The sequence below is a fragment of the Nonomuraea sp. NPDC049129 genome (assembly GCF_040648495.1).
Classification (GTDB): domain Bacteria; phylum Actinomycetota; class Actinomycetes; order Streptosporangiales; family Streptosporangiaceae; genus Nonomuraea.
In genome coordinates, this window is sequence record NZ_JBEZDU010000003.1 from 454,814 (window position 1) to 510,417 (window position 55,604).

The window sequence follows — 55,604 nt, forward strand, 5'->3', positions numbered from 1 at the left end:
CAGCGTCATGGCGGTGTCCCACAAGAGCCCGTTCAACTGTGGGAAGACCTTCTACGCCAACAACTGGACCCCCAACCACAACCCATCGGGCTCCATCGACTGGCAGGACTACGGCGGCGACGACATCAACGGTGAGACCGTACGCGCCACCGCCGCGGGCACCGCGTACTTCTACGACGCGGGAAGCACGAGTTATGGCAAGTGGATAGAGATCCAGCACAGTGACGGCACCAGAACCCGGTACGCCCACCTCGCGACCATGGTGAAGGCGGCCGGCGGCTCACTGAGCGTCGGCCAGGGCACCGCGATCGGAACCGTCGGCTCGACGGGCGGCGCCAACGCTCCCCACCTGCACTACGAACAGCGAACCTCCAGCGGCGCGATGGACACCAGCCCGACCGTGGACGGCGTGACCGTGTCCTTGGGCCAGAAGAAGGCCGTCACGAGTACCAACGCCTGCGGTGGCAACCCCTACACCGCCGAGGAGGTCTGCGGCAGCGGCTATTCGGTCATCGACTCCGCCGCTCTCACTGGCGGTCGCACCTACCTGCTCTACAACTCGGGTAATGGTTACAACTGCGTCGCGACGTTGAAGACGACGAGCCTCGGCACGGCGTCGGCGGTGTCGGCCTTCCTGGAACCGGAAGGGGAAAGCCGGTCGACCGACTCGGGCAGCTACGACTATTACGCGGGACCGGTCAAGCGCAGCGCGCCCGGAAAGTGCGTCAAGTGGGGCGGCTCGGTCGGCAGCAGCTCGTACACCAGCGGCTTCGAACACTGCGATTAGCCCTTAGAACAGTGCGATAAAGAAGCACGACATCGAAGGCCACTACCCACTCATGGGTGGTGGCCTTCAGCCTCAAATGGTGTTACTGACGGGACCGAAACAGGGGAGAAAGCCTATTTCAATTTTCTGAGATGATCGTCCCGTCGGTCGCCGAGGCGGGCGACGCGAAGAACGCGGACAGCGAGAAGAGCGTGGCAGCGGCGATCACTAACGCGATGATAGCTTTCCTCATGGCGAATTAGGCTATCAGCCGAAGTACCGCCCGTCTGTACTGAACCGGGCGCTTCTCCTCTTTAGCGATTCCGAGCTATTCGCCAGCCACGTGTTGGTCTACGTGTTGGTCGAAGAAGCCGAATGTACGCTGCCACGCGTCGTCCGCCGCTGAGCGGACAAGACCATGACGCAACGGAAACAGCGCGAGTTTCGCGATGGGATGATGGCCGTCGGTCATGAAGGAATGCCCGGCCTCCGGATAGATCTCGACGTCGTGCTCGATGCCGAGCGCCGCCATATGCTCCTGCAGCCGCCTGCCGTGCGACCGAAACCCTTGGTCGCGGGCACCGTAGGACGCCACGACCGGACACACCGACCGCAGCTCCTCCTGACGCCGGGGAACCGCCCCATAATTCACCGATGCGGCCCGCACACCGGGCGGCGCGCCCGCCGCATACGCCAGGGCGAACCCGCCCCCCATGCAGAACCCGATCACACCCAGCCGAGCACCGTCGACGTCCGCACGACCGGCCAGCCACCGCCGGGTCGCGTCAATGTCGGCCGTCGGCCGACCCGGCTTACCGGTCGCGAGCTGATGCATAGCCCGCGCCAGGCACGCGATCCTGGTCCCGTGGCTGTACAGATCAGGCAGGACCGCCGCGTACCCACGCTCGGCGAACAGGTCCATCACATCAAGCATGTCCGGTTCGACGCCGTAGATCTCGTGCACGACCACCACCCCCGGCCATCCGGCCACGGGCGCCGTCCCCTCCGGCAGTGCCGCCGTCGCCGCCAGTGAATCGCCGTCGGGCAACGGAATGCGCACGTGTTGTCTCATCTGTACTCCTTGGAGAGCGCCACGATGGAGTCGCTGGTACGTACATAGAGGACTCCGTCGCCACCGACGCGTTCGATGTGCTCGGTACGCATGTCCTACCACCGCACGTATCCCGTCATGATCCCCCTCTTCCGCCTGGCTCTGATCCATCATGTTCCCGGGCTCGGCCGTCGCCCCATGGCGGCGGTGATCGCCCTTGAGCACACCCGGATGCGGCCGGGACCTCCGTCGAACCTCACCAGCTCCGCCTACGTCCCCCGATTCCGATTGGGCATGGTGGGAACGACGGCGCCTGCATGGGAACCGGACTATGTAGAGGCGGACATGGAACCCTCAAAGACAGATGGAACGGGATGGCACGCCCATCAGGTGCAGGCCCATCTGTCGAACCATGGGGAAATCCATGAAGTACAAGAAGTCATCCCTGTCCATCTGGTCGTCCACGCGAGCGGGCGGTGCCGTCCTGGCCGCGGTCGCGCTGCTCGCCGTCTCCTCTCCCGCCCTGGCGCACGCCGCCACGGGGCCGGTCCTGCCGCCGTCGGGCGGCGTGGTCTACGTCACGAACGCCGGCTCCGGCGATGTTTCCTCCCTGGCGATCGGCCCGGGGGCGGTCCTCAAACCGCTTGGGAAGCCCGTGTCCACCCTCGGCAAGTTCCCCCGGGGCATCGCCCTCACCCCCAACGGGGCCACCGCGTACGTCGTCAACAGCGACTCCGACACGCTCTCGGTGTTCCGCGTGGGGGCGCAGGGCGCGCTCCAGCCGGATCCGCAGATCGTCCAGACCGGCGACGAGCCGTGGGGGGCGACCGTCTCCCCGAACGGGCGCACCCTGTACGTGACCAACACCGCCGACAGAACGATCTCGGCGTACCGGATCGGTCTCGACGGCAGACCCAGCAAGCTCGGCGACTTCCGCGCCACCTCCGACAACCCCAAGCAGACGGTGCTGTCCCCCGACGGGCGCTTCCTCTACCTTTCGTACGCCGATGTGGACGAGACCGCCGACAGCCCGCCGCGAGTCATCACCAGATTCGACGTGCGCTTCGACGGCACGCTCGGACCCGCGCAGGACGTGGCGAAGGTCGGGCAGGCCAACTTCGGGATCGCGATCAGCCCGGACGGCGGCTTGGTGTACGTGACCTCGCTGGTCGGGCAGAACGTGTGGGGGTTCCGGCGCGGCGCGGACGGCGCGCTGACGCCCGTGCCCGGATCGCCGTTCCCCGCGCCCACCGGCCCGGTCGGTCTCAAGGTCACGCCCGACGGTCAGCACCTGTACGTCGCCAGCAACGACCCCGACGTCGACACGGCTCGCGGCGGCCTGCTCGGCTTCACGATCCTCGCGGACGGCTCGCTCAAGCCGACCGCCGACTCCCCCGTCCACACCCCTGACCACGCCGAGGTGGCGGCGGTCGCGATCACGCCGGACGGCCGGGACGTCTTCGCCGCCATCCGGGACACGAACCAGCTGGCCGCGTTCCAGATCGGATCCGGCGGCACGCTGAAGGAGGCCACGGGATCTCCGTTCCTCACGGGCGGGGAGCGTCCGCTGAGCCAGTCCATCGCCGTACGCCCGGCCCCCACGCCTACCACTCCGCAGTAAGGAGCCGCCTGGACCCAGTGCCCGTCGCGGGTACGCCCGAAATTCACACAGCGCATAGCGACCTTCCGGTGACAACAGCGGCGTCAAAGGCCTGCTGCACCGGAAGGTCCCATGCTGTTATGCGCCTGGGAGAACGCCTGAGCCCCTCGTGCGCGAAGCGCCCACCGAAGGTGTGCCCAGGACGAACAGCCCGGAACGAAGCGGAGGCCCTTCAACGGGAGCGGCGAAATATCGGGCCGACGTGAACTCTTCGGCGGAGCAGCGGTAAGTACATGCGAATCTGCCCACTTGCCGCACAAGGCACCGCATGAAGGAGCTGACCAGTTCATGGCCGAACCGGCGATAGCCGAGGCCGCCGACACCGATCTGATCCGCCGATCGCTGCGGGAGCCGGAGGCGTTCGCCATGGTGTTCGACCGGCACGCGCCCGCCCTGCACCGCTTCGCGGCTCGCAGGCTCGGTCACGACTCGGCCGAGGACGTGGTGTCCGAGACGTTCCTGGCGGCGTTCGAGCATCGGGACCGCTACCAGTACGGCCAGGCCAGTGCCCGGCCCTGGTTGTACGGCATCGCCTCGAACGTGATCGGCAAACGGCGGCGGCGCGAGGTGGCCCGCTACCGGGCGTACGTGCGGGGCGGGGTGGACCCGGCGGAGATCACCGGCGGGCCGGTGGAAGACGGAGTGGGCACGCTCGCGGTCAACCGGCCGCTGATGGCGGCGCTGGCCGGGTTACGCACCGGGGACCGGAACGCGCTGCTGCTGGTGGCGTGGGCGGAGCTGACGTACGAGGAGGTGGCCGAGGCGCTGAACGTCCCGGTCGGGACTGTGCGATCCCGGCTCAACCGGGCGCGCAAGAAGGTTCGCCAGGCGCTGGAAGGAGCAGATCATGGATGAGATGGAGCAGCTCGGCCGGCTGTTGGCCGAGGTGCCCGAGGCGACCGAGCGCGAACTGGCGGGCTCGCGTGCCGCCCTGGTGTCCCGGTTCGACCGTCCGCGCCGCAGGTGGCGTACCGTGCTGCCGGTCCGGCGCGTCGCGCTGGTCGGCGCGATGGCGGTGACGCTCACCGCCGGCATCCTTGTCACCGAGGTGGGTCTGGGCGGCTCTGATCCGCGCACCCCCGGGTACCTGGTCGCGGCGCCTCCGGCCGACGCCAAAGCGCTGCTCAACCTGGCCGCGCGGGCCGCCGCCGACCAGCCTGACATGGTGCCGCCCCGCGGCCAGTACGTCCACACCAAGATGCTGGCCCAGCGCAGCCTGTACACCAAGGACCGGTCGGGGAGGACGCAGTACACCAAGGTGCTGGTCAACGAGGAGCGCTGGGAGGCGGCCGACGTGGGCAAGCCCTGGCTGAGCCGCACGCAGGCCCTGTCGGCCACGGGACCGGCGCCCCGGAAGTACTGGGACCGCGGCGTCGAGGACATCGTGTACGAGCCGGGGGCCTGTCCCGGCCAGCCGGCGTACGCGCGGCTGGGGGCCTGGCCGACGGACCCCGGCCAGGTACGCGCGAAGATCGTCGCCGATACGGGCGAGGAGCCGCTGCGCATCTGGCACTCCCTCCAGGGCCTGGTCCCCGAGTCCGTGGTACGGCCCAGCCTGGGCGCCGCGCTGTACCAGGTCGCCGCTGGGCTGGACGGCATCGTGCTCATCGGCGACACCGTGGACGCCGCCGGCCGCCCTGGCCTGGCCGTCGCCATGGACGAGGGCAACGGCACCCGGTCCGAGCTGATCTTCGACCGGGAAACCTATGGCTACCTGGGCGAACGCACGGTCAACACCAGGGACAGAAAGGTGAAGACGCCCACCGACGAGATCACCGAAAGGAAGGGCGCGAGGCAAGGCACCGCCGTGCTCGCCGTCGATCTCGTACCCGGGCTGCCCGAGGTGGCGCCGAAGGCGTCCCACATGAAGATCCCCTGCTGAGACTTTCCCCCGATCCGGCCTTTTCGGCCGGAAGTTCTGTTTCGCATGCCCTCATAGCAAAAGGAGAACGGCCCATGCTCATCGCCAAGGCCATCGCGGCCACCGTGCTCGTCGGCTCGTTCGGCGCTTTCACATCACCCCCTTCGGGGGCCGATGCCGCGTACGAGACGCAGACCAAACTGGAGGCGAAGCGTGTCGCCTGCATGACGGAGAAGGGCTTCGACTACGTGGCCACGCCGATGCCCAAGCACACTTGGCAGCCCGGGGAGTGGGAGCGGCTTCAGGGTGACCTCAAGGCGCTGCGGACGTATCGGGCCAAGTACGGCTTCGGCGTCTGGGCCGAGAACGCCTTCCCGAAGGACGAGGTGGTCAACCCCACCCGCCCCGACAACCCGAACAACAAGACGATGATGTCGCTCTCGGCCGACGGGCTGAAGAAGTGGCGCGCCGCCGACGACGCCTGCTTCTCCGAGGCGGCCAAGGAGGTGCTGGGCAAGACCGTCACCTCCCAGGACGACTACTGGAATCAGCTCGAAGCCGCGCTGAAGAAGGAGCTGAGTGTCCTCGACAAGGACAAGCAGCTCGCGCAGCTGGGCAAGCAGTTCGCCAAGTGCCTGGGAGTCAGCGAGACCAGGCCGAGCGCACTGAACGGTCTGGGCCGCAGGACGTACTGGCAGCAGGTCACAGAGGTCGCCAAGAAGACCTGGAAGGACCCGCTGCCCAAGGTGCCCAAGGGCAAGACCCTCGTCCTGAAGCCGAAGCTCAAGCCGGAGGAGGCCAAGCCGTACCTGGACAAGGAGATCAAGGCGGCGCTGAAGGACCTGGAGTGCGGAAAGGAGTTCTACCCCGCGTACTCCCCCAAGGCCCAGGAGATCAACTCTCGGATCACTCTGGAGTTCGGCCGGGAGGGGACCGGCCGGGAGGGGACCGTCTGACGGGGAGCTCGTGACGGCGCTTCCGACGGGGGCTGCGCCGTCTGAAGCAGGCCATAGCCGTCTGAGCAAGCCGTAACGGAGCAGGTGCCGCTCGTGACACGCGAGCGGCACCTGCTGTCGTCGCCGTACGCTGAGTCGGCAAGTCCGCTGCACCGACACGAGGAGAGCTGACCAGCGTGAGCCTGGCCTTCGCCACTGAGGTGGGTGGTCTCAACCGGGAGAACGAAGACTTCGTCGGCGCGACCCCTGACGCGGTGGTCGTTCTCGACGGCGCCGGCTATCCCGCACGCCTGCCGACCGGATGCGTCCACACCGTGGCCTGGTACACGCGCATACTCGGCTCGTCCTTACTCTCCACGCTCGCCACGCTGACGGCCGACGACCGCTCGTTGGCCGACGTGTTGGCCGAGGGCATCGAGACCGTCTCCTCTCTGCACTCCTCGACCTGCGACCTCGCCCATCCCGGATCACCCGCGGCAACCGTGCTCCTACTCCGCCGGACAACGGAGTCCCTGGACTGGCTGGTACTGGCGGACTCCATCCTCGTCCTGGACCTGAACTCCGCCGCGGAACCCATGGTGGTCAGCGATGATCGCCTGGCTGATGTCACGGCGACCCTGCGAACGCACCTGGACACCCTGCCCACCGGCTCCAAAGAGCACGAGCGGGAACGCCTTGGTTCCGTGGAAGCCCAGCTCCAGCACCGCAACCGTGACGGAGGCTACTGGGTCGCCTCCACCGACCCCCTGGCCGCCGAACACTCTCTCACCGGCAGCGTTCCCACGGACGCGGTACGGGCTGCCGCGCTGCTCAGCGATGGGGCATCGCGCCTGGTCGACTGCTTCGACCTCGCGAGCTGGCGAGGCCTCCTGAACATCCTGGAAGCCGACGGTCCCGCCGAACTCATCAGCCAGGTCCGTACGGCCGAGCACACCGACCCCCACGGCGCCCGCTGGCCGCGCGGCAAGGCACACGACGACGCCACTGCGGTCTACTGGCGACTCTGACGTTCGGAACGGGTTGTCCGGGCGGCATGCGCCTACCCCAGTTGAGCGAGGTCTTCTTCGCTCAGCTTCAGTGTGCCGACGGCGATGTTCTCCTCCAGGTGCGCCAGTGAGCCGGTGCCGGGGATCGCCAGGATGTTAGGGGATCGGGCCAGCAACCAGGCCAGGGCCACCTGCGGCACCGTCGCACCGTGGCGGGCGGCGATGGCGTCCAGGTGCCCCGCCTTGATCGGCTGGAACCCACCGACAGGGAAGTAGGGGACATAGGCGATGCCCGCGTCCGCGCAGGCGTCGACCAGTGGGTCGTCATCGCGCTTGGACAGGTTGTAGAGATTCTGGACGCAGACGATGGGCGCGATCGCGCGGGCCTGGGCGAACTCGTCAGCGGTGACGTTCGATACGCCCAGGTGGCGGATCAAGCCCTCCTCGCGCAGCTCGAGCAGCGTTGTCAGGGGCGCGGCCAGGGACGTCTCGGAGCGGTCGTGGCCACCCATTCGCAGATTCACCACGTCCAGGCGGTCAACCCCGAGCGAGCGCAGGTTCGCCTCCACGCCGCGGCGCAGGCCGTCCGGTGTCAGGCCGGTCATCTCGGCCGCCGGCAAGGCGACATCGGAGCCCTCGACCAGCGCGCCCACCTTGGTCACGATCACCAGGTCCGCCGGGTAGGGAGACAGCGCCTCCCGGATCAGCTCATTGGCCGCCACTCCGTCACGCGCGTAGTAGTGCGAGGTGTCGATGTGATTCACGCCGAGCTCCACCGCCCGGCGCAGGATCGCCAGAGCCGTCTCCCGGCTGGGCCGATCACCCTGCGGCCAGCCGGTCAGCTTCATCGCTCCGTAGCCGATCCTCGCGACGCTCAGGTCGCCGCCCAACGGCCATGGGTTCATTGTCACGATCGACCACTTTATGGCGGCTGTCTTAATCGCACGCTAATGGCGCGGGATATTTTCTACGCGGCGGGCACTGTCGTCCCCCGGCGAGCCAGCCGGACGAGGCCGATCGCTTGCAGCGTCGCGGCAACGCACAAGATGAGCGCTCCGAGCGGAAGCCAGCCGGCGAACCGATGGGGGAGCCCGGTGGCACCGCCGTCACCGACCATGGTCGACCCCCATTACCTCCTTTGGCCAGGGGCGGGAATCAAACGGACAACCACCGAGCCGCGAAGAGGCTGCCCTTGCTGCCGGCGCTAAAAGAGAGCGGTGGCCGCCAACTTCGCCGCCGTGAGACCGATCGCCACCGCCGCCACCGACATCCCCGCCACCGATGTACTGCGGTTGTACACCGTCGCGATCGTGGCTTGCTTCCGCACCCCAGGCCATGCCAGCGCCGCCGCGATGACCCCGAGGCCAGGCCGCACCCAGTCCTGGGTCAGCCGGAGGCCGAGGAAGATGGCGAGCAGCGCGATGAGCAGGGAGGCAGGACCGAGACGATCAGTTAATCGGGTCATGGCGAGCGAGTGTAGAGCCCTCGCCTGCCACCCCCGGTGAGCCTCGCCGGTGGACGCGGCAAGGGTCATCCGCCGGCGTTTCCTAGCGACCTTGGGCGAACTGCCGCAGCGCGGGAGCGAGCACGTCGGCTGTGGTGCCGTGGTTCTCGCCCGGTACGGCGCGCAGGGTCGCGGTGGGCAGGAGATCGGCCAGCGCCTGGGCCCCGGTGATCAGCCACGGCATGGTGCCGGTGCCGTGCATGACCAGGACGGGCACGGTCACCGCGGCCCAGCGGTCGCGGGGCAGCGGAGCGCCGGACATGGTGGTGCCCATGATCCGCCCGTCGTAGGCGATGGTGTGCGCCACCTCTTCCACGGCGGGCCAGAACGGGGCCTGTCGCATACCGGCGACGGCCTCGGCGGGGACGCCGGCCGCCGCGGTCATGAACAGCTCCACCGCGTCACCCGGACGGCCGTCGGCGACGCGGGCGTCGAGCCGCTCGACGTAGTCGGCCGGCAGCGGCGGGCGGCTGTCGTCGACGACGAACGGCGGCTCGAACAGCGCCAGCCGGGTGATCGGCAGGCCCGCGGCGGCGGCGTGCAGGGCCAGCACGGCCCCTGAGGACCAGCCGAACACCATGGCCGACCCGCCGGCGTGGTCGATCAGAGCGGCAAGGTCCTCGAACTCGCGCTCCACCGCGTACGGTGCGGTGTCGGTGCTCTCGCCGCGACCACGGCGGTCGTAGGCGTAGACCCGGAACTCCTCGCGCAGCAGCTGCCCCACCTCACCATTGGTCGGGTTGACCATGCGATGGGCGGTGGCCCCGTCGATCATGATCAATGGCTGGCCGTCGCCCCAGACGTCGAAGGCGATCTCAGTGCCGTCCTTGGACTGGACAGTGCCCACCTTGGTTCCTCCAAGTCGTACCGTACGGTACCGTACCGACATAGTGAACAGTACCGTACGGTACACTTCGGAGAGTGTCAACGGCGCGAACCCTGGAGGGCCTGAATGCCGCAAGCCGCAGACACGCACGCGCAGACACGGCGCCGGATCATGGATGCGGCGCTGGAGGTGTTCCTTCGTGACGGCTACGTCGGTGCCAAGACCGACGAGATCGCCTCTGCCGCGGGCGCGTCAAAGCAGACGATCTACAAGCATTTCGGGCCGAAGGAGAGCCTGTTCGAGCAGATCGTGCTCGACCGCCTCGTCGGCATCGATCAGATCTTCCGGAACGCCATGGTCGACCTGGCGGCCACGGATGATGTCGAGACCACCCTGCGGGCGGTCGCGCGCCAGTTCGTCCACGCCCTCACGCAACCATCCCACCTGCGCGTACGCCGCCTCGTCATCGCCGAAGCCGGCCGTTTCCCGAACCTGGGCCACGCCTACTTCGAGGCGGGTCCCGAGCGCGTGCACGCCGCGCTGGCGTCCTGCTTCGAGCAGCTGACCGGCCGCGGACTACTGCGTATCGACGATCCCGTCCTCGCGGCCAACCACTTCACCTGGCTCGTCTCCTCGATCCCGGTCAACAAGGTCATGCTCTGCGGCGACGACATTCGCTTCGCCCCATCCGAGCTCGACCACTACGCCGATGCCGCCGTCCGGGTCTTCCTCGCCGCCTACCGCACGCCCGGAGCCGACGCCCAATGAGTGCGGTCGTGGATCACGCCGCCCCGCATCCTCGCTGCGGTGGAGCCCAAGCGGTCACCGCTGCGACGGCGCCGCCGATGACGGCAGAGGTTCCATGCCGCCGTCGGCGACGCGACGGCGGCGGGCGCGCTGGCGGCAGGTCGGACCGCAGTAGCGGGGTGGCCGCCCGGTAGCCCGGATGCGCAGCCGAGCACCGCATTCCTCGCAGCGCCTCTCGCTGGGGGCCGCGGTTTCGTGACGCTGATGGGAGGGCGCGTCACGTAATTCGCTGGCTTTCGTGACAGTAGGGGTACGCAATCCGTCCAGCAGCAGCCGCACCAGCCGCGTACCGCGTGCCAGGTCCCGGTGTGCCGAACGCAGTGCGGCGCCGCCGACGGCCAGCGCGGCCAGATCGTCGACCCGCACGTCGGCGCGTATCGCACCAGCCTGTTTCGCGTCGTGCAGCAAGCGGGCCAGCGCCTCGTGGAACCGCTGCGCCGCGGCGGTCAGCACGGCACGCGGCCAGCCCTTGTCAGCGGTGAGCGCTTCGCAGACGTGCTTGCGGTCGGCCAGCTTCTCGATCACTTCGAGCAGGAACCCGAACAGGGCGTCACCGGGCGCCGCGCGGCCGGCCCATCCACCCGCGGAGACCACGAATCCCTGGACGTGCTCGGCGAGCACCGCCTCGACCAGGATCTCCTTGCTCGGGAAGTGCCGGTAGACGGTCCCGGCGCCGACCCCGGCACGATGCGCGATTTGGCCAAGCGACACCTCCCGCCCTTCCTCGGCGAACACGCGCATCGCGGTGCGCAGCACGATCTCTCGGTTGCGGCGGGCATCGGCCCGCTCGGCACGTGCCGCATCCGGTACTGGCGCCGGTGCTGCGGTCATGTCACGTAATCCTTGTCCGTGGCGTGGAAGGGGGTGGAGCATTCCGGATCGTGTCAGTATCCACCATCTCCGAATCCGTCGTCTCCGAAAAGGACGCCATGACCACCGTGACGCCGGCAAATCTCGGTTCCCCCATCCTCGTCACCGGCGCCACTGGCAAGCAGGGCGGCGCCACCGCCCGGCGGCTGCTTGCCGGAGGGTGGCCGGTGCGAGCCCTGGTGCGCGACCTGACCGCACCCGCCGCTACCGCACTGGCCGCCGCGGGTGCCCAGCTCGTACGCGGCGACTTCGACGATCCGGCCAGTCTGCCGCCGGCACTCGATGGCGCGGCCGCCCTGTTCGGCATACCGCCCCTATCCTTCACGACAGACCTCGAGGTGGCCCGTGGCCGGGCGCTGATCGACGCGGCGGCCGCGGCGGGAATCAAGCAGGTGGTATTCAGCACCCTCGCCTCGGCATCGACAGAAGTGCCAGGTTCAGCGGGGAAAGCGCTGATCGAACAGTACCTGCACGACCACATCGCGCTGCCTACCGTGCTGCGTCCAGTACGGTTCATGACGAACTATCTCAGCGACGGGGCGATCGGCATCGACGGCATTTCCAACGGCGTACACCGCCATCTGTTTACCCCGCACGAGCCCATGCAGATCATCGCGCTGGAGGACATCGCCGAGTTCGCCGCGCTCGCCTTCGCGGAGCCGACCCGGTTCGCCGGACGAACCCTGGAACTGGCCGGCGACGAACCGACCCCGGTCGAAGCCGCCGCCGCGATCACCGAGGCCACGGGCATTCCGGTCCGGTACGAGCAGGTCACCGATGAAGAGGCCGCCGCCATCAGCTCAGAGGTCGCCGAGATCAGGAAACACTGGCACACCGGTCACCGATGGCACGCCGACATCGAGTCGCTGCGCGTCATCCACCCCGGACTGCGTACGCTCACCGACTGGCTTACCGAATCCGGCGCCGCCGCCATCCGCGCCCACCTCACCGCTCCCTGACCCCGACGCCTGATCATGGTCGCGTCAGATTTCCAGTGCCGACCTGTCGATTTCGCGACCCGCCGTTCGTCTTACTGCGCGACCAATCTGGTAGCGACGAGGAGGAAACGATGAAGTACGTCATGCTGATCTCTCAGGGCACCGCGCTTGAGGAACAGGCCGCGTTGTCCGAGGAGGAGCAGAAGCAGGTCTACGCCGACTACCAATGATGACGGCGCTCACCCTGCGCACCCTCGGCGGGGGCCGCGACGAGCTCGCGGCGGAGGCGATCTGGTTGGGGCGCGTGCTCGCCGAACTGCTTCCGGACGGCCCCGAGGTTCACGGGCTGCTGGCGATGATGCTCTTGCACGACTCCCGTCGCGAGGCGCGGTTCCGCGACGGCGAGCTCGTACTGCTCGGCGATCAGGACCGGTCCCTGTGGAACACCGAACAGCTCGCCGCCGGACGCGCCGAGCTCGACCGGGCGCTCGCCCTGCGCGGCCGTGGGCCCTATGTCCTGCAGGCCGCCATCGCCTCGTTGCACGCCGAGACGCCGTGCGACTGGGCGCAGATCGCGGCCCTGTACGGCCGGCTCGCCCGCCTGACCGGCTCGCCCATCGTGGAGCTCAACCGCGCCATCGCCATCGCCATCGCCGTCGCCGAGACCGACGGCCCCGAGGCCGGTCTGCGCGTCGTCGACCAACTCGGTCTCGACGACTTCCGCTACCTGCACTCGACCAGGGCCGAACTCCTGCGACGCCTCGGGCGTACCGACGAGGCGCGTGACGCCTATCGACGTGCGAGGCAACTCACCGGCGACGGCGCCGAACGGCGCTTCCTCGAACGCCGCCTCACGGAACTGGTAGGTCGGACAGGCTCGGATTAGCCCCCGGGTCCAGATCCCAGTCGGCTTCGCCGGGCGAAGCCTGCGTTCCTGACCGTCATGGCCCCACTTGTGGCATGACGCGACGCCGCATATCTTGCCGATGTATCCAGTCGATATATCGGGCCGACGGTTCGCTGTGGCCCGGCTGACCGGGAGCGGCGATGAGGCGGATCGACTACGACACGGAGCAGCACCAGGACTACGCGCGTGGCCGCGCGCTTACCGAGCGGCAGCAGCAGACATGGATCAGCGCCTTCGCAGCGGTGCTGCCCGAGGGGCGCCCGCTGGTGGGGCTGGACGTCGGCGCAGGGACCGGCCGGTTCACCCCCGCCCTGGCGCGAGCGTTCGGGCCGGTCACTGGCGTCGAGCCGTCGGTCCGCATGCGCGAGATAGCGCAGGCACAGTCCCGGCATCCCGATGTGCGATATCTGGCGGGCTCCGCCGAGGACATGCCGGTGCCGTCCGCCAGTGCCGATTACGCTCTCATGTTCTTGTCCTGGCACCACGTCCAGGACAAACCGCTGGCGGTACGGGAGCTGGCCAGGGTGCTCAGGCCCGCCGGGCGGCTGCTACTGCGCGCGAATTTCAGCGACCACCATCCCAGGCCGTGGTGGCTGGAGCACTTCCCCCGCGGCTTCGCGGCGGACGCCGCGCTGTTCCAGCCGCTGCACGAGGTCATCGAGATGTTCACGTCGGACGGCTGGCGCGTTGCCGGCTTCGGCACGGTTACCGAGCCGTCCGTCGGCACCCGTGCTGACATGCTCCAACGGCTGCGCCTGCGCACCCTTTCGTTCTTCGCTCAGCTCAGTCCGGACGAGCTGGAGGCCGGTTTCCGCCGCCTGGAGGAGGCGGTTGCCGCGAACCCCGACGCGCCGGCGCCGGTGTTCGCTGAGCCGCTGCTCACGCTCGAACGGTGCTAGTTACGGCGCTGGTTTAGAAGGGACCGCTCTCCGGATAGCCAGCCTTTATGGCGGCCTTGCGGGTCTTCGTGTTGAGCTTCTTCTCGCTGATGACCTTACGGGCCGCCGGTGCGGCGATCTTCACCTTGGCGCCCCAGCCCGAATACTTGGTATCGGTGTGGAAGACCATCTGGTCATAGGCCGTGCTGTCGCTGTCCGGGTAGGCCGTCGTGTCGACGACCGTGCGGGTGAGAAGGTTGTGTTGATCGAAGTACAGATGGAACTCGACGTTGCCTTCCCCGGCGGACTTGTCGTGCCGGAAGTCAGTGAGTTTGGCGGTGCCCTGATATTCGCCGGTCGCCACTTCTGATGCGTTTTTCACCATGTACTGCAGCTCTGCTGAGGTGACGCCCATGCCGAGGACGGCATTTTCCTGCCCACTGGCCTTCGACTGGATCCAGGAACGGCCGGAAGGCAGCGCCTTGGCGATGCCGGCGTTGGTCACGTAGGCGTTTCTGCCCTCAGCGATGACCCGGTAGGGAGGGTTGGGCCCTTGCTGGCGTGAGGACATGCGGACACGGAGGTCGGCAGCCGCTACATTGCCTTTGCCGAAAGCCAGGGTGCCGGCCGTACGGGTGTTCACCCGTACCTGCATAGCCTGGTCGCCGGTGGTGAAATCGACGGTGATGCTGCTTGATTCGGTGATTTTTACGCCCTTGCCCGGGGTCAGCTGGGCTTTCAGGGCTTTCACCGGGTCCGCTGGAGCGGCCTGCACGGATGCTACGGATGCCGCCTGAGCGGGTGCGGCCACCGCGCACACGGCCGCGGCCGTTGCTACGAGGCCTGCGAATAAGCGCTTCATCAGTGTCCTTGGTTGGGGGAATACAGCAGGGAAAAGAGTAAGAGGGCGATGTCGGCGAGATAAGGGATTTCCCGTAACGATCCTGTGTAGACCGGTGAACCCAAGTGGTGGTGATAGAGCAGTCCGACCCGAACGGCAGCTGCTGGCCACGAGGCAACACCTTCGACGATGCGACGGCCCTCCACTGCCGGTTCTGAGGAGCCCTGCTCAGAACATGGAAGATACCCGGCAACGCTCTCGTCTCTGCTGATCCCCTGAAGCACGAAGCGCTCACAGCGAAAGACCTTGCGCGCCGAAGTCATGCCCAACGAAGAACAGCTCGGAGCGAAGCGGAGGCCCTTCCTAAAGGCGCTCTTCGAGGCGTTCGTGTAGCGGTGTGTAGTCATACTGCGAGAACAGCCTAGGAAAATGATGCAGCATCGCCTGCATATCATCGGCGATCCAGTAGAGGTCCGGGTCGGAGAAACTAAGATCGGTGAACAGGTACTGCCATCCGTCTGTCCCTTTAGTGAGGGCCAGGGCCTCTAGGTAGCCCAGATAGTCCACGTCCATCTGCGTGGGCTGCCCCCGGTACCACAGCCAGATTTCCAGCGGGGTGCTGAGCCTCGCCGTGACTATTGCCCCCGTACCAGAACGTGGAGTGCCGTCGATCTCCCGGGACTCGCGGATGAGTTCGCGCTCGTCGTCGGACGAGCCGTCCCAGGCCAACGGAGGAGGCGGTTTCGTGATGGCGCGATAGAGATGGGGGATCCGGAACTCCCCGGACAGCTCTTCCGCTTCGCCCGTCCCACGCCAGTGGCTGGACAGCCGGCTGAAGCGGGATGAGGGATTGCCGTTCAGGGCCCCATCCTCCGTCTCCACCGCGTCTTTCGAGACTGAAATTGAGGCGGAGCTCCTGAGCTCGTCAAAGCTTTGCAGGAGGAGTTCCTCGCATCGAGTGAGGGACTCCGCGTCGGCGGGAGAAAGAGACACCAACTGCTTCCTTTCATAGATCACGCATGCTAGCGGCCCAACTTGCGCTCCGCGGCCAATTCATGATCCACAGTGCGTTAGGGCCTGAAACCACGGGTCGACGACGCGTCATGCCGTAGAAATGCACAATCAGGTCACGCACGCGGCCAAGCGAGCGCAAATCCGCTAGCGTCACCGACATGCCTCTCGCCTTGATTCCCAGCCCTTCCCAAGGTGTCTGGCATCTTGGAATCATTCCGATCCGCGCCTACGCATTGTGCTTCATTGTCGGAATCGCCGTCGGCGTCTGGCTGAGTGAGCGCCGCTGGCGCGCCCGGGGCGGCGAGAAAGGCACGATCAGCGACATCGCGGTTCCTGGGGTGATCTTCGGCCTGATCGGCGCTCGCCTCTACCACGTCATCACCGACTGGCAGATCTACTTCGGCGACCGCGCGATCAAGAAGCCCTACCAGGCCCTGTTCATCTGGGAAGGCGGCCTCAGCATCTGGGGCGCGGTCGCTCTGGGAGGCGTGGGCGTGTGGCTGGCCTGCCGCCGCCGGGGGCTGTCCCTCGGCGCCGTGGGCGACACGATCGCGCCCGGCATCGCGTTCGGGCAGGCGATTGCCCGCTGGGGCAACTGGTTCAACCAGGAGCTGTACGGCAGTCCGACCACGTTGCCGTGGGGCCTGGAGATCGACCAGGCGCACGGCGGCCGGCCGGGCGTGCTCTACCACCCGACATTCCTGTACGAGTCGCTGTGGGACGTGGCCCTCGGCTTCGGGCTGATCCTGGCCGGCAGGCGGTTCACACTCCGCCATGGCCGGCTGTTCGCCCTCTATGTCGCCGGCTACACGTTGGGGCGGTTCTGGATCGAAGGGCTGCGGATCGACCCGGTTGGCGGGGTGGACCACGCAGTGACGTTCCTGGGGCTGCGGATCAACCAGTGGACGTCGATCGTGCTGTTCCTCGGCGCACTGGTCTATCTCTGGGTGACTCGTAACAAGGACGCCGAAGAGATCTTGGTGTCGGCCTCGTACAAGCAGGATGGCTCGTACGAGCAGGACGGCGGGGCGGCCGCCGAGCCGACGCCCCTGACCGACCAGGACGACGCGGCGGCGGACACTCGCCGAGCTCCAGGAAGTTCTTGACGGCGCGGAGCCTGCTTCATCGCTGCTCCTGCGGCTTGTACCGGCACCCCATCGCCACCGCAGGTGTCCGGTGAAATGAAACTTTCACCCGTCACGTCGGTATTACGGCTCCGCAGGCTGATCCCCGACCTGGTAGCACGCCTGATTCACCCTCGCGAGAGCCGCTATGGCACAAGTTAATGCCGGCCGAATCAATGGCTCTCGATCGTCTCTCTGGACACCTGGAGACCCCGAAAATAGTCTCCGTGCGCGCTCCGCCGACATCATGCGAGAGATGAGGTTGGAATTGACACGCTCCAAAGTACGTCGTGCGGCCGGCTCTGTCGCCGTCGCCATCGCAACCCTCGCGGCAATCCTGGTGCCCGTCACTCCCGCGCACGCCGCCTACGGTCCTGACCAGGCCGTGTCCATCACAGTGACCTCGAACGCCGGCCCGTCGATCATGCTCGCCCAGCTGACCGGCACGCTGGCGTTCGACGATGGGAACACGAAGTTCAGGTACGCGCTCCGGCTGTGCTGGGGGAGCGGGTCCTACCCAATGCCGAACTTCTACGTCTCCGTCAACGGCAGCACCATTTTCTATCCGAGCCAGACGGGCACGGCGACTGCTCCCCCCGGCTGCCAGTTGTACCTGTACCTCTACGACGGTGAATACACCCACTCCACTACCCTCACGAATGTCACCTTGTACGTGACGGGCGGCTGGTTCTACCCCGGCAACACTTACAACAGTCGCACCAAATCCGTGACCTACGACAACCCCTACAACTGAGCCGTCAGAAAAGCTGCTTCATTGGAGCTGAGTAGAAGGGCCACTCCCAACTATGGGGGTGGCCCTCGTGCGCCTCTCGGTCAACTGGATCTGTCGGCGAGGAAGTTCTTGATTCGCCGGGCGAGAGCGTCGGGCGCCTCGAGCATCGGCAGGTGTCCGCTGTCGAGGGATTCGTTCCAGCTCGTGTCGAGGTTGCGCGCGAATCGCTGTTGCAGTCCGATCGGGAGCTCAGTGTCTTGGCTGGTGGAGAGGTAGCCTCGACGTTCGGGAAAACCGCCGCTTTGCGGCGTGTCCCGGTAGAGACGAACAGACTCGGGGTGGAACTCCGCCACGATGCGATCGGCCGTCTTCGTGTCGACGCGGCTGGCCACGCCCCGCCGGATAGCGGCATCGGGCGGTCGGGTGCCGGCCAGCCGCATCGCCAGGCTCAGCACGAGCCGGTTCGGCAACGGCATCGACGCGACGAAGCTGCGTCCCGGCTTCGGCACGACGGCCGTGACCGCCAGGAACGCACCCACCCGGTCAGGCGCGAGGGCCATGAGTTCCGCTGCGACAGTCCCGCCACTGGAGTGCGCGACGACCGCGAATCGCTCCCACGGTGCCGAATCCAGTGCCGCGGCGGCGTACTCCGTGAGCGAAGCGCGATCATGACGCGGTCGCTCAGCGACCACCGTCTGGTGCGACGCGGCCAGTTCTTCGCGCACCTGGTCCCAGATCCAGACGGGAAGACCGGCACCGCTCAGCAACAGGATGGGTTCTCGCGACTTCGTCATGCTCCGATTCTGGAGCTGCTGGGTGTCACCGTTATGGCACCATTTATGAATGAACCGCACCGACCGGCTCTACGCGATCCGCGAAGATCTCCGCCGTGCGGGTCCCCGAGGCCGCACCGCCCAGCAGCTCGCCACCGCATTCGAGATCAGTATCCGCACCGTCAAGCGCGACATCTCCGCTCTGCAACAGGGCGGGTTCCCAGTCTGGGCACGCACGGGCCGGCTCGGTGGATACGTCGTCGATCGTGCCGCCACCCTGCCGCCGGTGAACTTCACCGCCACCGAAGCCTGCGCGCTCGCCGCGGCGATCGCGGCACACCGGGGACAACCATTCGACAGGCAGGCCCGAGCCGCCCTGGTGAAGGTGCTGGCGGTGATGGACCCGCAGGCGCGACGGCACGCGGACGACTTGACCGAGCGCATCTGGATCGACCACACCACCACCGAGGCAGCTGATCCGCGCCGACGCGACGCGATCGAACATGCCCTTGAGGAGCGCAAGGTCCTCTCGCTGCACTACCGCGATCGTCACGGTACGCCGACCACGCGCCGGGTGGACCCTCAGCTGCTCGCGTTCACGGCCGGGCACTGGTTCCTCGTGGCGCGCTGCCGGCGCCGCGAGGCCATCCGATGGTTCCGCCTCGATCGGATCGAACGCGCGAGTCTCACCACTCAGCGTGCCATCGACGTACCCGTCGAAGAACTAGGGACGCCTCCCTCGACGGCGGCCTCCGTCCGGGTGTGACGTGCCATGTGATCCAGTCTGTACGTTCTGGATCATCCTGAACCGCAAGCGCGGATGCCCGAAGCTTCGCCCCTGGCGGGCATCACATCGCGACGCACGAAGCTTTGTGCGGACGGTGATTGATCAACTACGTTCGGTTGTGTCATGGTGCTCGAGTCTTGATCAACTCTTGTGGAGGCACCCATGCTTGCTCGCCATCTGCTGGCCGCCGCCGTCATCTCCGCCACCATGGGCGCGGTCACTGCTCCGCCTGCGCTGGCCGCTGGTCAAGAGCCCGCCAACCGCACCATCCCGGTCGGGACCGCAATGTGCGTCGACGTCAGCAACTACCGCGGCAACGGCATCTTGATGTACCAGTGGCAGTGCGACCCCAACAACACCAACCAGAAGTTCGTCGTCGAGGACGGCCTCATCAAGGTGGAAGACACCATCGGCACGAGCCAGATGATGTGCCTGGACTCCTCCAACGGCCGAACCAACGGCACCCGGGTCTACCAGTGGCAGTGCCTAGGTAACGCCAACCAGCTCTGGGTCATCCAGGGCGGCCAGATCATCCTCAAGTCCACCCTCAACTCAGGCAACCGCCTATGCCTGGACGCCACCAACGGACGCGGCAACGGCATCCAGGTGTACCTGTGGCAGTGCGACCCCAACAACACCAACCAGAAGTTCGTCGTCGAGGATGGCCAGATCGCGGTCAAGGACACCTTGTCCTGATCCTGAACGTCCTGATCCTGAACGTCCCGATCCTGAACGTCCTGATCTCTGGTCACACCCGGCACGTTCCGATGTACCGCAGGGCATCAACGGCACCGATCCCCGGGGCGAGGCCGCCGTGTCAAGAGGTGGGCGTCAGCACACCACGAAGATGCTCTTCCAGCCGACGCCCGTCGCCTGCTTCGCGTTGCCGTTGGTGGGCAGCACGAAGTGCACCGGCCCTCTGTTGTTGATCTGGTTGTGCATTCGGCCGGACTGGCCGGAGCCGTACCACTTGTACGACCCGCGGTAGCGGAGGTTGGTCGTGCCGCACCTGTCGATGACCTGTGTCTGGCCGGTGAAGCCCGGCCCTTCGTAGGCCACGTACGTCGAGCCGGTGTCCGCGGACATCGAGGCGCTGGCGGCACCGCCCATGACTGCGACCAGGGAGGCAGAGATGGCGGAGACGAGGGCGATTCTCTTGATGCTCTTCACAGCGATCCTCCGGATGCGTCTTGACTGATTGCCAAATGTCACTTTGAGGAGAGGAGTCTCATGTCACTCACCACTCGCGCGGGCGGAGAGCCCGAACGCCGCAGCCGTAGACCGGCTCGGTAGCGGACGACGAGCTTGGACTCGCCGTAGGAGCGGGGCAAGGGACCGTCCTTTTCATAGGTTTTCCTGACGAGAAGAACATATGGACCGGCTCTTGATCGTCACTTGCATCCCACCTACACCAAACGTGACAAATGGCCGTAAAGCCACGACGGTGATGAGGAGTGGACGCCTGCTGCACGAGATCCAAAGGCCACTTCCCGATCATGGGAAGTGGCCTTTGACGTGCAGTGGAGCCTAGAAGATTCGAACTCCCGACACGTCCGGAAACCTACCGCCACGCGAGACGAGACGGTCCGTCTTGACATCAGGTCGGCACTCCCTCATACTCAGCTAAACGAGACGGATCGTATCGTCTCAAATGAGTGAGGAGGTGGCATGACGACTGCCCCAGTGTGACCAAGCCCGCATGGAGGAGTACCGGGCCTGGGAGCGCCTCAGCCGTAAGGCGCCGGGCTGATCACTTGTCTCAAGCTGTTCTGGTCACCGCGGGCGTCGCGCCTGTCGTCCGCACTGAGAAGAGAAGGAGGAGCTCTGCGTACCCCTGCCCAACTGGCACTCAACGAGATCACCAAGCGCTACGGCACCCGCGTCGTCCTTGACCGGGTGTCACTCACCGTCAAATCCGGCGAGCGGATCGGGGTGATCGGCGACAACGGGTCGGGTAAGTCCACGCTGCTCAAGCTCATGGCGGACGCCGAGCGGCCGGACAACGGCGAGCTCGTGGTCGTCGCCCCCGGCGGCGTCGGATACCTGCCGCAGTCGCTCGCGTTGCCGCCGCATGCGACGGTGGCCGACGCCGTCGATCTGGCACTGGCCGACCTGCGCGAGCTCGAAGCCAGGATGCGGGCGGCCGAACTGTCGTTCGGCGCAGCGGGCATGGAGGCGTGCGCGGGGGCGGAGGCTCGCGCGGACCTGGACGTCTACGCAGGGCTGGTTGCGCAGTTCGAGGCGCGGGGCGGCTACGAGGCCGACGCTCGTGTAGAGGTCGCGCTGCACGGGCTTGGGCTGGCCGGGCTCGAACGGAGCCGCCCGCTAGGCACGCTTTCCGGTGGCGAACGCGCCAGGCTCGCCCTGGCCGCCACGTTGGCGTCCGCGCCTGAGCTGTTGTTGCTCGACGAGCCGACGAATGACCTGGACGGCCAGGCCGTGGCCTGGCTCGAACAGCGCCTGCGCGCCCATCGGGGCACGGTCGTGGCCATCACGCACGACCGGATGTTCCTGGAGCGGGTGACCACTGCCATCCTGGAGGTCGCCGACGGGCAGGTTCGCCGCTACGGCGACGGATACACCGGATACCTCGCCGCCAAGGCCGCCGATCGCGCCGCTCAGGCGCGGGCCCACGAGGAGTGGAAGACGGAGCTGGACCGGCATGCCACGCTGGTGGCGGCCAACGCGGGCCGACTGGCCTCGATCCCTCGTAAGACGGCCAAGGCGGGTATGGGCACCGGGGCTTGGCGGGCGCGCTCGCGTACACACGGGGCCGCCGGGCGCATCCGGCAGTCTCAGCAGCGGCTACGGTGGCTCACCGACCACCCGGCGCCGCCGCCGCCCGAGCCGCTGCGCTTCACCGCCGCCTTCACCACCACGGGAGCCACCGCCGGGACCGAGGTGGCCGTGCTCGACAGCGTGGTGGTGGCGGGGCGGCTGCACCTGGAATCCCTGGCTGTCCGCGCCGGTGAGCGGCTGCTCGTCACCGGCCCGAACGGAGCGGGCAAGACCACGCTGATGCGAGTCCTCGCCGGAGAGCTGCGACCCGACGCGGGCGAGGTACGGCGGACCGGCCGAGTCGGATTCTTCCGGCAGGACGAGCTGGATTCCGGGGACGTGCTGCGGGCCGGGGTTCTTCGCCAGGATGAGCTGGGCACCGAGGGTACGCGAGTCTTTCCGCAGGACGAGCCGGCGGACCCGACCGTGCTGCGGGCCTACGCGCATGGACGTCCCGGAAGCCTGGACGAGCACGCGGACGCGTTGCTCGCCCTGGGGCTGTTCCGGCCGTCCGACCTGGGGCTGCGCCTCGGGGAGCTCGCCTATGGGCAGCGGCGCCGGATCGAACTGGCGCGGCTGGTGAGCGAGCCCGTGGACCTGCTCCTGCTCGACGAGCCGACCAACCACCTGTCACCGATGCTCGTGGAGCAGCTGCAAGAGGCGCTGTCCTCTTTCCGTGGCGCGCTGGTCGTGGTGACGCACGATCGGCGCCTGAGGGCCACGTTCACCGGCGCCCACCTGGAACTGGACGCGGGCATGGCGGCGTAGCCGGTCGCGGCCGTCAGGCCCTGCCGACCCTGACGGCCGTGCCCACGGCACCCGGCTGCCCGCCACGGATCGAAAGCGAACAAGATTCGCCGCATCACGTGGCGCAACGGGCTCCACAGGTTGAGCAGCCATACCGAGTAACCTATCGTGCCGCTCCCATCAGTTACAGCTCCTGCGGGCTTGACATGCATCGTGGAGTGCTACTTTGTAGCACCGGATGGCACAACGCTGTAGGCTTCGGATGTGAGTACTCCTGAGCCGGACCACTCCCATGAGATCTCTCAACGCGACCTGCGCAATCGGTCAGCGGAGATCATGGATGGTCTGGAACGTGGGGAGCGATACGCCGTTACCCGTAATGGCCATCACATCGGTGATCTGGTCCCTCTCCGCCGCCGGCGCCGGGCCGTGTCGCGCGCCGAGTTCGCCGCTGTGTCGTGTGGCATGCCACGACTGGACGACTCCAAATATCGCGAGGACATGGACCGCCACGCCAACGACGATCTCTACGACCCTTACGATCGCGCATACGGCAGACGGGAATTCGCAGAGGACGAGGAATGACCCACGCCCTGGGGCTGCTCGACACCAACATCCTCATCCTGCGCGCCGGCCTGGATCCCGACGAACTCCCCGATGAGATGATGATCAGTGCCATCACCACCGCGGAGCTCTCGGTCGGCGTCCTGGCGGCGACAGGACCGCAGGAACTCGCCCAGCGAATGAAGATCCTTCAGACCGCCGAAGCCGAATTCGACCCACTCCCCTTCGACGACACCGCGGCCCGCGAGTACGGCCAGTTGTGGACGGCGGTCATCGCCTCAGGACGCAAACCACGCCCCCGCACCGCAGACCTGATGATCGCCTGCGTGGCGATCGCGAACCGGCTTCCTCTGTACACCTGCAATCCCAGGGATTTCAAAGGACTTGATCGTCTGCTTACCGTGGTCCCAGTAACCCGTCCGCAATGGGCCAGTGCATGAATGGAAAGCGCTCAGCCACCTACGACCTCGCCGGAGCTTAGCGACCGGAGTCCCCCTTTCTCCCTCCTGTCGGAGCCGTCTGCCAGGCTGTGGCCATGCCGCATGCGGGAGTCACAGAGTTTCTCCAGGTCACCAGCCAGGACGAGATGCCGCCCGGACTGCGGCGGGAGCTGGTCGAGTGCTGGGTCACGGTGACCAACGCCGGGGGCGCGGCCGGTTTCCCGTTTCCCTCTGTCACCTTCGATCAGGTGGCGGAAGTAGCTGATCAGCTCATCGCCGGCCTCGACTCGCACCGCAGCCGCTTCCTCTTGGCTCTCGTAGACGGGATGCTCGCTGGCTGGCTGAACGTGCGCAGAGATGCCAACCCATTGATCGCCCACTGGGGAACGGTCCATCACGTCCAAACCCACACCGACTTCCGCAGCAAGGGGATCGGAGCGGCACTGATGCACCGCGTGCGCCATCTGGCCCGCGATGAGATGGGGCTCGAACAACTCCGCCTCGCCGCCCGTGGTGGAGTTGGGCTCGAAGACTTCTATAGGCGGCAGGGCTGGAAAGAGATCGGCCGTTGGCCTGGCGCGCTGCGGCTCGCGCGCGGCGATGATCGCGACGAAATCCTGATGATGCTTGAGCTCTGACTGTTCCGACCCGAACGGCAGGCCCTGGGCCCGACACGTCACACGAACGCGGTGCGGGCGCTGGCGATGTCCGTTCCGGACGGTCGCCCCGTCCCAGCAGAGTGCGCAGGTAGCGGGCGCCGACCCATTTGAAGGCGTGCGAAGGTGAGAAGGAGGAGAACTACACTCGGCCCTCCCCCCGGCCGATGGGTTATGGGGAGGACGCATGACCTTTCTGGCCGCCGGCTGGCTGTGGTCGTTCGCGGTCCTGGCCGTCGTCGTGGCAGGCTACATCGCCGTCCAGTTCCGGCGGCCCCAGCAGATGGCGCGCTTCACCAACCCGAGGTTGCTCGATCTGGTCGCGCCCGCCCGTCCCGGCTGGCCGCGGCACATCGCGGCGGCCATGTTCGTCGTGCTGATGGCTCTGCTCATCGTGGCCGCGGCACGCCCGGCCGCCTCCGTTCAGGTTCCCCGCGAGCGGGCCACGATCATCGTGGCCATCGACGTGTCACTGTCGATGGTCGCCACCGACATTCCGCCATCCCGGTTGGCGGCCGCCAAGAGCTCGGCCAAGATGTTCATCACGAGCCTGCCCGAGCGGTTCAACGTCGCCCTGATCTCCTTCGCCCGATCCGCGGCAGTGGTGGTGGCGCCCACCCTCGACCACACGGCGGCCATCCGAGCGATCGACGCGCTGAAACCCGCTCCCGGAACCGCCATCAGCGAAGCCGTCTTCTCCGGCCTGGACGCGATCCGCTCCTTCGACCAACGCTCGGCGAGCGATCCACCACCGGCAGCCATCGTGCTGCTGTCCGACGGCGACAACACCTCCGGCCGAGTCGTACCCGATGCGACCAAGGCCGCCGCCGCAGCCAGAGTCCCGGTCTCCACCATCGCCTTCGGCACGCCCAACGGTGCCGTCGAGATCAACGGACGCCGCCTCGAGGTCCCGCCCAACGAGGAAACCTTGCGCACCCTGGCCGAAGGCACTGCCGGACGCGCCTACAACGCCCAGACGGCCGGCTCGCTGGATGAGGTGTACGAGAGCATCGGCACCTCGCTCGGCACCACGACCAAACAGCAGGAGGTGGGCTACCAGGTGCTGCGCTGGGCCCTGCTCCCCGCCTTCGCGCTGGCCGCGCTGGCACTGCTGACTCCGATCAAGCCGGCCTGGGCCTGCCCCTCCCGGTGACAGCAACGGGCCTTTACTTTTACGCATCGTCTACGGCGTGAGGCGGAGGTAGACGAGCAGGATGATTCGGCTTGGACCGTCTCTACCGCAAGGGGCGAACGGCTGCGATTGGCGGTGAGCCATTCCAGTTGCGCGGTCATACCGGTGAGCAGGTCGGTGGCCGACGGTCAGCCGAGCAGCAGATGCGCCGTGGACACATCCGCGAAGGTGACCGGGACATCGCCGCTACGCGCGCTGGTCGAGCGGACGTTGATGGGCTGGCCGGTGCTCCACCCATCAGCGGCGATCAAGGCTTGATCACCAGCGAGATTTGGCCCCACCCCAGCGGCCGTCGCCTCGAAGGCCGGTGAGGTGGGGGCGGGCCTTCGGAGTGGTCGGGCTGTGCCGCTGGTGGCCCAGGGGTGAAGAGCAACCGCTGACGCAACGGGTGGGCGAGCGCCGCGAACTGCTCAGCCGCGCCGATCTCCAGAACATCCTCAGGAGGTGGCAAGTGTGAAGACTGATCACGCATACCGAAGGTTTTCAACGTCTTTGACGTTTTCGTCAGGGCAGTGCTCTACTCCCTGCCATGACGACTCTGACGAACCTTCAGCCCGCCCCTGTCATCGACGAGACAACCCGGCTGCTGACCGAGCACTACGTTTTCCCTGAGATAGCCGAGCAGCTCGCCGACCTGCTAAAACGACGCCTCGCCGAGGGCGCCTATGACGTCGGCAGTGCCGAGGAACTCGCCCGTCTGGTCACCGCGGACCTGCAGTCCGTCAACAACGACAAACACCTGAGACTGAAGCACCACGCCGACCCGGTGTCCCCCAAGCAGGGCGCGGCAACCCTGGACTCCATCCGCCGGGACTTCGACACCTCGCTGGGCGGTGCGCCCCGGGTGGAGTTGCTCGAGGGAGGGGTCGCCGTGGTGGAGCTGGCGCCGATGCTGTTTCCGCTGGAGTGGGCCGCCGAACCGCTGAGCGCCGCGCTCACCCTGGCCTCCCGCGCCCAGGCGCTGATCGTGGACCTTCGCAACAACCGGGGCGGCGACCCGGACACCGTCGCCTTCGTCTGCAGTTACCTCCTGGACGAGCGCACCCACCTCAACACCATGTACTGGCGCAGCAGCGAGCGCAGCGAGCAGTCCTGGAGCCTGCCGCACGTTCCCGGCGCGCGTTTCGGCGGCAGCAAACCGTTGTACGTGTTGTCCAGTGACAGCACCTTCTCCGCCGCTGAGGAACTGGCCTACGACCTGCAACAGCTCGGCCGCGCCGTTGTCGTCGGCGAGCCCACCCGCGGCGGCGCACACCCGTGCAAGGGCTGGACCGTCCACCCCCACCTGGAAACCACCGTCCCCACCGGCCGCGCCATCAACCCCGTCTCCGGCACGAACTGGGAGGGCACCGGCGTGCAGCCGGACGTCCCTTGCGCTGCCGCGGAATCCCTCGACCAGGCACACGCACTGGCCCTCGCCCGACTGGCAGGCTGACGCAGTCCAGCTCATCGACAGTGGTACCAAACGTCGTTCGTGATCAAGGCGACTGGAGCTCCGGGCCTGGTACCAGACCGCGCTGAGGTTGGTACCAAAACTCATGCTTCAACCATGCCCCCGGGGTGGGGCCAGTTCTCACCGAACATGAATCCGCTTCACCCCGTGGGTCCAGCGTACTTCGCCAGGTGGAGCCAGAATTCGTTCCTCAACTCAGGGCGTCGTCTCGCAAGCCGATGAGACCGTGGGTGGGTGATCTGTACATGCTTCGTCGCCATCATCGCCGTCAATTCCCGCTACGGAGACTCTCGGTTACCCGTCGATCCAGATGATCTCCGTCCTGTGCACGAGTAACATGTCGCTCGGTCTGAGGAACTGGCTCTGACTTGGGGGGGAAGCCTCCTCGTCTGTAAGTAGTTCAGGCTGCTTTCCACCCCCACACGGAACAGCCACGTAGCAGCCCGGTGTACCGCAGGGGTATGCGCCCCCGGCTTCGGCGCGTGGGCTCGCTCCGGTGTCCGATGCCGAGAGCCGACGAAGGGGTCATCTAGCCCGAGCTGGACGAAACAACACCCCCACCTCCCGCACCGCCGTGTCATGTCCTGCACGGGACTCCCTACGCCACCACCTGGCCAAACTCGGCGGCCTAGCCCTCAAAGACCTCCGCCACCACGTCACTGCCTCCTTCGCCAAAGTCGCCGAATACCAGCGACGCGGCGGCGCCGTCCACTTCCACGCCGTCATCCGCCTCGACGGTCCAGGCGGCCCCACCGCACCACCATCGGCCTGGGTCACCGCCGACACCCTGACCGACGCCGTCCAACACGCCGCCCACGTGGTCGGTCGAGGAAGTGCGGACCTTCCTGGAGTCGGCGCGAAGAAAGGAGGACCCGATGTACCCGGCGTACGCCCTGGTGCTTGTCCTCGGGCTGCGCCTGGGCGAAACTCTCGGGCTGCGTTGAGAGGACGTCGATCTCGACCAGGCCGAGATGACGATCGGCTGGCAGCTCCAGCGCGTCGCGGGCAAGCTGCTGCACCGCCAGACCAAGACGGACGCCTCTGAGGCCACCCTGCCCTTCCCTGAGATCGTCACGACGGCCCTCCGTGCCCGTCAACGAGCGTGTGACACCGCCCGGGAAACGGCTGGAGAGGGCTGGCAGGACACAGGGTTCGTATTCACCACCGCCAGTGGCCGTCCGATCGAGCCGTCCAACTTCCGCCGCAGCTTCGCGAACGCCTGCGCCAAGGCCAGAGTGCGCAAAGTCCATGTCCACGCCACCCGCAAGACCTGCGTATCTTGCTCGTCGCCCTCGACGTCCACCCGCGGGTCGCCATGCAGATCCTCCGCCACTCCCAAATCGCGGTGATCATGAACATCTACAGCGAAGTGTCCTCGGGGGAGACACGCAAGGCACTCAAGCGCCTGGGAGATCATCTAGAACGCTAGAACAAGATTGATCGCTGAAGGCCATTCCTTCCGAGGGATGGCCTTTCTTAGTGCCGCGACCGCATGCGTTCACCGGGTTGTTCACCGCGCTACTCTTTTCACGCCTTGGTGCCGAATGTACTGGTCAGATGACTACTTCTCGCGCAGGCTCTCGATTTCGGCGGCCAATGCGGCCATGTCGCGCACATGCCCGTAGTACTTGGTCGCATACTGATCGTCGATCATCGGGAGGACCTTCTCGCACGCCGACGCCAGCCGCGTCAGGCCAGAGCGGTGTTGTGCGCTGAGCGGGCCTTTAAGGACGCCTGCGGCGAAGCCATAGATGTCCGCGTCGAGCATCACCATGTCCTGGTCCTCGACGTCGAGGCCGCGGAAGCCAGACGAGAATGGCATGGCCATGTGCTCGGCCATCATCTGCGAGAGCGCGTCGAGCTTCTCTTCCAACATGCGGAAACCCTCCCAGGGCACGCGGGCGTCCCCACGTGCGGTTAACCAGCGATTGGAACACCTCGCCCCAGCGAATCTCAACCCTTTTGTTGCCCAGCGCTCGTAAGGTCAGCAGTCATGGCGCATGTCGTGATTTGGGTGAAGCCCTACGAGCGAGAGAATCACAGCCCAGACACAGAGGGATACAAAGGCCTTTGCGGCTGGCATGGGATGACTGCGGGGCGAGGTCCGTGTCCGAACAAGCCGTACGCGAGCGTGAAGCTCCGGTATGCGGACTACCAGCCGGTGCAGTCAGCGTGCGTTGAGGCCCTCAAGGAGATCTCACAGCGCTACGGCTTCCCGATCCCTCAGGAGCAGACTGAGCGTGTCGAGGCAAGTTGATGCTGTAGCTGTATTTTGCAGCTGTACAAGATCGAAAAGGCTACCTCCCGATCATGGGAAGTGGCCTTCTGCGTGCTGTGGAGCCTAGGGGATTCGAACTCCGGACTTCCTGCTTGCAAACACGCATACCCGGCCTGTCACCCTCAGAGGGGCACCCGGCCGCAGGCCGGGCGGCCCTCGCGCGGTGCTTTCTGGTCATGGCCCCGAGGGCGGGTCCGGGTCGAACGCGGCCCACCTGCCGGGTAGACGTGCGCTTGGCCTACGCCACCGAAGCAACTCCGGGCCAGACCACGTGATCCGCGGAAAGGCACAGGCGCAGATTACGCCCAAAGCTCAGGTTGCTGGCTGGAGTTGGACGAGGATCATCCGATAGTCCTCGTTTTCCGTATAGGTGGCTCGGACCCTGTACCGTCCAGGCTCAAGATCAATAATGAGGCGCTCGTCAGGCTCCAGCTCAGCACCGGGGATTGCAGAGTCGAAGAGCACGACAGCTTCCCGTACCTCCCAGTTCAGGTCTTCATCATCGTCCCAGGCCGGCTCCACTGCGAGGGCTCTCTTGGCCGCCTCAACCAGCTCAGTCTCGGAGTTTGCAGCGGCCCAGCGTAAGAAGAGGCGTTCGGCCGGCAGATAGGTCGTCATGGCAGGTTCGTCGCCGAGAACAAGGGCCTGCTGCGTACCAACGGTAACGAGGCCGATGTAGCCTTCAACGGCACAGGCTCGGCCGTAGTCGCCCCAGGTTTCTACGGGACCGTCGTTGTCATCCACACCCGCCCAGCTGTTCAGCTTGGATTTGGGGACGGCGATTAGTGGCCCTCCTGCGGTGCTGACCCAGGCATGCAGCACTGATGGCCTCACTTTCGCTGCGTGATTGTTCATGGGTGGAGAGAGTACGGGCAGCGGCCAAATCCCTGGAAGGGAGCACAGGCGATCCACTGCTACCTACGACCGAGTCAGCGCCTACATGCCCGGAAATACGACCTCAGTTCAGCGCTATCCGGTGAGCCGGCGCTGCTTTCCGATCGTGGACCGAAAAGGGGTTAAGAGTGGGCCTCTTCAAAAGGGAACCCGCACTGTGACAATGAGCGAGTTCGGCCGACTACCTCCGCCAGGGCAGCTCCTCGATCGTGGTGATGTCGCCCGCCGCAAGTAGTCCGAAGAGTCGCAGCATCTCCTCGCGGCTGACCTTGCGCATCTCCCCGGGAGCCACCGAGTCATCGTCAGTGTCCTCCCACACCAGCAGGCCGCCGGTGAACGCGCTGAGACACCACCCGCTCTCATGCGACAACGACACATCAGGATGCTCGTCGTCTGCCTCTGCCAGACCATCCAGAACCCGCCGCATCGCGTCCGCATCAGGCTCGTCGATCGTCTCGCCCATCAAGTCGTACATGAAGAAACTCATGTGATCCATTACCTCATGAAGTGATCCACAGGGACGGGGCCAGTTATGACAGGGTGAGCAGTGTGGATAGGCCGACGGGCGATCAAGACATAGTTGAGATCTTGAGGGCGGTTCGGGTCGGCGACATCGTCTCGGGGACGATCACACATGTGGGACGTCCTCACGGGTCTGCGGTGAGGCTCGACGGGCGCCTGGGGCTGGTATCGGCGAACATCGGGCCTTTGGACTTCTCCTGGCGTCACCGGTCGGATGAGGCCAGACAGGTCGGCCAGCGCGTCACCGCCGAAGTGATCGCTGTCGATGAGGAACAGGGAATGATCGGTCTGTCCCTGGCCGCGACCGAGAACCCCGAACTCTGGGCATTCCTGAAAGGACTCCGCCCTGGTGAGGTGCTCAGCGGTGAAGTGGCAGACGTGCAGCGGTTCGGTGTGTTCGTGGCGCTGGATGATGGGCCGCCGCATCCCGTCTATCCAGGAGTAGGTTTCATCACGATCCCCGAGCTGTCCTGGCGCCATTTCGATGAGGTTTCTGAGGGCGTCGAGGTAGGGCAGCGAGTCACCTGTTCCTTTCTCTACTTCGATGACGTACAGGGCGAAGCAAGGCTCTCCCTTCGCTCACTTCAACCTGATCCTTTCCAGGAGTTCGCCGACGCGGCTCGCGAGGGACAGGAGTTCTGCGGAACCGTGACCAAGCTCGTCCCGTTCGGAGCCTTCGTCAGACTCGTTGAAGGCTTCGAGGGCCTGGTGCCCTTGGATGAGCTCGTCTCTATGCCTGTCGAGACTCCCGAGCAGGTCGTTCAGGTCGGCGACCGCGTCAAGGTGACCATCATCAGCTTGGATCGCGACGCCCGCCGATTGCTCCTCTCCCGCAAGAGGGCTCAGTCTGATCCTCTGTCGCCTTGATGGCACCTGGACAAGGGGCAGCACGCTCCGGGGCCGATGCGAGCGCGCCGTCCTCACCGAAAGCGTGGAGTACGTACAGACAAGAGCCCGCTATCCGATGAGCCAGGGCTGAGCGCGCCTGAACCCCCAGCACGAAGCGCCCCATTGCGAAGCCCGTTGTGCGCCGAAGGCGCCCCAGGAAGAACAGCCCGAGCGATAGCGAGGACCGCTCGGGGCGGGCTTCCACGACCAACCACCCAGACGGGCAACGGGTGGGCGGCACCCGGCCCACCTACCCGAAGAAAATGGTGGAGCCTAGGAGATTCGAACTCCTGACTTCCTGCTTGCAAATCGGCCTGATCCCCAGGCGGAACGGCCTCGACCTGGGCCGTCTATGGTCCGCGAGCGACCGTGACTGACGGCTGTTGACCGCCCTTAATGGCACGCTAATGGCACGACGATCATGTCTGTTACCTGGTCGCGTCCATGCGAGGCGTGCACCCGCCCGCCTGATCATCCCATCTGCCATCGACCCATCCGCATGGGGAGCGAGCCAGGGCTACAGGTCCCAGACGGAGCGCCCCACCGAACGGACGACAAGTCATGACTTCCGGGCGCCGATCGTCCGGCGGCACGGTGGTGACGCCTGAGCCGAAGACCGGACTCGACATCCAGCAGACGTCTATCCTGACGATTACGCGCTCCGGAATCCGCCGCCAGCGACACGAGGACGCCAGCCGCCCGACACAGGGCTTTTTACCTGCGGTTCCAAGGTGGATAAGGGTTCAGTTGTATCGGTAGCGTGGAGGTGTAACAGCTTGGAGGTCAACGATGTCCACCCCGCATCAAGACAGCGAGTCGCTGATCCCTCAGCCGCCACTGACCACCGCCGCCCTCAGGGCAGCAGTTGCCCAGATCGCTCCGGCCTACCTCAGCCAGTTTGTCGACCACCTCGACCAGGCGACAGAGCAGGCGGCGCGACAGAGCACGGTGGCACCTCTGCAGAACTTCTTGCAGCAATGGGGTGAGTTCGTGGCGATTCAGCGCTATCCCGCCCGAGCGGCCCGCCTGCACGCGTTGGAGACAGAGGTCGCTACCGCGACCGACAGAGTCAAGTTGGACTCGGCCTTGGCCGAAATCCATGAGATCACGGCATCCGCGCGCCGAGAGGTCGTCGGTGAGTGACGCCTGGACCTGGGAGTACAACCCCGACGCCGAGCATGTCATTGCCGGGCTCCCGCCGACAGTCATCCTTGAGGTTGAGCGGCTTGCTGACCAACTCGCAGTTCTCGGGAGAGATGCGGTCCGCGCCGGTAGAGGCCCGTTGTATGGGGGAGGTCTTCGAACGCTCGATCTGTTCGGCGGCCGCGGGTTCCTCCACTTCATCGTCGCGGAGCATCTGCGCCTTGCGCTGATCGTTCGCGTTACCTGGATAGATTGACGCGTGATTGTGGCAAATGATGACGAGTGGCGGCGTCTGGCAGTCAGCCTTAGACCACTGTCATCTAGTCACTTGACCTATCAAGTTTGGCTTTCCTGGAACTGGGACCGCAGCGCCAGGAGGCACTTTCCAGCTCACTCCATATGAACGACCACGTTGAACGCGCAGGCGGAGCCTGCGCGTCAAGAAAATAAGGCGTATGAGCGAAGCGAAGTCCTCTGGGGGTCGGGGCTTCGGCCCGACTGGAAGCAGCGCCTGAACCCCCAGCGCGAAGCGCCCCATTGCGAAGCCCGTTGTGCGCCGAAGGCGCCCCAGGAAGAACAGCCCGAGCGATAGCGAGGACCGCTCGGGGCGGGCTTCCACGACCAACCACCCAGACGGGCAACGGGTGGGCGGCACCCGGCCCACCTACCCGAAGAAAATGGTGGAGCCTAGGAGATTCGAACTCCTGACTTCCTGCTTGCAAAGCAGGCGCTCTGCCAACTGAGCTAAGGCCCCTCGACGTGACGAAGATAGCTTACCGGCCCCCGACACCCATCTGCTGCCTACTCGGGTCTTCGCTCAAGATCAAGCCTGGGAAGTCGGCGATCGAGTCCAGGATGTGTGTGGCGCCTCCCTTGAGGAGTCGCTCCCGGCTGTGGACGCCGGTCATCACGCCGGCCACGATCGAGGCGCCGGCTCGGCGGCCGCAGAGCATGTCGCTTTCCGAGTCGCCGATGACCGCCACCTGTCGTACGTCCTCGATGCCGAGGCGGAGTACGGCGTGCAGGACCATGTCGGGCCAGGGGCGGCCGCGGCCGCCCGCGTCTTCGGGGCAGATGGCGAGGTCGATCTTGTCGTGCCAGCCGAGCACGCTGAGGATGCGGCTCAGGGTGACGCGGCTGAAGCCGGTGATCAGGGCCAGTTTCAGGCCGGAGCCGCGGAGCTTGTCGAGGACCTCGATGACTCCGGGCATGGGAACGAGACCTGCTCGGTCGAGCGCACCCTCGTATGAGCGCTCGAACGTCAGGTTCGCCGCCTGAGCCTGGGCCTCGTTGCCGGGGAAGATCCCTCGGAAGACATCGATCTTCGGGCAGCCCCGGGACCGGTGCACGTGCACCATGGCACGCGCGTACGCGCCGGTCCCGGGGACGATGCCCTGAGTGGCTATCGCCTCGGCGAAAGCCCGCTCGACCATGGCGATGTCACCGACTGTTGTGCCGGCCAGGTCCAGGCACGCCAGCTTTATCTGGACGACGTCATTCATCGCCTCGCCAGGTCGGTTAGTTCTCGCTGCCGGTGGCCTCGGTCCAGAGATCGAGCTCGGCGCGGTCGGCCTGCACCTTGCGCCAGACCAGCAGCCCCCCAAGGGCGATCAGCGCCAGAACGACAAGCTTCTTCACGGTGTGACCCCACTTCTTCGACGGCCTCACCTGCCGGGGTGAGACCCAACGGTTGACATGCAGCCTAGCAAGGGATGGCTGCGGTCCTTGTGTTGTGCACGAACCAGATGTACCGGATGTGCAAAGAACGAATGAACAACCCCAGGTGGGGCCGGTTATCCCGTCCCATCTCGGACACCAGGTAGATCATGTCAAACCGTAGCGGTTGCGGGTGGCCCAGCTCACGGCCGGGGTCATCGCGGCGCCGGCCGCCACGAACAGGCCGCCGACCAGCAGCCACCCCAGCGTGCCCCCGCCGATGACGAGGGTGGTGAGGACGACCGGGCCGAGCATCCTGGCCACCGCCATCCCGGTCCCGAAGAAGCCCTGGTACTGGCCCTGCTTGTCCGCCGGAGCCAGGGTGAAGCCGATCTCCCAGGCGCCCGCCCCGAGCAGCATCTCGCCGTACGCCTGGAGCCCGGCCGCGGCGAGCAGGATCAGCCCGGCGAGCCAGGCCGACGAGCCGATGGCCGACATCGCGAACACCGCGCAGGCCGCCAGCATGACCAGGCCCGCGTACCGCACCGACCGGGAGGCGTCGGCCAAGCCCCTGACCCGCCGCGCGATCCGTACCTGAAAGAGCAGCACGCTCACCGTGTTGACCAGGAGCAGGGCCGAGACCAGCCAGGTCGGTGCCGTGGTGCGCTGGACGATCCAGAGGGGGACGATCAGGCTGAGCAGCGGCATGTAGAAGAGCATGACCGCGTTGATCAGCGTGATCACCGCGTACGGCCGGTCCCTGAGCACGGCCAGCTTCGGCCCGGCGGCGGGGACGGGGGCGACGGCGGGCAGTCGCAGCAGCAGGAGGGCAGCGACCAGGAAGCTGACGGCGTCCACCGCGAACACCGTCAGGTACGCCTCCCGGCTGTCCACATGCAGCGCGAACCCGCCCAGAGTGGCGCCCATCGCGAGGCCGCCGTTGATCGTGGACTGGAGTACGGCCCGGACCTCCGTGCGTTTGCCCGGCTCGATCAGTCCGGCCAGCAGCGCCTGGCGGGCCGCGGACAGGCCGGTCTGCGCGGTGCCGTACAGGCAGGCGGCCAGTACGAACAGCGCGAACGACCGCACGAACAGGAACGACATGACCGCGACGGCGGTCGACAGGGCCAGGAGGACGGCCACTCCGCGCGGCCCGCGGCGGTCGGCCAGGTGGCCGAGGGGGACGCCCGCGACGGTGCCGACAGCCCAGCCCAGCGTGAGCCCTAAGCCGATCTCCGTCGCCGACAGGCCGACGATCCTGGCGAAATAGAGCGCCGAGGTGACCAGGTAGGCGCCGTCGCCGATCGAATTCGCCAGCTGCGCCTGTACGAGGAGCCGCCTGCTCGACCGCCTGCTCGCCGTCGTGGATCTCGGAGTGGGTCCCGGAGTAGGTCCCGTCGTAGTCATCGTCGCAGGTCCCGTCGCGGTAAGAGTGGCACCGGCGGTCAGCCCTTGTACGACTCGGGGGTCATGCGGGTGGCCACGCCCATCCGGTTCCAGGCGTTGATCGTGGCGACGGCCACCACCAGGGCGGCGAGTTCCTGGTCGTCGAAGTGTTCGGCGGCATGCTGCCAGATCTCGTCGGTGATGTCGTCGGTCGAGAGCCTGGTGGCGGCCTCGGTGAAGGCCAGGGCGGCGCGTTCCTGGGCGGTGAAGAAGGGGGCCTCCTGCCATACGGCCACGGCGTGCAGCCTGGCGTCGCTCTCGCCCGCCTGCTTGGCGTCGCCGCTGTGCATGTCCACGCAGTAGACGCAGCCGTTGATCTGGCTGGCGCGCAGGCGTACCAGCTCCAGCAGGGGTGCGGGCAGGGTGCTGTGCCGGACGTACCGGTCGAGGCCGGCCATGGCTTTATAGGCCTCGCCGGCTAGTTCGCCGAGATTCATGCGCTGTGTCATGGCTCCACCCTAAGACTCATCTTGTCCCGGTATAAGCTCCAATTTTCGGGTAAATGATTGGGCCAAGATGGATGTCCACGTAAGCCTTCATGGCCGGGGTGACCTGGCCGCACAGGTCTACCGGCAGTTGCTGGACGCGATCCTCGACGGCCGGCTCAGATCGGGCGAACGCCTGCCGCCGACCCGCGAGCTGGCCAGACGGCTGGAGATCTCCCGGAACACGGTCGCGGTCGCCTACGACCGCCTGGTGGCCGACGGCTTCCTCGTCGGCCGGGCGGGCGCGGGCACGTTCGTCTCGGCGGAGCGGGTACGCGCCACCAGGTCGGCGCCCCAGGGCGTCGTACGGCCCCGTGCCATCTGGCGGTCCGTGGCCGCCGAGGCGCCGGCTTCCACCCACGAGTACGACTTCCGCGTGGGCGTGCCCGATCCCCGGCTGTTCCCGATGGAGACGTGGCGCAGGCTGGTGGCCCGTGAGCTCCGTACCAGCCTCGCCGGATATGCCGACCCTTCCGGCCACGAAGCCCTAAGGGACGCTATCGCACGACATATAGGTATCAGCCGCTCCGTACGAGCCGGTGCCGACGACGTCCTGATCACCAACGGCGCCCAGCAGGCGCTCGACCTCATCGGCCGGGTGCTCATCGACCCCGGCGCCTGCGTGGCGGTCGAGGAGCCGGGCTACCCGCCCGCGCGCCGGCTGTTCCGCTCACTGGGCGCCCGCGTGGCCGGAGTCCCGGTGGACGGCGAGGGCATCGACGTGACCGCCATCCCGAACGCCGCCCGGCTGGTGTATGTCACCCCTTCCCACCAGTTCCCGCTCGGCACCCCGATGTCGCTGGCTCGCCGCGCCGCGCTGCTGGCCTGGGCGGAGCGGCGGCGCGGCGTGATCGTCGAGGACGACTACGACAGTGAATTCCGCTTCGGCGACCGGCCGCTGGAGCCGCTCCAGAGCCTGGACCGGTCGGGGCGGGTCATCTATGTCGGCTCGTTCTCCAAGACGCTGCTGCCCATGCTGCGCCTCGGCTTCCTGGTCGCCCCCGCTTCGCTCATGCCCGCGCTGCGCGCCGCCAGGCAGCTGAGCGACTCCCACGGCGAGCTGTCCACGCAGGCCGCGCTGGCCCGCTTCATCGACGAGGGCCTGCTGGCCAGGCACATCAGGAAGGCCACCCGCGAGTACGCCGCCCGGCACGCCCTCGTCGTCGACAGCCTCGCCGACGACGACCGCCTTCGGCTGGTCCCCTCGGTCGCGGGGCTGCACCTGTGCGCCCGCTTCTCCCCTGGGGTGTCCGTACGTCCGGCTCCCCGGCTCGCGCTGGAACGGCTCGACGCCTACTGCGGTGAGAGCCCCGCCCAGCAGGGCCTGGTTCTGGGGTACGGCGCGATTCAGCAAGCCGAGATCCCCGAGGGCTTGAACGTCCTGAAGGAAGCCCTGGTCTGACACCGTCACACGACTGTCTCGATCCCTGTGACGGTCTGTGGTGGCTGGGGTCCTTATTGGGAGATACCCCCTTCGGGGACTCGGGGGACTCGGGGGACCCGGGGACTCGGGAGGTCCGAGGACCCGGGAGTCGAGGATCCGGGAGGTCCGGGGGTCGGGGGAGAGGAAGAACGGACACCCGACCCCGCTAGATGTGCTTACGGCTCCAGAACCGTCGCGTGCGCTCCCCCGGCAGGTGCGGCTCGTCCGGCGGTGTCGGCTGCCGGACGATCACGACCGTCGTCTTGGCGTGCCGAGCGCAGTACATGCTCGTCGAAGGCAGGAACAACCGGCTGAGCATCCCCCGCTTGCCCCGCCCCAGCACCAGCAGATCGCCCTCACGGGCCAGGTCGACGAGGTGATAGCCGGGATCACCGACCCGGCCGACCACCGCCGTGGTGAGGTCGGCGGGCAGCCCACCGGCCACGTCGTCGAACACGCCCGCGATCACCTCGTTGCACCGCGCCTCCTCCCCCGCCTTCATGGCGTGCTGCACGGGCAGCGCCTCGGGGAAGGGGTGTACCGGGGCCCGGCTGACGTGGACGGCGATCAGCGCCATCCGATGCAGCCGCGCGGCCCCGATGGCCCACGCCAGTGCCCAGCGCGAGGCCGGGGACTCGTCCACCCCCACGATCAGCCTCGCTCCGCCGGGCAGGTCCTGATCCACCGCGACCCTCCTCGAAGAGGTACTCGACCATAGTGCGCCTCCGGGCCGGTTACCGGGAGGTGGCACTTTGCGAACTCTGGAGTCGTTCGCGATCCCCGGCGTAACATGCGTGGGTGGAACGTGGGTGGGTGCAACCCCGTCCCGCCCTCGACCGGCGGCTCGACGGGGCGCTGACGCACAGGCTCACCACTTTGGTGGCCACCACGGGCTACGGCAAGTCGATCGCGCTGACGAGTTGGAGTGAGGCGGTCGGCGCGGTGCTCCACCGGCTGGGGCCGGCCGATCGCGACCTCACCACGCTGGCCGGCGCGCTGGTCTCGGCCCTGGCGGAGGTGGTTCCGGACCTGCCCGCCGAGCTCGCCGCCGCCGCCGAGTCCCCGCTCGGGCCGGACGCCGACGAGCTGTCCAGGGCGGCGGCGCTGGCGGGCGCGCTGGCCGAGGCGCTGGCGGGGCGACTGCGACGGGGACTCGCCTTAGTATTCGACGGCATCGAGACGATCATCGGCGCGGCCGGCTCCGTACGCTATGTCGAGACCCTGGTCCGGGCGGCCCCCCGCCACCTGCACGTGGTCACCGCATCACGGGCGCCGCTGCCGTTCCCCACCGCGCGCCTTCGCCAGGATCATGAGGTGCTCGACCTCGACGCGACCGACCTCGCGCTCACGATCGGCGAGACCACGGCCTGGGCGCGCGAGCGGCTGGGCGAGCCGGGGGCGGCGATCGCCGCCACGCTGCACGACGCCTGCGGCGGCTGGCCCGCCGCCGTGCGGGCCGCGCTCGACGCGCTCGCCCGCACCGATCCGGCCGCTTGGCCGGGTACGGCCGCGGGCCTGGCCGCCACCTCCGCCACGCTGGAGCGGCTCACGCTGTCGGCGTTCAATGACCTGCCCGCGGCGATGCGCGAGCTACTGCGGGCGGCGACCGTGCTGCCCGTGCTCACCGACGACCTCGCCGCCGCGCTCGGCGCCCCGCCCGACACGCTGGCCTCGCTGACCAGCCGGGGCCTGTTCCTGGAGGCCGGCCACGACGGGCACCGGGCGGCCTCGACGGGCACTCAGCGCACAGCCGACGGACACGGGCCGGGCGCCCACCCGACGGCCGACGGACACAGGCTGCCCAGCGGATACCGGCTGACCGCGACCAGCGCCCACGTGCTGGCCGCGCACGCGCCGCTCGACCGGCACGAGGCCCACGACACGGCCGCCGTCGCCGCCCGCTGGTACGTCGAGCACGACCAGCCGGAGCTTGCCCTGCGCGCCGCGGTCGCCACCCGGCACAGCACGCTCGTCACCTCGCTGCTCGGCACGCACGGCCTGCGCCTGGCCGAGCGCGGCGACGACGTGGTGGCGGCGCTCGCCCTGCTGCCCGAGCCGATCAGGCAGGCGCCGGCGATGCAGCGGCTGGCGGGCATCGCGGAGCAGAACCGCGGCGACTGGACCCGGGCGCGCGACCTGCTCGCCCGCGCGGCGGCGACCTCGGTGTTCGACGCGTTCCTGGCCCGGCGGCTCGGCCTCATCGACCATCTGCGTGGCGATCTAGACTCGGCCATCGCCATCTACACCAAGGGCTTCGAGTACGGGCTGCCGCCGGCCGACGCGGCGATGTGCGCGGCCTCCACCGCGTCGGTGCTCTGGCTGAAGGGCGACCGGGCGGGCTGCGCCGAGCTCGCGGACCGGGCGCTGGAGCTGGCCAGCGCGCTGGGCGATCCCGGCGCCCTGGCCGCGGCCAACACCGTGCAGGCCATGCTCGCCTCGCTCGACGGCGACCGGCGGGCCAACGACGCCTATTACCTGCGCGCGCTGGAGTACGCCGAGCGGGCCGGGGACGTCGTCCAGCTCATCCGTATCCGGGCCAATCGCGCTTCCTGTCACCTCGATGAGGCCGCCTACACCAGGGCGCTGGCGGAGGTCGAGATCGCGGCCAGGCTGTCGGATCTGGTGTCGTTCGCCCCGTACGCCGCACTCAACATCGCCAACCGGGCCAAAGCGCTGATCGGGCTCGGCCGGCTGGAGGAGGCGGCGATCGACGCCGCGGACGCGGCGGCCAGGTGGGAGGCGATGGGGTCGCGGTTCGTCGGCTATGGGCTGATCCGGCTGGCCGACATCCAGGTGCTGCGCGGCGACCGCAGGTCGGCGATGGCCATCTACCGGCGGATCATCGCGGACGCCGGCGCGTCCGGCGAGGTTCAGGAGCTGTCCAACGCCCTGAACAAGCTGGCCGTCCTGCTCACGGAGGACGATCCCGACGAGGCGGCCCGCGTGGCCGCGCGGGCGCTGAAGCACGCGGAGGGCATCGCCGGGGTGGACGCCAGGCTGGTCGCGGCCCGCGTCGCGCTGGCGGCCGGGAGATATGACGAGGCCAGGGCGCTGCTGTCCGAGGCCGAGTCCGCCGCCGTGCGCCGCAGGGACCACGCGGCGCGGGCGGCGATGGTGGAGCTGCGCGCCGAGCTCGACGGCGACTCCCGGCTGGCCGACGAGGCCGTGCGTCAGTGGTCGGCGCTCGGCGATCCGATCGGCCGGGCCAGGGCCGAGCTGGTCAGGGCCGCGCTGGGCGACGCGGTGCCCGGCAGGGAGATCGCGCATCAGGTCAGGAGCCGCATGCACGCGATCGGCTGCCGGGCGCTCGATGCCAGGATCGACGCGCTGGTCGGCCGGTTCACGCCGGTGGCGGAGGCGCGTGTGCGGGTCGAGACCATGGGAACGTTCCGAGTCCTGCGCGGCGCGGTGCCCGTCGCGCGTACGGCCTGGCAGTCGCGCAAGGCCCGCGACCTGCTGAAGATCCTGGTCAGCCGCCGGGGCGCGGCGATCGGCAGGGAACGGCTGGTGGAGATCCTCTGGCCGGAGCAGCAGGGCGACGCGGTCGGGCTGAAGCGGCTGAACGTGATGGTGTCTACGCTGCGGGCGGTGCTCGATCCGGATCATGTACGTCCGGCGGACGAGTTCGTCGTCTCCGACGAGGGCGCGCTGCGGCTCGATCTGGCGAACGTGGACGTCGATGTTGAGGACTTCCTCGATCTGGTGGGCTCGGCCGGGCAACTCGATCAGGCGGGGCGGGCGGCGGAGGCGCTGGCGCGGTGGGCGGAGGCCGAGGCGTCCTACGGGGGCGACTTCTGCGAGGAGGACCCGTACGCCGACTGGGCCGTGGGGCTGCGGGAGGAGGCGCGGCTGGCGTACGTGCGGGCGGCCGCCAGGCTCGCGACGGCGCGGGCGGGCGAGGGGCGGCACGACGAGGCGGCTCGCTACTGGCTGCGCCTGCTCGAACGCGATCGATACGACGAGCGCGCCCACCTCGGGCTGGTGCGGGTGCTGGACTCGGCGGGCCGACGCGGCGACGCGCGGCGGCGCTACGCCCTGTACGCCGAGCGGATGCGCGAGCTGGAGGTCGAACCCGCGCCCTACCCCACCTGAAAAGCCCGCCTCGACCCCATCTGAGCAGCCCCTCTCCGGCCCACCTGAACCTGGCCTGAACCGGTCGGGGAGATGGTGCCGACATGAGGACGGTCATCGTACGGCTGGTCGAGCCTGAGCAGTCCGGCGGCCAGCTCCGCGGGCTGCTCGAAGAAGTCGGTGGCGAACCGGTGCCGTTCAGCGGGAGCGAGGCGATCGTCGACCTGCTGCTCTCCGCCGCCGGGTTGAGCCGAGATCAGCCTTGAACCTCCCGCGAACCTCGCTCACCATCATCGAGGGTGAGAGGAGGCACGATGAGCGAGCAGCTGGGGAGCACATGGCCGTTCGTCGGGCGAGGGGGCCAGCTGGCGACCGTACGGGAGGCACTGCGGTCGCGGGCGGGCGTGATGATCGCCGGAGACGCGGGGGTGGGCAAGAGCAGGCTGGCGGCGCAGGCGCTGTCCGGCCTGGAGGGGTACGGGGTGGTTCGGGCGCTGGGTACGGAGACGGCGGCGGCGATCCCGTTCGGCGCGTTCGCCCACGCGCTGACCGAACCGCCCAGCAGCGGGGAGAACCTGCTGCGCTGGGCCGCACGGCACCTGGGCATCAGCGCGGGACGGGACGAACTTCTGGTGAGCGTGGACGACGCGCACCGGCTCGACGCGGCCTCGGCCGCGCTGGTGCACCACCTGGCGGAGAGCGGCGCCGCGAGGTTACTGGTCACGGTGCGCAGCGGTGAGCCGCTGCCCGCGCCGGTCGCCGCGCTGTGGAAGGACGAGCTGCTCCGCCGCGTTGAGCTGCCGCCCCTGACCGTGGCCGAGGTCGGGGAGGTGCTGGAGGGGGCGCTCGGCGGAGAGGTGGCCGGACAGACCGTCAGGCACCTGGCCAGGGTCAGCGAGGGGAACGTGCTCTACCTGCGCGAGGTCGTGCACGCCGGCCGTACCTCGGGATGTCTGACCGAGACCGACGGGCAGTGGCGCTGGCAGGGCGAGCTGTCGATGACCACCCGGCTGCGCGAGCTGGTCGACGCCAGGATCGGGCACCTCGACCAGGAGGAGCGGGAGGTACTGGAGCTGGTGGCGTTCGGCGAGCCGCTCGGCACCGATCTGCTGGTCTCGCTCACCTCGCCGATCGCGGTGGAGCGAGTCGAGGACCGCGGGCTGATCGTGGCCGTGCGCGACGTGCAGCGAGAGCACGTGCGGCTCGGCCACCCCCTCTATGGCGAGGTGGTACGCGGCGCTTGCGGCACGCTGCGGACGCGGCGGCGGCTGCGGATGCTCGCCGAGGCGCTGGAGGCGAGCGGGCTGCGGCGGCGCGAGGACGTGCTGCGCGCGGCCGTGTGGCGGCTCGACAGCGGCTCGACCACCGATCCGGACATGCTGCTCGTCGCTGCTCGGCTGGCCTGGGCCAGGCAGGATCCCCGTCTGGCCGCGCGGCTGGCCAGGGCGGCGATGGACGCGGGCCCGAGCGTGGCCGCGGTCGCGCTGCTCGGCGAGTCGCTCATGGTGCTCGGCGATGCCGACACCGCGCTGACGGCGCTGCGGCAGACGGCACCGGCGGTGGTCACCGAGAGCGAGCGCGCGCAGCACGCCATCAGCCTGGGACTCAACCACGCCTGGGCGGGCTCGCTCACCGAGGCGTGCCGGGTGCTCGGCGAGGCGGCGCGTACGCTCACCGACCCGGCCTGGCAGCAGGAGGCACACATCTACCTCGGCGTGGCCGAGTTCTGGGCGGGCCGCACCACCCGAGCCGTCGAGTCGCTCGAACGGGCCCGCGCGTGCACGCCGATCACCGTGCGCGGCGCGGCGCACCTGGCCGCGCTCGACTCGTGGACCAGCGCCTACTCGGGACGGACCGAGCACACCATCGCGGTCGTCGAGCAGGCCCTGGCCGGGGTGGACGACTGGGGGGACGAGACGCCGCACGCGCTGCCGACGATGCTCGACGCGCGCTGCGCGGCCGAGACGTTCGCCGGGCGGCTGGACGCGGCGGAACGCACCGCCGATTACGGCATGGAGCTGGCCGCCGCCGAGCTGTCGGTCTCCGGGTTCGGGGCGTTCCGCGCGCTGGTCAGCAGGCTGCGGGGCGACGCCGAGGGCGCCGTGCGCTGGAGCCGCGACGACGCCGCCGGGCTGTACGACCGCTCGCCGTACCGAGGACGGTGCCTGGCCGAGCAGGCGCACGCTCTGGCGCTGCTGGGCAGGACGGCGGAGGCGCGCGACCTGCAGGCCGAGGCCGAGGAGCTGGCCTCCCGATGGGCGTTCACCCGCTACCCGACGCTGCAGGCCGCGGTGTGGGTGGCGGCGGCCGGCGGAGACCTGGACGAGGCGGTACGGCTATGCCTGTCGGCGGCCGACGCCGCGGAGAAGCACGAGCAGTCCGGGCACCTGATGTTCGCGCTGCACGATCTGGTGCGGCTGGGGGTTCCCGCGCTGGCCGCCGACCGCCTGTCCGCGCTGGCCGAACGGGTGGACGGGCACCTCGCCGGGCTCCTGGCCCGGCACGCGCGGGCCACCGGCGACCCCGACGAGCTGCGTGCGGTGGCGGCCGGGTTCGAGCGGCTCGGGATGATTCTGTACGCCGCCGAGGCCACCGCCCAGGAGTCCGCCGCCTACCGGGCGATGGGCAGGGGCGCTCTGGCCAAGGGGGCGCAGACCAGGGCGTGGTCGCTGGCCAGGCGCTGCCCGGGGGTGTCGACGCCCGCGCTGGTCGAGCTGGCCACGCCCGAGCTGACGCCGCGCCAGCGGGAGATCGTCCAGCTCGCGGCGGCCGGCCTGACGAACCGGCAGATCGCCGCCCGGCTCACGGTCTCCACCCGGACGGCCGCGAACCACCTGCAGGCCGTGTACGAGAAGCTCGGCGTCAACGACCGTGCGGAGGTGGGCCGGTTACTCGCCTCCCTCTGAACGGGGGTTGCCCGTCTCGCTCTGAGCGAGCCCGGGCCTGGCTAGACCAGTGCCAGCAGGCCGTCGTGGAACAGCGCGCGTTCGTGCTCGGTGATCGCGCCGTACGGCTCGGCGGCCCGCCGGTTGGTCTCCCGTTCGATCCGGTCGCGCAGCGGCCCCGGCCCGAGCACGACGATCTCGCCGGCGGTGAGGCCGGCGGCCCGCCAGGCGGCGGCGTGCGAGTCGGCGCGGTGGTAGCGCAGCGCGGCGAGCCGGTTGAACAGCAGCACACCCGCCGGTGTACCCACCGGTTCGTACGGCGGCGCCATCGCGGCGAAGGCGCCCAGATCCGTCGTGGCGCCCTGCGCGTCACCGGGATCCGCTCCGGCCGCGCCGATCACCCGTCCGGCCAGCTCGGCGAGCGTTTTGAGGTCGCGGCCCGCCCAGATCCGCTCGGTGGTGGCGGCGTGCACGGCGTAGAGGCCGTCGATGAACGCCAGCGCCTTGGCCGTCGCCCGCAGCGCGCCGTCGCCGTCCTCCTCCAGCATGCCCAGGTCCAGGTGGTCCTGGATCTCGGCGTCGAGCTCGGCCGTGTCGCCGTACCGGTAGATGGTGGCGAGCGAGCGGCGGCTCAGCGGGCGGAGGGGGAGCGTGAAGCGCAGGTCGATCAGGAAGCCGGGCAGCAGTCCCGCGTCCTGCGCGCGAGCCGAGGCATGCACGTTCACGTGGACCGCGCCGATGACGGGACCCATGGTCGCCGCATAATCCGCCAGGTCATGTAATTTCGGCATTGAGCGCCATTATGCCGGTGGAGAAGCGGTCGTGTCGGCCGATGGCGCGCGGCCGGTGGCTCCGCGTCGGTCGGCGGCGCACGCCGCCGGTTGCTTCGCGTTGATCGGCGAGGCGTGCTCACGCAGGTGACATGATCTCGTAGAGGTTGCGGACCGCGTCGGTGAAGAACAGCCCGCGCGGGCAGAGCGGGTGGTCGATCCGTCCGTTGTCGGGGGTCGCGGGGTGGTTCCCGTACGGCACGCCGCGCTCCTGGATGCGGGCCAGGATCGCGTCGAACGTGGCCGGATCAACGTCGAACCCGAAGTGATGCCCCTCAGGATTCTCGACGGTCATGTAGTCAAGCGTGAGCCGCTCATCGACCCGCACGGGGGCGAAGTGCCCGCGGGCCCCCGTGGGTGGCAGGCGCTCGAGCCCCATGATGTCGGCGAAGAAGTCGGCCTCCCGGTTGTTGTCGGCCGCGGGGACGATCGTGTGGTTGAGGGACACGCTCACGCTGACTCCTCCTCCTTGAGGGCTCCGTGCAGGAACACCTCGACGAGCTGGCTCGTGGGCAGGATGGTCGACCGGGTGAACAGCAGGCTCAGGAAGATCTTGCCCACCTGAGCGACGGGCAGCCGCAGCGCCGCCTCGTCCGGTTCGAACAGGTCGGCGACCGCGTCCCCGATCAGCTCCATGGACGCCTCGCGGCTGCCCGGCTGCGGGCGGGCGCCTCGCTCACCGCCCCGGTGGCCGCTGGAATGCAGGGCTCCGGCCACGGTGCCCATGCGCGCCAGGTAGGCGCGGAGCGCGTCGGCCGCCTCGGCGAGCCGGTCGGCCAGCGGCTGGTCGAGCGAGATGGAGGCGAGCTCCGTGACCACGTGGTCGGGCCGCATCGCCTCGACCATGCAAGCGTCGAGCAACTCGTCCTTGTCGGCGAACACACGGAAGACGGTGGCCTCACCGATGCCCGCCGCCCTGGCGATCTTGCTGGTGGTGACGGCGGTGCCGTACTCGGCCACCAGGGGGAGGGCGGCGGCGATGATCATCGCGCGGCGCTCCTCCGGGCTCATTCCCGGCGCCCTGCGCCGGACTGGTTTCTCACTCATACGAACCACGGTACGGAGTGAGTACTCACTCCGTCAAGAGCGGAGTGAGTATTCACTCCGATGCTTGATCACGGGGCGACCAACGGCCATGGCATGATGACGGCACTGTGACCGCCGGTCTGCCCTTCCGCCTCGCCCGCACCTCGGCCTTCGCCGCGGTGTGCCTCGGGCTGGGCGTCGCGGCGCACGCGTTCGGCGGTGGCACGGTCAGAGCACCGGCCATGGGCATCGCGCTGGGGCTGTCGTTCGCGGCGGCCTTCCCGCTGTCGGGGCGCGAGCGGACCATGGGCGCGATCCTGCCGCTGCTCGGCGGTCTCCAGGTGGTCATGCACCTGCTGTTCTCGCTGGCCCACGCCGCCTCGCCGATCGCGGCGACGGGTCACGCGCACTCGGGCCTGGTGCCGGGTCTCGGCATGCTGGTCGCGCACGGCTGGGCGATCGGGTTGACCGCCCTGTGGCTGGCGCGCGGCGAGGCCCTGCTCTGGGGGCTGCTGCGCCGTCTGGCCATACGGCTGCTGGTCGTGCTGCTGCCCGTCATCCGGGCGCCGTTCCCGGCTCCGTGTACGGCGGAGCCACCGGTCTTCCGCTCGGCCGTGCTGCGGCACGTGGTCTCTGGGCGAGGTCCGCCGATGGTCGTCGAAACCAGCTGACCTCCGTTTTGACGACCACGCCCGGCAGGGCGCGCTTCGGCGTGCCGTACCGGGTGGAGAAAGGCCTTTCCCCATGTTCTCTCGCCATGCCCTGCTGCTCGCCGCCGCCGCCATCGCACTCGCGGGCTGCGGCTCCACGCAGGTCGCCGCCGCACCGGCCGAGCAGTCCCCCGCCGTCGCCGCCCCGGCCCTCACCATCACCGACCCCTGGGTGAAGACTGCCAAGAAGGGGATGAGCGCCGCCTTCGGCACCCTGGTCAACAACACCGACGCCGAGGTGACGATCGTCTCCGGCGCCTCGCCGCTGTCCCCGAAGATCGAGCTGCACGAGGTCGTGGAGTCCGGCGGCAAGATGATCATGCGGCCCAAGGAGGGCGGCTTCGTCATCCCCGCGCACGGCACGCACGAGCTGCGGCCCGGCGGCGACCACATCATGCTGATGGGCGTCGCGCAGGAGGTGCTGCCGGGCGCCCGGATCCCGTTCACGCTCACCGTCAAGGGCGGCAAGCCGCTGGAGTTCACCGCGATCGGCAAGGACTTCGCCGGTGGCAAGGAGGACTACCAGCCCGGTATGGGCCACAAGTGATCAGCCGCCGGGGTCTCATCGCCGGAGGCGCTCTGACGGCCGTCGGTGCCCTCACCACACCCCCCGCGCAGGCCACCGTCGCCGTCGAGCCCTTCCACGGCGCCCACCAGGCCGGGATAGCGACGCCTCCGCAGGCGCACGCCGTCTTCGTCGGCCTCGACCTGTCGCCGGACACCGGCAAGGAGGCCGTCGTCCGGCTCCTCCAACTGCTGACCGACGACGCGCGCCGCCTCACCCAGGGGCGGCCCGCGCTGGCCGACACCGAGCCCGAGCTGGCCGCGACGGCCGCCCGGCTGACGATCACGTTCGGCTTCGGTCCGGGGCTGTTCGCGGCGGTGAAGGCGGAGTCGCCGGTGGCTCCGCTGCCGTCGTTCACGATCGACAAGCTGGACAAGCGGTGGAGCGGCGGCGACCTGCTGGTGCAGATCTGCGCGGACGACGGGGTCACCGTCGCTCACGCGCTGCGGATGATCGTCAAGGACGCCCGCGCGTTCGCCAAGGTCCGCTGGATCCAGCGCGGCTTCCAGAGCGCGACACGGCGCAACCTGATGGGCCAGGTCGACGGTACGATCCAGCCCGCCGACCTGGACCGGGCCGTGTGGATCTCCCAAGGACCCGCGTGGCTGCGCGGCGGCACCACGCTAGTGCTGCGGCGCATCCGCATGAGCCTGGAGTCATGGGACGCCGCCGACCGGGTGGCCAGGGAGTTCACGATCGGCCGCCGCCTCGACACGGGCGCCCCGCTGACCGGCCGGGCGGAACGCGACGAGGCGGACTACAGCCAGGTGAACAAGCTCGGCTTCCCGATCATCTCCGAGTACGCCCACATCAGGCGGGCCCACGTCACGGACCCAGGACTGCGCATCCTGCGCCGTCCCTACAACTACGACGAAGGGCTCACTCCGGACGGCAAATCGGACTCCGGGCTGCTGTTCGCCTCCTACCAGGCGGACATCGACCGGCAGTTCGTTCCCATCCAGCGCAACCTGGCCAAGGGCGACCTGCTGAACGAGTGGATCACACCCGTCGGCTCGGCCGTCTTCGCCATCCCACCGGGCTGCGCACCCGAGGGCTGGATCGGGGACAGCCTGCTCAAGTGAGGCACGAGGGCGGGCGGCCCGAGGCGGGCCAGACGTAGTCCAGGTCGTCGGGCTCGTCGCCGAACAGCGGCCGGTAGAAGCCGGGCGCCTTGCGCAGCAGGGCGGAGCGGTGGCTGAGATGGAAACCGGCGTCGCCCAGCCACGGCGGCAGCTCGCCGTCCGCCTCCAGGCACACCTGGGAGCGGACGGCGGTGCTGCCACAGCGCTCGGCCAACTCCCTGGCCAGGGTGCCGGCACAGGTGTCGGCACGGCCGGTGGCGCACCACCGGCCGCACACGTCGAGCCCGTACCGCACCAGGGCCTCCTCGTATCCCGCCCACATGCGCACCGCCGGGTGGTGCCGCCAGCCGTAGCCGGGGATCGTGAGGGCGCGCAGGATCTGCAGGGCTTCGACCCGCTGCTTACCCAGCCGCAGCGGGTCGAGGACCGCCGCGGTGCGCGCGAAGTCGGGATAAGGCAGGAACGTCTGCACAGCTCCCCCGTGGTCGCCTCATGCCCACCGGCTACCCATGGCGGCTCACGATCAACCTAGAGTGGAGCCGTGCTTCCCGACCTGATCAAGCAGCTCACCGAGTCGGACCTGCCGCGCCACCACTGGCGCGGCGACGACGAGCGCGGCGGCCTATGGCTGTTCGAGACCGTCGAGGGCGAAGGCGAACACTGGGCGGTCAGACAGATCGAGATCGGACCCGACCGCGCCGCGCACCGCTACTGGTGGCGCCACTTGCAGGACGAGCACGGCTTCCTCACCGAGCAGGCCGTGGAGATCTGGGAGCTGACCGAGATCACCGGAGCCGCCTTCGAGGCCGTGTGGGAGGCGGCGGGGTAACACCGTGCCGGGAGGCAGTCGGATGACACAAGAGGTAGCCGAGTGACACCCGTGTGTCGATGGACCGGCGGCCCACCCACGCTCACAATCGGGCTATGGCTGAAGGTTATGTGGGTTCCAGGACGCCCCGTCGCGAGGATGCCCGGCTGCTGACCGGGCGCGCCCGCTACGTCGCGAACGTACGGCTGCCCGGCATGGCGTACGCGGTGGTCGTCCGCAGCCCCATCGCCCACGGACGGCTGGTGAGCTGGGACGCCAAGGAGGCGTGGACGGTCGACGGGATGCTCGACGTCATCACGCCGGGCGACGCCGCCGCGGTCCGCCTGCCCTGCGTCACCCTGAGCCCCGGCCAGCCCGTCACCTCCTACCTGGCGCTCGACGAGGCGATCCGCTACGTGGGCCAACCGCTCGCCGTGGTGATCGCGCGGACGCCTGAGGCCGCCAGGGACGCGGCCGACCTGCTCGACCTCGGATACGAGGCGCTGCCCCCGGTGATCGGGATCGAGCGGGCGCTGGCCGATGACGCCCCGCTGCTGTACCCGGACTGGGACGGCAACGTGCTGACCGACTTCACGCTCGGCGACCAGGACTGCGACGCGGTCATCGCGGGGGCCGCGCATGTGGTGGAGATGACGTTCACGTTCGGCCGGGCCACGCCGTACCCGCTGGAGCCGCGCGGCATCGTCGCCGACTTCGCCGACGGCGAGCTGACCGTGCGGACCTCGACGCAGGCCCCGCACCACGTACGCGAGCAGGCCGCGGACGCGCTCGGGCTCACCCACGACCGGGTACGCGTCGTGACCGGCGACGCCGGTGGCGGTTTCGGGGGAAAGGAGCACCTGTATCCGGACGAGGTGCTCATCTGCCTGGCCGCCATGCGCCTGGGCCGCCCGGTGAGCTGGACTGAGTCGCCCACCGACCGCCTCGCCGCGACCCTGCCCTCGCGGGCCGCCCTACACCGGGCCCGTCTGGCGCTCGACGCGGACGGGCGCTTCGTCGCGCTGCACGCCGACGTCGTCGGCGACCTCGGCGGCCACCCGTCGAACGTCGGCATCTCGCCGTTCGCGGTGACCGCCACGCTGCTGCCCGGCCCCTACCGCTTCGACCGGGCGGGGGTACGGCTGCGCGCCGTCGTCACGACGACCACCCCGACCGGCTCCTACCGCGGCTTCGGCCAGCCGGAGGCCACCTGGACCAGGGAGCGGCTGATCGACGAGGCGGCCAGACGGCTCGGCGCCGACCCGGTGGAGCTGCGGCTGCGTAACATGCTCGGCCCCGACGAGCTCCCCTGTACGTCCCGGACCGGGCAGGCGTACGACTCCGGCGACTATCCCCGCGCCCTGCGTACCCTGCGCGACCTGGTCACTCCCCCGGCCCGTGACGACGGGCGCAGGCGCGGCGTCGGCTACTCCTGTCATGTGGAGGGCACCGGGCTCGGCTCGTCGATGGGCATGAAGGCCATGGGCATGCTGGCCGGGGGCTTCGAGACCGCGATCCTGCGCATGGAGCAGGACGCCTCGGTCGTCGTCTCGTCGGGTGTGTCGGGGGTCGGGCAGGGCATCGAGACGGCGCTGTCCCAGATCGCGGCGGACCGGGTGGGGGTGCCGCTCGACCGGGTACGCGTGGTGCTGGGCGACACCTCGGCCACGCCGTACTCCTCGATCGGGTCGATCGCCAGCCGCTCGCTCGCGGTGGGCGGCGGCGCGCTGGCCCTGGCCGGGGACCGGCTGCGGGAGAAGATCGTGGCCATCGCCGCCCATCGGCTGGAGGCTGCGCCGGCCGACCTGGAGATCGTCGACTCCGTCGTACGCGTCAAGGGAGATCCGCAGGCGTCGCTGACGCTGCGGGAGATCGCCACGTCGGCGTGGCGGGGCTGGGACCTGCCCGAGGGGGCCACACCCGGACTGGAGGAGCGGGTCTCCTACGATCCGGCCGACATGACGTACGCCTACGGGGCGCACGCGGCGGCGGTCGCGGTCGACCCGGAGACGGGAGCGGTCGAGGTCGAGGGCTACTGGGCCGTCAACGACTCCGGTGTGCTGGTCAACCCGGCGATCGTGGAGGGCCAGGTTCTCGGCGGGATCGCGCAGGGGATCGGCATGGCGCTGACAGAGGAGATCGTCTACACCGAGGAGGGGCAGCCGATCGCCGAGTACCTGCTGCCGACCACCCGGGAGATCCCCGACATCCGGCTCGCGACGCTGGAGGTGCCCTCGCCGCGCACGCCGGGCGGCATGAAGGGCGCCGGGGAGTCGGGGACGATCGGCCCGCCGGCGGCCATCGGCAACGCGGTCGCCGCCGCGCTGCCGGAGATCGCCGACCGCGTCACCGGAACGCCGTTGACCCCGGCCGTGTTGTGGGCTCTACTCTCTGGATGACCTACGCCCGATATGTCGCCCTCGGTGACAGCCAGACGGAGGGCCTCGGCGACGGCGACGACGTTCGGGGCCATCGCGGCTGGGCCGACCGGCTCGCCGAGCAGCTGGCCGTCGCGAACCCCGACGTCCAGTACGCCAATCTGGGCGTCCGCGGGCGCCTGGCCGGGCAGATCCGCGACGAGCAGCTCGGCCCGGCGCTGCGCCTGCGGCCCGACCTGGCCACCGTGATGGCCGGGATGAACGACCTCGTCCGGCCCGGCTTCGACGCCGTCGCGGTCGCCTCGGCATTGGAAGACATGTTCGCGCAGCTCACGGCGTCCGGCGCGTGCGTGGTGACCGTGACCTTCCCCGACATCGGCAAGATCGCTCCGCTGGCCCGGCGGCTGGTCCCCCGGGTGCTCGACATCAATGACCGGATCAAGGCCGCCGCGGCCCGCCACGGTGTCATCGTCGTCGACACCTTCCCGCACTCCTTCACCACCGACGCCAGGATGTGGAGCAGCGACCGGCTGCACGCCAGCCCGCTGGGCCACGCCAGGATCGCCGCCGCCATCGCCCATGCCATCGGGCTGCCCGGCAGCGACGACACCTGGTCGGTCCCGCTCACCCCGCTTCCCCCGGCCGCGCGCTGGCGGGTGGCCGGGGCCGAGGTGCGCTGGGTCGCCAGCTTCGCCGGGCCCTGGATCTACCGGCGCCTGCGCGGCCGGTCCTCGGGAGACGGCCGCGTCGCCAAACGCCCTGAGCTCGGCCCGGTGCCGCCACCTCCCATGTGACCCGCCGCGACCGGGGCGCCTGGGAGCAGGGCGGGTCCGCCGAACCCTGCAGACCGGCGCCTACCGGTGAATCGGCAGGCGCCGGTCCCTGGCTCACACGCTGACGAGCACAGCCGCCACGGCGTCGGCGGTCTCGGGGTGACGGGCCAGCAGCGCGCCCGCCTCTCCGGCCGCCTTGCCGACGGACGGGCCGTCGGCGGCCTGCTGCCAGCCGCCCTCGCAGCCGAGCAGCGCGGCCACGGCGTCGATCGCGGCCGGATGTCCCGCCAGCAGGTCGGTCACCGGGCCCGCCTGCGCGGGCGCCGCCGCACCTACTGCCTTCTTCGGGGGCTTCGCCGACCAGGGCGGTGTCCACTGGTCGAGCGCGGTCAGGCCGCCGGGGAACGTACGGCCCGCCTCGTGCACCAGTATGGGCACCAGCTCACCGGCCTGCTCGCGCAGAGTGGTGATCAGGCCGGGCAGCCACGGCAGCAGGATGGAGTCGGGCAACCGGCCGAAGGCCTTCGACATCAGCTCGACCACGAACGACGCCAGCGCGGGAGCCGGCTCCATCGCCTGCGCGAACCCGCTCATGTACTCCGGGAAGGCCGGGATCACGAGCGGGTTGGCGAGCAGCTCGTCACAGCGCGCCCGCAGCTCGGCCAGCGGCAACGTGCCGAGCAGGTACTGGGCCGACCACAGGAGGGCCACCTTGGCGGGCGCCTCCGGGTGCGACTGCCGTACCGCGATCTCCAGCTGGGCCCGCTCGCAGCCCAGTGCCAGCGCCAGGCTCTCCATCGTGAACAGGAACCCGAGCATCGCCGACACCTGCCGGACACCGGTGTACTCGTCCACGAAGGCGGTCGGCAGCAGCGTGCAGTAATGCGCGAACCCCGCCGTGACGAACGCCTCGCACCAGGCCGGCAGCTCCGGCTCGGTCGCGCGGTAGTGGGCCAGCAGCCGCCTGATCCGGCGCAGCACCTCCGGCGCGTCGTCGACGGACCGCTCGGCGGCCAGCAGCTCCACGGCCCGCGCCCCGAGCTCGTCAGTGAACCGCCGGCTGCGCAGGTAGAGGATCGAGTCCTCGACAGCCGCGAGCGCCACGGCCGCGGTCGCCTTGGGATCCCACACCTTGCGCCGCAGCCGCTGCTCCAGCACCTGCTCGACGGTGATGCCCTCGTAGCCCAGCTCGATGATCGAGCGCTGGTGCTTGCCGATCGTCAGGTCCCAGCTCTCCTGGATCGCCCGCTCGCCCAGTCGCCGCGCGCCCATGATGGGCCGTACGGCGTCGTCGGGCAGCAGGTGACGCAGGATCCACAGCAGGTCGGAGCAGGGCACCAGGTGCGGGTCCGCCTTGAGGTCCATGAGCGCCCGCTGTACCGTGCGCTTGCTCAGGTCCAGTCCGAGTGGCCGCAGCCGGTCGAACACGTCCTGGGCCAGCGGCGGCATGGCGTGGTAGCCCACCTGGCCGATCCGGTCGCCGCCGAGCAGGATCTCGCACAGGCGGCGCACGTCCCGGCGTCCCGGCACCGTGTCCTTCTCGATGCACGTGACAGCGGCGTCCTGGAAGTCGTACGGCGTGGGACGTCCCCGGCCACGCAGCCCGGCGAGCAGGATCGACGTCTCGAACACGGCGATGGCGTCGGCAGTGCTGGACTGGTAGCCGTTGCGCCGGGCCAGCCGGACTATGTCGACGGACCAGCCGAGCAGCTCGGCCTCGTCCAGGCCGTCCAGGACCGGCGGCTTGGCCAGGAAGCCGGACAACCGGTCGGTGACCTGCTGCGGCGGCGCGGGCGCCACCGGCTTCCGTGGCTTCTTGGCCGGCTTCTTCTGGCCCGCCAGCTGGTACGGCTTGACGCCGTCGCGCCGCAGCGCCTTCTCCCAGGTGGCCGCGGCGATCGAGACCGAGCCGGAGGCCAGGCCGAACTGGGCCTCGATGGCGGAGTGGCTCGACGGGATGAGCCCGTACAGCCATTGGGTGGCCGTACGCGGGGTGATCTCGAAGGGCGCGTCCGATGCCAGCCCGAACTGCTCCACCCGGCTGGCCGCGTGGAAGGCACCGCAGACGTACAGGCACTCGGCCGGGTCGGCGCCCGTCGCGGCGAGGTGCTCGCGCATCCGCGTCCACATGTAGCGCTCGCGGTCCTCGTCGCGGTCCGTCCGCCGGTCGCCCTCGGGGCGCAGGCGGCGGAACAGGCTGCCGATCAGGACCATGACCTGCCGGTACGACTCGTAGTCCGCGCCGGTCAGCGGCTGCTCGACGTACTGGTCCCACCACTCCGACCAGTGCCGGACCTTGCCGTGGTGCAGCAGGTGCTCTTCCAGCTCGGCGAAGCGCGGCCGCAGGTCGCCGATCTCGACGCCCACGGCGTCGCCGTGCAGGCCCGCGTCGTCGTCCCCGCCCTGCTTGGGCTCGGCCGGGTCGGCCGGGTCGCGGGGCAGCCACTGGAAGACGTGGTCCGTCGAGCGGTCCACCAGCACCAGCTCGACGTCCGGCGTGTTGAGCGCGTACGAGATGGCCTGGTACTCGGCCGACACCTCCGTGATGGGCGCCACCACGCTGAGCGGCTCCCAGCTGGCCGGGAAGCCGTCGACGTCGGAGGCGAACGCCTGCAACGCCACCGGCAGG

General features: G+C 68.7%; 58 protein-coding genes and 1 tRNA gene (2 of these 59 running past the window's edge). 35 read left to right on the forward strand and 24 right to left on the reverse strand.

The features are described from left to right. Nucleotides 1-787: the 3' portion of a M23 family metallopeptidase gene (locus tag AB0B64_RS11575; RefSeq protein ID WP_357938322.1), read on the forward strand. 113 nt of this gene lie to the left of the window's left edge; the window shows 787 of its 900 coding nt (coding positions 114-900); its start codon lies beyond the left edge, outside the window; its stop codon occupies nt 785-787. Between the two features lie 307 nt (nt 788-1,094). Here the strand turns inward: AB0B64_RS11575 and AB0B64_RS11580 are convergent, their stop codons facing one another. After that, complete coding sequence (locus tag AB0B64_RS11580; RefSeq protein WP_358176640.1) at nt 1,095-1,838, reverse strand: dienelactone hydrolase family protein; 744 nt, start codon at nt 1,836-1,838, stop codon at nt 1,095-1,097. A gap of 403 nt (nt 1,839-2,241) precedes the next feature. Between AB0B64_RS11580 and AB0B64_RS11585 the strand changes: the two genes are divergently transcribed. From AB0B64_RS11585 to AB0B64_RS11605, 5 genes are all read left to right on the forward strand, one after another. Further along, entirely contained in the window at nt 2,242-3,438 is a 1,197-nt protein-coding gene (locus tag AB0B64_RS11585) for a beta-propeller fold lactonase family protein (protein ID WP_357938318.1), read from the forward strand. Between the two features lie 327 nt (nt 3,439-3,765). After that, nucleotides 3,766-4,332, forward strand: coding sequence for an RNA polymerase sigma factor (locus AB0B64_RS11590; protein ID WP_358176643.1), 567 nt, complete (start codon nt 3,766-3,768; stop codon nt 4,330-4,332). Then, a complete protein-coding gene (locus tag AB0B64_RS11595) occupies nt 4,325-5,359 on the forward strand; it encodes a CU044_5270 family protein (RefSeq protein WP_358176646.1) in 1,035 nt (344 codons plus the stop codon). The genes AB0B64_RS11590 and AB0B64_RS11595 overlap by 8 nt, the downstream gene beginning before the upstream one ends. A gap of 74 nt (nt 5,360-5,433) precedes the next feature. Then, entirely contained in the window at nt 5,434-6,294 is an 861-nt protein-coding gene (locus AB0B64_RS11600) for a hypothetical protein (RefSeq protein ID WP_358176648.1), read from the forward strand. A gap of 176 nt (nt 6,295-6,470) precedes the next feature. After that, nucleotides 6,471-7,301: an integrase gene (locus tag AB0B64_RS11605; RefSeq protein WP_357938312.1), complete on the forward strand. Its 831-nt coding sequence runs from the start codon at nt 6,471-6,473 to the stop codon at nt 7,299-7,301. A 32-nt stretch (nt 7,302-7,333) separates the two neighbouring features. On the opposite strand, the gene AB0B64_RS11610 is transcribed toward AB0B64_RS11605, so the two are convergent. The 3 genes from AB0B64_RS11610 to AB0B64_RS11620 form a co-directional block, all read right to left on the reverse strand. Further along, nucleotides 7,334-8,185 carry an oxidoreductase gene (locus AB0B64_RS11610; RefSeq protein ID WP_358176913.1) on the reverse strand — a complete coding sequence of 284 codons (852 nt, stop codon included), beginning with the start codon at nt 8,183-8,185 and terminating at the stop codon, nt 7,334-7,336. Between the two features lie 299 nt (nt 8,186-8,484). Further along, nucleotides 8,485-8,745, reverse strand: coding sequence for a hypothetical protein (locus tag AB0B64_RS11615; protein WP_357938310.1), 261 nt, complete (start codon nt 8,743-8,745; stop codon nt 8,485-8,487). A gap of 82 nt (nt 8,746-8,827) precedes the next feature. Next, on the reverse strand, nt 8,828-9,631 hold the full coding sequence (locus tag AB0B64_RS11620) for an alpha/beta hydrolase (RefSeq protein ID WP_357938308.1): 804 nt from the start codon (nt 9,629-9,631) through the stop codon (nt 8,828-8,830). Between the two features lie 105 nt (nt 9,632-9,736). Between AB0B64_RS11620 and AB0B64_RS11625 the strand changes: the two genes are divergently transcribed. Further along, nucleotides 9,737-10,378 carry a TetR/AcrR family transcriptional regulator gene (locus AB0B64_RS11625; protein ID WP_357938306.1) on the forward strand — a complete coding sequence of 214 codons (642 nt, stop codon included), beginning with the start codon at nt 9,737-9,739 and terminating at the stop codon, nt 10,376-10,378. A gap of 54 nt (nt 10,379-10,432) precedes the next feature. On the opposite strand, the gene AB0B64_RS11630 is transcribed toward AB0B64_RS11625, so the two are convergent. Continuing rightward, nucleotides 10,433-11,248 carry a helix-turn-helix domain-containing protein gene (locus AB0B64_RS11630; RefSeq protein ID WP_357938304.1) on the reverse strand — a complete coding sequence of 272 codons (816 nt, stop codon included), beginning with the start codon at nt 11,246-11,248 and terminating at the stop codon, nt 10,433-10,435. Between the two features lie 50 nt (nt 11,249-11,298). On the opposite strand from AB0B64_RS11630, the gene AB0B64_RS11635 reads away from it, so the two are divergent. The 3 genes from AB0B64_RS11635 (at nt 11,299) to AB0B64_RS11645 (ending at nt 14,031) form a co-directional block, all read left to right on the forward strand. After that, nucleotides 11,299-12,246 carry an NmrA family NAD(P)-binding protein gene (locus tag AB0B64_RS11635; RefSeq protein WP_357938302.1) on the forward strand — a complete coding sequence of 316 codons (948 nt, stop codon included), beginning with the start codon at nt 11,299-11,301 and terminating at the stop codon, nt 12,244-12,246. A gap of 205 nt (nt 12,247-12,451) precedes the next feature. Next, a complete protein-coding gene (locus AB0B64_RS11640) occupies nt 12,452-13,111 on the forward strand; it encodes a DUF6596 domain-containing protein (RefSeq protein WP_357938301.1) in 660 nt (219 codons plus the stop codon). 161 nt (nt 13,112-13,272) lie between these two features. Further along, a complete protein-coding gene (locus AB0B64_RS11645; RefSeq protein ID WP_357938299.1) occupies nt 13,273-14,031 on the forward strand; it encodes a class I SAM-dependent methyltransferase in 759 nt (252 codons plus the stop codon). Nucleotides 14,032-14,044: 13 nt separating this feature from the next. Here AB0B64_RS11645 and AB0B64_RS11650 read toward each other — a convergent pair whose 3' ends face one another. Together AB0B64_RS11650 and AB0B64_RS11655 are read right to left on the reverse strand one after the other, a co-directional pair. Then, nucleotides 14,045-14,872 (reverse strand): hypothetical protein, encoded by an 828-nt coding sequence (locus tag AB0B64_RS11650; protein WP_357938297.1) that lies wholly within the window; start codon nt 14,870-14,872, stop codon nt 14,045-14,047. A 342-nt stretch (nt 14,873-15,214) separates the two neighbouring features. Then, a complete protein-coding gene (locus tag AB0B64_RS11655; RefSeq protein WP_358176651.1) occupies nt 15,215-15,868 on the reverse strand; it encodes a hypothetical protein in 654 nt (217 codons plus the stop codon). Nucleotides 15,869-16,023: 155 nt separating this feature from the next. Here AB0B64_RS11655 and lgt point away from each other — a divergent pair, with 155 nt between their 5' ends. Then, nucleotides 16,024-16,971: a prolipoprotein diacylglyceryl transferase gene (lgt, locus tag AB0B64_RS11660; protein ID WP_358176654.1), complete on the forward strand. Its 948-nt coding sequence runs from the start codon at nt 16,024-16,026 to the stop codon at nt 16,969-16,971. A gap of 274 nt (nt 16,972-17,245) precedes the next feature. Further along, nucleotides 17,246-17,743 (forward strand): hypothetical protein, encoded by a 498-nt coding sequence (locus AB0B64_RS11665; protein WP_357938293.1) that lies wholly within the window; start codon nt 17,246-17,248, stop codon nt 17,741-17,743. Nucleotides 17,744-17,823: 80 nt separating this feature from the next. Here AB0B64_RS11665 and AB0B64_RS11670 read toward each other — a convergent pair whose 3' ends face one another. Continuing rightward, nucleotides 17,824-18,516 carry an alpha/beta hydrolase gene (locus AB0B64_RS11670; RefSeq protein WP_358176657.1) on the reverse strand — a complete coding sequence of 231 codons (693 nt, stop codon included), beginning with the start codon at nt 18,514-18,516 and terminating at the stop codon, nt 17,824-17,826. 49 nt (nt 18,517-18,565) lie between these two features. On the opposite strand from AB0B64_RS11670, the gene AB0B64_RS11675 reads away from it, so the two are divergent. Both AB0B64_RS11675 and AB0B64_RS11680 read left to right on the forward strand, forming a co-directional pair. Further along, entirely contained in the window at nt 18,566-19,261 is a 696-nt protein-coding gene (locus AB0B64_RS11675; RefSeq protein ID WP_358176660.1) for a WYL domain-containing protein, read from the forward strand. A 183-nt stretch (nt 19,262-19,444) separates the two neighbouring features. Then, nucleotides 19,445-19,978 carry an RICIN domain-containing protein gene (locus AB0B64_RS11680; RefSeq protein WP_357938287.1) on the forward strand — a complete coding sequence of 178 codons (534 nt, stop codon included), beginning with the start codon at nt 19,445-19,447 and terminating at the stop codon, nt 19,976-19,978. Between the two features lie 135 nt (nt 19,979-20,113). On the opposite strand, the gene AB0B64_RS11685 is transcribed toward AB0B64_RS11680, so the two are convergent. Further along, nucleotides 20,114-20,452: a MiAMP1 family antimicrobial peptide gene (locus tag AB0B64_RS11685; RefSeq protein WP_357938285.1), complete on the reverse strand. Its 339-nt coding sequence runs from the start codon at nt 20,450-20,452 to the stop codon at nt 20,114-20,116. Nucleotides 20,453-21,106: 654 nt separating this feature from the next. Here AB0B64_RS11685 and AB0B64_RS11690 point away from each other — a divergent pair. The 5 genes from AB0B64_RS11690 (at nt 21,107) to AB0B64_RS11710 (ending at nt 25,620) form a co-directional block, all read left to right on the forward strand. Continuing rightward, the gene (locus AB0B64_RS11690) at nt 21,107-22,828 is read left to right on the forward strand and encodes an ABC-F family ATP-binding cassette domain-containing protein (protein WP_358176916.1); all 1,722 of its coding nucleotides are present in this window, start codon (nt 21,107-21,109) and stop codon (nt 22,826-22,828) included. A gap of 243 nt (nt 22,829-23,071) precedes the next feature. Further along, nucleotides 23,072-23,392, forward strand: a complete 321-nt coding sequence (locus AB0B64_RS11695) for a prevent-host-death protein (protein WP_357938281.1) — start codon at nt 23,072-23,074, stop codon at nt 23,390-23,392. After that, nucleotides 23,389-23,811, forward strand: coding sequence for a type II toxin-antitoxin system VapC family toxin (locus AB0B64_RS11700; protein WP_357938279.1), 423 nt, complete (start codon nt 23,389-23,391; stop codon nt 23,809-23,811). Before AB0B64_RS11695 ends, AB0B64_RS11700 begins: the two co-directional genes overlap by 4 nt. Before the next feature lie 95 nt (nt 23,812-23,906). Then, entirely contained in the window at nt 23,907-24,449 is a 543-nt protein-coding gene (locus tag AB0B64_RS11705) for a GNAT family N-acetyltransferase (protein WP_358176663.1), read from the forward strand. A 205-nt stretch (nt 24,450-24,654) separates the two neighbouring features. Then, the gene (locus AB0B64_RS11710) at nt 24,655-25,620 is read left to right on the forward strand and encodes a VWA domain-containing protein (protein WP_357938275.1); all 966 of its coding nucleotides are present in this window, start codon (nt 24,655-24,657) and stop codon (nt 25,618-25,620) included. A 167-nt stretch (nt 25,621-25,787) separates the two neighbouring features. Here the strand turns inward: AB0B64_RS11710 and AB0B64_RS11715 are convergent, their stop codons facing one another. Continuing rightward, a complete protein-coding gene (locus AB0B64_RS11715) occupies nt 25,788-25,910 on the reverse strand; it encodes a hypothetical protein (RefSeq protein WP_357938273.1) in 123 nt (40 codons plus the stop codon). Between the two features lie 278 nt (nt 25,911-26,188). Between AB0B64_RS11715 and AB0B64_RS11720 the strand changes: the two genes are divergently transcribed. From AB0B64_RS11720 to AB0B64_RS11730, 3 genes are all read left to right on the forward strand, one after another. Then, nucleotides 26,189-27,094 (forward strand): S41 family peptidase, encoded by a 906-nt coding sequence (locus AB0B64_RS11720; protein WP_358176666.1) that lies wholly within the window; start codon nt 26,189-26,191, stop codon nt 27,092-27,094. A 592-nt stretch (nt 27,095-27,686) separates the two neighbouring features. Continuing rightward, nucleotides 27,687-28,157, forward strand: coding sequence for a replication initiator (locus tag AB0B64_RS11725; RefSeq protein ID WP_358176919.1), 471 nt, complete (start codon nt 27,687-27,689; stop codon nt 28,155-28,157). Next, a complete protein-coding gene (locus tag AB0B64_RS11730) occupies nt 28,084-28,461 on the forward strand; it encodes a hypothetical protein (RefSeq protein WP_357939764.1) in 378 nt (125 codons plus the stop codon). Before AB0B64_RS11725 ends, AB0B64_RS11730 begins: the two co-directional genes overlap by 74 nt. Before the next feature lie 212 nt (nt 28,462-28,673). On the opposite strand, the gene AB0B64_RS11735 is transcribed toward AB0B64_RS11730, so the two are convergent. The 3 genes from AB0B64_RS11735 to AB0B64_RS11745 all read right to left on the reverse strand — a co-directional run bounded on the left by AB0B64_RS11735 (nt 28,674) and on the right by AB0B64_RS11745 (nt 30,771). Further along, nucleotides 28,674-28,988 carry a hypothetical protein gene (locus AB0B64_RS11735; protein WP_357938267.1) on the reverse strand — a complete coding sequence of 105 codons (315 nt, stop codon included), beginning with the start codon at nt 28,986-28,988 and terminating at the stop codon, nt 28,674-28,676. A 714-nt stretch (nt 28,989-29,702) separates the two neighbouring features. Further along, entirely contained in the window at nt 29,703-30,245 is a 543-nt protein-coding gene (locus AB0B64_RS11740; RefSeq protein ID WP_358176669.1) for an Imm21 family immunity protein, read from the reverse strand. A 220-nt stretch (nt 30,246-30,465) separates the two neighbouring features. After that, nucleotides 30,466-30,771 carry a hypothetical protein gene (locus AB0B64_RS11745; protein ID WP_357938263.1) on the reverse strand — a complete coding sequence of 102 codons (306 nt, stop codon included), beginning with the start codon at nt 30,769-30,771 and terminating at the stop codon, nt 30,466-30,468. A 62-nt stretch (nt 30,772-30,833) separates the two neighbouring features. Between AB0B64_RS11745 and AB0B64_RS11750 the strand changes: the two genes are divergently transcribed. The 3 genes from AB0B64_RS11750 to AB0B64_RS11760 all read left to right on the forward strand — a co-directional run bounded on the left by AB0B64_RS11750 (nt 30,834) and on the right by AB0B64_RS11760 (nt 33,093). Beyond that, entirely contained in the window at nt 30,834-31,673 is an 840-nt protein-coding gene (locus AB0B64_RS11750; protein WP_358176672.1) for a S1 RNA-binding domain-containing protein, read from the forward strand. Nucleotides 31,674-32,483: 810 nt separating this feature from the next. Further along, on the forward strand, nt 32,484-32,837 hold the full coding sequence (locus tag AB0B64_RS11755; protein WP_357938259.1) for a DUF6247 family protein: 354 nt from the start codon (nt 32,484-32,486) through the stop codon (nt 32,835-32,837). Continuing rightward, complete coding sequence (locus AB0B64_RS11760; protein WP_357938257.1) at nt 32,830-33,093, forward strand: hypothetical protein; 264 nt, start codon at nt 32,830-32,832, stop codon at nt 33,091-33,093. Before AB0B64_RS11755 ends, AB0B64_RS11760 begins: the two co-directional genes overlap by 8 nt. 422 nt (nt 33,094-33,515) lie before the next feature. Here the strand turns inward: AB0B64_RS11760 and AB0B64_RS11765 are convergent. The 5 genes from AB0B64_RS11765 to AB0B64_RS11785 form a co-directional block, all read right to left on the reverse strand. Continuing rightward, nucleotides 33,516-33,591: transfer RNA gene (locus AB0B64_RS11765), tRNA-Ala, on the reverse strand. A 19-nt stretch (nt 33,592-33,610) separates the two neighbouring features. Continuing rightward, the gene (locus AB0B64_RS11770; RefSeq protein WP_357938255.1) at nt 33,611-34,339 is read right to left on the reverse strand and encodes an HAD-IA family hydrolase; all 729 of its coding nucleotides are present in this window, start codon (nt 34,337-34,339) and stop codon (nt 33,611-33,613) included. Between the two features lie 16 nt (nt 34,340-34,355). After that, nucleotides 34,356-34,475: a DLW-39 family protein gene (locus tag AB0B64_RS11775; RefSeq protein ID WP_214635294.1), complete on the reverse strand. Its 120-nt coding sequence runs from the start codon at nt 34,473-34,475 to the stop codon at nt 34,356-34,358. 186 nt (nt 34,476-34,661) lie between these two features. Continuing rightward, the gene (locus AB0B64_RS11780) at nt 34,662-35,900 is read right to left on the reverse strand and encodes an MFS transporter (protein ID WP_358176675.1); all 1,239 of its coding nucleotides are present in this window, start codon (nt 35,898-35,900) and stop codon (nt 34,662-34,664) included. 38 nt (nt 35,901-35,938) lie between these two features. After that, a complete protein-coding gene (locus AB0B64_RS11785; RefSeq protein ID WP_357938251.1) occupies nt 35,939-36,388 on the reverse strand; it encodes a carboxymuconolactone decarboxylase family protein in 450 nt (149 codons plus the stop codon). A 67-nt stretch (nt 36,389-36,455) separates the two neighbouring features. On the opposite strand from AB0B64_RS11785, the gene AB0B64_RS11790 reads away from it, so the two are divergent. Next, complete coding sequence (locus AB0B64_RS11790) at nt 36,456-37,826, forward strand: PLP-dependent aminotransferase family protein (RefSeq protein WP_358176678.1); 1,371 nt, start codon at nt 36,456-36,458, stop codon at nt 37,824-37,826. 187 nt (nt 37,827-38,013) lie between these two features. Here the strand turns inward: AB0B64_RS11790 and AB0B64_RS11795 are convergent, their stop codons facing one another. After that, entirely contained in the window at nt 38,014-38,532 is a 519-nt protein-coding gene (locus tag AB0B64_RS11795) for a universal stress protein (protein ID WP_357938247.1), read from the reverse strand. 113 nt (nt 38,533-38,645) lie between these two features. Here AB0B64_RS11795 and AB0B64_RS11800 point away from each other — a divergent pair, with 113 nt between their 5' ends. From AB0B64_RS11800 to AB0B64_RS11810, 3 genes are all read left to right on the forward strand, one after another. Further along, nucleotides 38,646-41,939: a BTAD domain-containing putative transcriptional regulator gene (locus AB0B64_RS11800; RefSeq protein ID WP_357938245.1), complete on the forward strand. Its 3,294-nt coding sequence runs from the start codon at nt 38,646-38,648 to the stop codon at nt 41,937-41,939. 83 nt (nt 41,940-42,022) lie between these two features. After that, nucleotides 42,023-42,184 (forward strand): hypothetical protein, encoded by a 162-nt coding sequence (locus AB0B64_RS11805; protein ID WP_357938243.1) that lies wholly within the window; start codon nt 42,023-42,025, stop codon nt 42,182-42,184. 48 nt (nt 42,185-42,232) lie between these two features. Next, complete coding sequence (locus AB0B64_RS11810) at nt 42,233-44,824, forward strand: LuxR C-terminal-related transcriptional regulator (protein ID WP_358176681.1); 2,592 nt, start codon at nt 42,233-42,235, stop codon at nt 44,822-44,824. Nucleotides 44,825-44,865: 41 nt separating this feature from the next. Here AB0B64_RS11810 and AB0B64_RS11815 read toward each other — a convergent pair whose 3' ends face one another. From AB0B64_RS11815 to AB0B64_RS11825, 3 genes are all read right to left on the reverse strand, one after another. Further along, nucleotides 44,866-45,594, reverse strand: coding sequence for a hypothetical protein (locus tag AB0B64_RS11815; protein ID WP_358176683.1), 729 nt, complete (start codon nt 45,592-45,594; stop codon nt 44,866-44,868). Nucleotides 45,595-45,712: 118 nt separating this feature from the next. Beyond that, the gene (locus tag AB0B64_RS11820) at nt 45,713-46,087 is read right to left on the reverse strand and encodes a VOC family protein (RefSeq protein ID WP_358176686.1); all 375 of its coding nucleotides are present in this window, start codon (nt 46,085-46,087) and stop codon (nt 45,713-45,715) included. Beyond that, nucleotides 46,084-46,680 (reverse strand): TetR/AcrR family transcriptional regulator, encoded by a 597-nt coding sequence (locus AB0B64_RS11825; protein WP_357938235.1) that lies wholly within the window; start codon nt 46,678-46,680, stop codon nt 46,084-46,086. The genes AB0B64_RS11820 and AB0B64_RS11825 overlap by 4 nt, the downstream gene beginning before the upstream one ends. A gap of 107 nt (nt 46,681-46,787) precedes the next feature. Between AB0B64_RS11825 and AB0B64_RS11830 the strand changes: the two genes are divergently transcribed. From AB0B64_RS11830 to AB0B64_RS11840, 3 genes are all read left to right on the forward strand, one after another. Further along, a complete protein-coding gene (locus tag AB0B64_RS11830; RefSeq protein ID WP_358176689.1) occupies nt 46,788-47,330 on the forward strand; it encodes an MFS transporter in 543 nt (180 codons plus the stop codon). A 73-nt stretch (nt 47,331-47,403) separates the two neighbouring features. Continuing rightward, nucleotides 47,404-47,916 carry a copper chaperone PCu(A)C gene (locus AB0B64_RS11835; protein ID WP_358176692.1) on the forward strand — a complete coding sequence of 171 codons (513 nt, stop codon included), beginning with the start codon at nt 47,404-47,406 and terminating at the stop codon, nt 47,914-47,916. Beyond that, entirely contained in the window at nt 47,913-49,016 is a 1,104-nt protein-coding gene (locus AB0B64_RS11840) for a Dyp-type peroxidase (protein WP_358176695.1), read from the forward strand. Before AB0B64_RS11835 ends, AB0B64_RS11840 begins: the two co-directional genes overlap by 4 nt. On the opposite strand, the gene AB0B64_RS11845 is transcribed toward AB0B64_RS11840, so the two are convergent. Continuing rightward, nucleotides 49,009-49,488: an MSMEG_6728 family protein gene (locus AB0B64_RS11845; RefSeq protein WP_357938227.1), complete on the reverse strand. Its 480-nt coding sequence runs from the start codon at nt 49,486-49,488 to the stop codon at nt 49,009-49,011. The genes AB0B64_RS11840 and AB0B64_RS11845 overlap by 8 nt on opposite strands. A 69-nt stretch (nt 49,489-49,557) precedes the next feature. Between AB0B64_RS11845 and AB0B64_RS11850 the strand changes: the two genes are divergently transcribed. From AB0B64_RS11850 to AB0B64_RS11860, 3 genes are all read left to right on the forward strand, one after another. Continuing rightward, nucleotides 49,558-49,845 (forward strand): hypothetical protein, encoded by a 288-nt coding sequence (locus AB0B64_RS11850; protein ID WP_357938225.1) that lies wholly within the window; start codon nt 49,558-49,560, stop codon nt 49,843-49,845. Nucleotides 49,846-49,940: 95 nt separating this feature from the next. Then, entirely contained in the window at nt 49,941-52,223 is a 2,283-nt protein-coding gene (locus tag AB0B64_RS11855) for a xanthine dehydrogenase family protein molybdopterin-binding subunit (RefSeq protein WP_358176698.1), read from the forward strand. After that, nucleotides 52,220-52,996: an SGNH/GDSL hydrolase family protein gene (locus tag AB0B64_RS11860; protein WP_357938221.1), complete on the forward strand. Its 777-nt coding sequence runs from the start codon at nt 52,220-52,222 to the stop codon at nt 52,994-52,996. The genes AB0B64_RS11855 and AB0B64_RS11860 overlap by 4 nt, the downstream gene beginning before the upstream one ends. Nucleotides 52,997-53,089: 93 nt before the next feature. Here the strand turns inward: AB0B64_RS11860 and AB0B64_RS11865 are convergent, their stop codons facing one another. After that, nucleotides 53,090-55,604, reverse strand: partial view of a DUF5682 family protein gene (locus AB0B64_RS11865; protein WP_358176701.1) — the 3' portion only. 272 nt of this gene lie beyond the right edge of the window; the window shows 2,515 of its 2,787 coding nt (coding positions 273-2,787); the start codon falls outside the window, past its right edge — the gene reads right to left on this strand; its stop codon occupies nt 53,090-53,092.

Coding starts and splice junctions, on each gene's coding strand:
- AB0B64_RS11580 (WP_358176640.1), bottom strand. CDS start 1,838: ATGAGACAACACGTGCGCATTCCGTTGCCCGACGGCGATTCACTGGCG.
- AB0B64_RS11585 (WP_357938318.1), top strand. CDS start 2,242: ATGAAGTACAAGAAGTCATCCCTGTCCATCTGGTCGTCCACGCGAGCG.
- AB0B64_RS11590 (WP_358176643.1), top strand. CDS start 3,766: ATGGCCGAACCGGCGATAGCCGAGGCCGCCGACACCGATCTGATCCGC.
- AB0B64_RS11595 (WP_358176646.1), top strand. CDS start 4,325: ATGGATGAGATGGAGCAGCTCGGCCGGCTGTTGGCCGAGGTGCCCGAG.
- AB0B64_RS11600 (WP_358176648.1), top strand. CDS start 5,434: ATGCTCATCGCCAAGGCCATCGCGGCCACCGTGCTCGTCGGCTCGTTC.
- AB0B64_RS11610 (WP_358176913.1), bottom strand. CDS start 8,185: ATGAACCCATGGCCGTTGGGCGGCGACCTGAGCGTCGCGAGGATCGGC.
- AB0B64_RS11615 (WP_357938310.1), bottom strand. CDS start 8,745: ATGACCCGATTAACTGATCGTCTCGGTCCTGCCTCCCTGCTCATCGCG.
- AB0B64_RS11625 (WP_357938306.1), top strand. CDS start 9,737: ATGCCGCAAGCCGCAGACACGCACGCGCAGACACGGCGCCGGATCATG.
- AB0B64_RS11630 (WP_357938304.1), bottom strand. CDS start 11,248: ATGACCGCAGCACCGGCGCCAGTACCGGATGCGGCACGTGCCGAGCGG.
- AB0B64_RS11640 (WP_357938301.1), top strand. CDS start 12,452: ATGATGACGGCGCTCACCCTGCGCACCCTCGGCGGGGGCCGCGACGAG.
- AB0B64_RS11645 (WP_357938299.1), top strand. CDS start 13,273: ATGAGGCGGATCGACTACGACACGGAGCAGCACCAGGACTACGCGCGT.
- AB0B64_RS11650 (WP_357938297.1), bottom strand. CDS start 14,872: ATGAAGCGCTTATTCGCAGGCCTCGTAGCAACGGCCGCGGCCGTGTGC.
- lgt (WP_358176654.1), top strand. CDS start 16,024: ATGCCTCTCGCCTTGATTCCCAGCCCTTCCCAAGGTGTCTGGCATCTT.
- AB0B64_RS11665 (WP_357938293.1), top strand. CDS start 17,246: ATGAGGTTGGAATTGACACGCTCCAAAGTACGTCGTGCGGCCGGCTCT.
- AB0B64_RS11670 (WP_358176657.1), bottom strand. CDS start 18,516: ATGACGAAGTCGCGAGAACCCATCCTGTTGCTGAGCGGTGCCGGTCTT.
- AB0B64_RS11675 (WP_358176660.1), top strand. CDS start 18,566: ATGAACCGCACCGACCGGCTCTACGCGATCCGCGAAGATCTCCGCCGT.
- AB0B64_RS11680 (WP_357938287.1), top strand. CDS start 19,445: ATGCTTGCTCGCCATCTGCTGGCCGCCGCCGTCATCTCCGCCACCATG.
- AB0B64_RS11700 (WP_357938279.1), top strand. CDS start 23,389: ATGACCCACGCCCTGGGGCTGCTCGACACCAACATCCTCATCCTGCGC.
- AB0B64_RS11705 (WP_358176663.1), top strand. CDS start 23,907: ATGCCGCATGCGGGAGTCACAGAGTTTCTCCAGGTCACCAGCCAGGAC.
- AB0B64_RS11710 (WP_357938275.1), top strand. CDS start 24,655: ATGACCTTTCTGGCCGCCGGCTGGCTGTGGTCGTTCGCGGTCCTGGCC.
- AB0B64_RS11720 (WP_358176666.1), top strand. CDS start 26,189: ATGACGACTCTGACGAACCTTCAGCCCGCCCCTGTCATCGACGAGACA.
- AB0B64_RS11730 (WP_357939764.1), top strand. CDS start 28,084: ATGACGATCGGCTGGCAGCTCCAGCGCGTCGCGGGCAAGCTGCTGCAC.
- AB0B64_RS11735 (WP_357938267.1), bottom strand. CDS start 28,988: ATGTTGGAAGAGAAGCTCGACGCGCTCTCGCAGATGATGGCCGAGCAC.
- AB0B64_RS11740 (WP_358176669.1), bottom strand. CDS start 30,245: ATGAACAATCACGCAGCGAAAGTGAGGCCATCAGTGCTGCATGCCTGG.
- AB0B64_RS11745 (WP_357938263.1), bottom strand. CDS start 30,771: ATGAGTTTCTTCATGTACGACTTGATGGGCGAGACGATCGACGAGCCT.
- AB0B64_RS11755 (WP_357938259.1), top strand. CDS start 32,484: ATGTCCACCCCGCATCAAGACAGCGAGTCGCTGATCCCTCAGCCGCCA.
- AB0B64_RS11770 (WP_357938255.1), bottom strand. CDS start 34,339: ATGAATGACGTCGTCCAGATAAAGCTGGCGTGCCTGGACCTGGCCGGC.
- AB0B64_RS11780 (WP_358176675.1), bottom strand. CDS start 35,900: ATGACTACGACGGGACCTACTCCGGGACCCACTCCGAGATCCACGACG.
- AB0B64_RS11785 (WP_357938251.1), bottom strand. CDS start 36,388: ATGACACAGCGCATGAATCTCGGCGAACTAGCCGGCGAGGCCTATAAA.
- AB0B64_RS11790 (WP_358176678.1), top strand. CDS start 36,456: ATGGATGTCCACGTAAGCCTTCATGGCCGGGGTGACCTGGCCGCACAG.
- AB0B64_RS11805 (WP_357938243.1), top strand. CDS start 42,023: ATGAGGACGGTCATCGTACGGCTGGTCGAGCCTGAGCAGTCCGGCGGC.
- AB0B64_RS11810 (WP_358176681.1), top strand. CDS start 42,233: ATGAGCGAGCAGCTGGGGAGCACATGGCCGTTCGTCGGGCGAGGGGGC.
- AB0B64_RS11815 (WP_358176683.1), bottom strand. CDS start 45,594: ATGCCGAAATTACATGACCTGGCGGATTATGCGGCGACCATGGGTCCC.
- AB0B64_RS11825 (WP_357938235.1), bottom strand. CDS start 46,680: ATGAGTGAGAAACCAGTCCGGCGCAGGGCGCCGGGAATGAGCCCGGAG.
- AB0B64_RS11835 (WP_358176692.1), top strand. CDS start 47,404: ATGTTCTCTCGCCATGCCCTGCTGCTCGCCGCCGCCGCCATCGCACTC.
- AB0B64_RS11855 (WP_358176698.1), top strand. CDS start 49,941: ATGGCTGAAGGTTATGTGGGTTCCAGGACGCCCCGTCGCGAGGATGCC.
- AB0B64_RS11860 (WP_357938221.1), top strand. CDS start 52,220: ATGACCTACGCCCGATATGTCGCCCTCGGTGACAGCCAGACGGAGGGC.